This is a genomic window from Sulfitobacter sp. PS-8MA (genome assembly GCF_040933935.1).
In the GTDB taxonomy this organism is placed as follows: Bacteria; Pseudomonadota; Alphaproteobacteria; order Rhodobacterales; family Rhodobacteraceae; genus Sulfitobacter.
Map to the genome: position 1 here is coordinate 1 of NZ_JBFQYJ010000005.1, position 55,613 is coordinate 55,613.

Genomic DNA, 55,613 nt, shown 5'->3' on the forward strand with positions numbered 1-55,613 from the left:
AAAAAACCGCTGCAGCCCGCCAAGCTTAGCATTCTGTCCCCCACAGAAGCGCGGCTGAGCATCACCGAAGGCCGCTACCATCAGGTGCGGCGCATGTTCGCGGCGGTGGGCAACCATGTGGTGGCTTTGCAGCGCGAGGCATTGGGCCAGCTGACGTTGCCGGAGGATCTGGGGGAGGGGGCCTGGGTGCTTTTGACAGAGGCCGATATTGTTTCAGTCTTTGCCAGATAAACGCGGCGAGCACGCCCGCGCTGCGACAAAACGCTTTCCGGCGGGCGGTGAACTCGCGTTATAAGGCGGGTCAAGATTGAGGGGAGAGGCAATGGACGATAGCTGTATATTCTGCCGGATAGCGCGGTCAGACCTGTCGGCCTTTAAGCTGTTCGAGGACGATCTGGTGCTGGCCTTTCTGGACCTCCACCCGATCCGGGAGGGCCATGCCCTGATCATCCCCAAGCAGCACTACCCCTGGTTTGAAGAGATGCCGGAACCTGTCGCGGCCCGGATCATGACGGTCGGGCAACGGCTGGCGCGGGCGATGAAACGCGAATGGAAGGCGGAACGCGTGGCGTTCTTCTTTACCGGCATCCATGTCGCGCATAGCCATGCCCATGTGGTGCCGATGGCGCACCGGCATGATGTGACCTCGGTGCGTTATCTGGAGGAGGGGATCGAGAGATTCTCCCTCCCGCCGCAGCCCGAGGACGCAGTGCTGGCGCGAACGGCAGAGCGCATAAGAGGGCGACTGGCACAGGTTGATTGACCGGGCAGGGCAAACCTGCCCGGGCCTGATCACCCCCGATCCAATGGGCGCGGCACCCGCGGTTCGCCCAGGCTGCATTCCAAAGCCTCCCGGTCCCAACCGCCTGTCTCCGCCGCCGCTTCATAGGTCGAGTGAAGAAAGGCCATCAATGTGCCGCGCGGGTCCGCGCTGCGTTGGACGGCACTGTAAGGCAGGAGGAACTCGCCAAGGTCCCTGTCGAAATAGGCGCCTTCGGGCTGCACCGGATGGTCGGCAAAACCCGTGGGCGTCGGGTAGGCATAGGCGTAGAACATCGGCTCTTCGACGCCATTGCCGCCCGGCCAGAAGCCGGCGGAGGAGACCTCGTGACTATAGGCTTCCTGCGCGACGGCGTCGGGCAGGTTCGGGATGCCGGCGGGATGCAGCGGGGCGCGGCGGCCCGAGAAACGGGTCACCGCCAGATCGAGCGCGCCCCAGAACAGATGCACGGGCGAGACCTTGCCCAGAAAACCGGTGCGGAAATGTTCGAACACCGGCAGGATATGCAAAAGCGCGCGGTGATAGCGACCCACCGCTTCGGCATCATAGGGGCGTTCGGCGGTGTCTTCGGCAAAGGGGGTGGCATCGGGCAGCTCATTGGGCGCGCCGTGGATGTCGAAGGTGCCTCCGAGGGCACGGATGGCCTGTGCCAACTGATCGTGGAAGGTCGCGATGGACATGGCTTTGAGCGCGAAACGCTCCCGCGCCCCATTGGCGGCCTCGGCCAGCAGTTGATGATCCACCAGATCGAGCGTCAGGGTCAGGCAGCCACCACCCTCATGCACCGGCCCGGTCGTCAGCCCGCGTGGCGTGACATAGAGCGTCGCGTGCCAGGAGTGGTTGACCCAAGGGGTATGGGCCAAGCGGTATTTGCCAAGGATCTGCGTCCAGAGATGCAGCGCTGTGCAGGTCCCGGCCCAATCGCCATAGCCGAGCTCCGGCCAAGCGGTTTGTGCAAGATCGCTCATCCGATCGGCTCCATATCCTGACGTTTCAACGCCAGCTGCACGCCGGCGTCCGCCTCCATCCGCGCCATATGCTGTTTCAGCGCCGGGTAGTCGTCGTAGGACAGCGGGGTCTTCTCGATCCAGCGCGTCAGCACATAGAGGAACGTATCCGCGAAACTGCGCTTGCCGAGGTACCAATCGCCATTCGCACTCAGGATCCCATCCATGCGCTTGTAATGCATGTCGAGCTTTTCATAGGTCTTGCGTTTCACTTCTTCGATCGCCGCGTCGCTCTCGGCAAAGTTCTGCGGGCCGAAATGGCCGCCATAGGCCGCGTGAACCTCGGAGGTCATATAGGAAAGCGCCTCGGCTTCCTTGCGGCCCAGAACCGTGTCGCGGGCATAGCCCTCGCCGCCATGCGCCGCCCCCAGCCAGCTCAGGATCGCCGCGGCTTCGGTCAGCACATCGCCGTCTTCAAAGCGCAGGGCCGGAACCTTGCCCTTGTCGTTGATCGCGAGATAGGCGTCCTTCTTGTGATCGCCGTAGGCCATCCTGTGGACCTTAACAGGCGCGTCGAGCCAGGCCACCGCGATATTGGGGGCGAGCGAGCAGGTTCCGGGCATGGTGTAGAGGGTCGGCATGGTCTCTGTCCTTCCGGTGAGATCACTTGGGTTTGCTGGGTTTAGGATGGTCGGCCGGGCTGCCGAACACGGGGAGGGCGAGATCGTGATGATCGACGCGACCTACTTGAAGACACACCGCACAGCGACTCGCCTGACCGCGAAAAAGGGTGTGCGGCCGCCTGATCGGTCGAACCATGGGTGGCATGAACACCAATCTGCACACGGGCATTGCTTCGTGGCCTGCCACACGTCAAATAGCTGCTAGTGGATCGCAGTTGTGACGCTGACTGGTTCCGAGAAACGTTTCAAGGCGAAGGGATACGCGGCTGCATCCCCGGTCGGAAGCAGCGTAAAATCCCGGTCAAGTATGACAAGCGCCGGTACAAGCGGCGAAACCGGATCAAGATTATGTTCGGCAGGCTCACTGCGGCACATCTACAAATTGTGGCGCGACGTACGAAGGTTTAAGTGCATAGGGCTCTTTATGATTGGGGATAGAGCTTGTTCAAAAAAGAAGCTACGACAAGCCAATCAGTTCGTCAGGATCATCACTCCATCTAAGAAGCTCTGCCAAGTTAAGATAGGTCAGCAGCTTGTTGGCAGGAAGTCTGAAGTGTAGACGGCAGCGGAAACTAGGATATTTATGCACATGTCGCGAGAGTCTATACAGGCTATGCCGAAGTCTGCCGCAGCGAAGACTAGCCACGATCTTGAAAATGAAATCAAACAGATGCGCGCTATCTATGAGTATATCTTCCTAACTCAGAATCTGCGTTATATTATCCATGAAGGTGAAAATGCTATCTGGTCTTATCCAGAGATAATTGAAGATGTCTATTTCCCAAGTCCGCGGGACATGGGCGCGCAGTTCTTGGGAACGGTCGAGCGGCCCGGGCTGCGGGATGATTCGCCCGAAGTAACGATAAAGATATCGATCCCACGTCGGGCTCTTCCTTCTGAAAAAAAGCAGACTGACGCGCCATGGCGGCCTCAAATAGGCCTAGGGCGCGTGTTCGCAGCAAACCCGATGGTGTATGAGTATATCCGTTACAAAGCGGAAATGCGCCGAAAGCACAGATCGGAAAATCATCAGACAGTGTCTCTGCCCTTTAGTGAGGGCACCAAGCTGCTACCAAAACCAAAGCGTCCGAACATAGGTAAGCGCCCAGCCATCTTAATCGGCATGCACTGGCTAGAAACGGGTGGTGCCGAGAAGCTAGGCTTCGATACAATCCGTTGGGCCTTGGAAACTGGTCTGCGAGTCTTCGTCGTAGTCTCTACGCCATCCATTCAACGATTGGCTCACAAGTTACCTGAACACCCAGATGTAACCTTCCTACGGCTGGACCGTTGGCTGCAGCAACACCTTTGGCCGCGCTTTATCGAAAAGCTGGTGCTGCGAGAAAACATCACGCTAGTTCATAACCACCATTGCATCCCGCTATATGAAACGCTGCCTTTGTTGCGGTCACGGATGCCGTGGGTGAAGACTCTCGATAGCACGCATATTGTGGAGCATTCAGACGGTGGTTACCCTCGAGTATCGGGGGTGTGGTCTAACTATCTTGACATGCACCATGTAATCAGCGGAGAACTGGTGACCTATCTTCAGCGTCAATTCAATGTGTCCCGCGGCAAAGTGGTTCTGGGACGAATGTTGGATCGGGCTGAAGGCGATAGCTCCCCGCCGGAGCTGCGATTCGAAACGGGCCAGCAAAACCTGCACGTCGCTTTCATTGGTCGTATGTACTACCAAAAGCGCCCAGTTGTCGTAGTCGAGACTCTGCGTGCTTTGAATGAATGGGCTGAGAATAATAACGTAGAGTTCAGCGCAACGATGGTCGGCGAAGGCCCTTTCGAGAGCGTCGTCTCCCGCTTATTGCAACGCTATGGTCTGGGTGGGAAGGTTGCCCAAAAGCCAAGCAATGTAGATATTCCGTCGCTACTGAAACGAACCGATATCCTCATCCTCCCTTCGAACAATGAGGGATTGGCATTAGTCTGTTATGAGGCTGTCGCAAATGGCTGCATTCCGATTTCCACTCGTGTAGGTTCGCAGGACGAATTGCTGCCGGAAGAGCTACTCACCCCGCTATCTCCTTACAAAGCAGTACGCGAGTCCGTCTCTGCGGTGGACCGCATGTGGAGTGACAACAGCTTCCTGCAGCGTCAGAAAGACGTCTTAGCAAGAAAATGGCGATCGCTATCTGCCGACCCAACTGCTGAAGAGGTACTGAAACCTATATATCGAGCGGCTTTCGAAGACGGTCAGGAGAACTAAATAAATGAGTGTATTAAACAAGACCGCAGCGGTGATCGTCACTTACAACCGCTCTGGAAAGTTAATGAAGGTACTCGATGCGCTGAACACTCAGACGATGAGGCCCGATATTGTACTGGTCGTGGATAATGCCTCAACCGATGAGACTCCCGATCTAGTCGAGGCCCGCGCGAAATTAGACCCTTCGATCCGGCATTTGCGGCTCCCAGAGAACGTCGGCGGCGCAGGCGGTTTTCATGCCGGAATCAAAGCAGCTTATCAAATGGGCGCGCAGTACTTTTGGATTTCGGATGACGATGCCTATCCAGAGCCCGATGCAATCGAACGGCTGCATGATGCGCTAATCGGATTTCAATCTGAAAACGGATGGCGACCTAGCTTTGCTTGTTCACGCGTAGAATGGGTCGACGGGTCGCTATGCGAGATGAATTGCCCACGCACGGTTTGGGATTGGGCGCGCTTCGTGAAGCCAACGCGGCCTTGGGCTCTCGTAGACAGCTGCTCCTTTGTATCAGTGATGATACCACGTTGGGCAGTAGCCGAACACGGCCTGCCCATCGCCGATTATTTCATATGGTTTGACGATGCTGAATACACACGCCGTATCGCACGTAGTTACCCAGGTATCTACGTTCCGGAGAGCCGGGTGATCCATGATACACCAGATAATCGTGGCGTGAACTTCGGCTTAATCGATGAGAAGAGCTTATGGAAATTTAAGTACGGTGCACGGAACGAAACATCGTACAGGTGGCGCGAAGGTGGTCTGGTCAATGTACTGGCTTACATCTACGGTGTGCGAGGCCAGATGCGGGCCAATGGCGTGCCCCACCGCCTCCGCCGTGAGATTTATAGTGCTATCATTAGGGGGCTCAGTTTCCGCCCGAAGATCGAGCCGGCGGGTTAGTGCGGGCGGAACGTAGATGCAGAAGTTATATATCTATGTCAGTACGCCCAAGATTATGCCTACTTGAAGTCTAGGTGGCATGTTGTTGCCATAAGATCCATGGTGTTGGCGGGCCTACAGTAAACTCAAGGTGCAATATGAAGCTTGTAATTTTTATCGGCCATTTCAAGACAGGCTCTTCATCGCTCCAGCGGTTTTTCTGCAGAAACTATGTTTCTCTGCTTAATGCGGGAATTTTGTATCCATCGGTCGAATCCCAGGGGATGTCGAGGAATATGGCGGCTTTGCGTCAAGGCCATGATTTCGGAAACATGGAAGTAGGCCTTAATATTTCCGAACCACATAATGCCCTCGCCCTTCGCCTCAAGAACGAGGAGGACGGGCATGACGTGCCCGGCTACTATCCAAACCTACCCTCCGGCTTTCAGATGTTTGAAAACTTACAAGCACAGATTGCAGCACTTTCTCCCAATGTTGTGATCCTTTGTTCGGAAGTATTCGCACTCTTCGGACTAACTGCTGAGCTCAAGAGCATAAAGCGCATAGCCAATCGGTTCTCGCAGCACGACGTTACTATCTACTGCAACCTGCGGCGTCCTGACCACCACATTTCATCGTGGCACCGTCAGAGGCTGAAATTCGGTGAGAAGCTGGCACCCTTGCGGCAAGATGCGTTCCGCCACTATCTAGCGACGGCTCACTTTAAACAGGATGAGATGATCCAGGGGTGGAAAGATCACTTCCCGAATGGAAAACTTGTTGTGCGGAACTTCGCGGATGTGAAGTCGGCTGGCGGGTCAGTGGCGGATTTCATGACCCACTGTGGCGCAGAATTTCCAGAAGGGTTGGAAAATCCGGGAGATTTCAACCTCTCTGTACCTTCGGCATTCGCAGAAATTGGCCGCTTGGCCTTGCACGAGTTAGGTCAAGAAAGGGGCTGCGCCCTTGTTTCGTGGCTCATAGCAGCAAGCAGCTATGTTGATCATGTAAAAGAATCTGATGTTGAAATGTTCGGGTCGATCAACCGCGAGCTTATAGCCAATAACTTCTCACAAACGCATGAAAAAATTAGCGAAATAGCCGGCGTTGATCAGTTCTACTCAGATATTGAGAGCTTTGCCCAACAACGTTCCGTTTCAGATGTAGATGCCGCTCGTGCGGCGCTACCTGGATTGCGTGCCCATGCAAAGAATTCTCAGCTTGCCGAGGATTTAATTTCTTGGCTAGAGGATCTGGATTTCTAGATGGGGCAAAGTCGTGCCGCAGCTTATGGCGGTTTCGCGTGACTTTTTCGGCCCACATGTAGTGCAGCAGTGAACAGGTTGAGATCGAAATGCCCTGTCTCGATTGAGTCGATGATAGTTCCGATCGCCTTGACCTTAACCAGATACTCTCCGAGGTGGTGGCCTGCAGATGGCACGTTCACGAATGTCACGTTGGGGGCTACAAGGCGGTTGCATTGTAGCCTATCCATAGGATCGCTGTGATCCAGATACACAAGTACTTTCTAGGCATTGCGGTAGTTCCCAACTGCGTCGCCAAAAAGTCCATCGAACGACCAGTTGCGTGACCTTGGAAATCGGTCGTCTTCCGGAATAATATCGCGGCGAAGGGTTGATTGAGGTGCTATTGCATGCACTTCATCGGCTCCGATGAGGTCGGCGAAAGTTAATGCACCAAACCCGCCCATTGAATACCCATAGGTTACAACACGACGGAATTTACGAAAATGCGACCGAATTTCTTTAAAAATAGACGCGAGGTCTGGACGAGTGTACCAGTCAACGCGCTTTGGCTTAATGCATAGGGATGAGATCTTTCGTTTTCGAAGCGGGATGGAAGCCCAACCCGCGCGAAATTTGTCGGGCCTTGGATCGGAACCTCCGGCGGACTCAAATGTGACTACGAGCAAGTCAAAATTGAAGATGTAGCCCTCGAGGAAATAGTTCTCAGTCTCTATGACGTAATTTTGGCAGATCTCCGCAGCTTCAGCTGGCAAATTCAACGGCTGGATGCCGCTTGGGTCATCATTCTCATTCTGCAAGCGCCTAAGATAGGGAAGAAATGGCAGAGAAAGTTTCAACATTTGTTTAACCTTCAGGTAACAAAATCTGGCAACTATATCTTGCACGCAAAATGACAGAACGATCGTAGAGTGGGCCCATCGCAAGGAATATGCGCGGGGTCGCCTCGGACGTAAATAGAACGTAACCTAATGAGGCCATTGACCAGTTTGTAGAGCTTTGTAAGCAGTTGGTATACCTTTGTCGAGTTGTTTTGCAGCCAGACGAGGGACTAGCCTCATTGAGGTTCAAGGCTAATGGATGACGATGGCCGCGAGAGCGATGGCGGACAGGAAGACCTTTGGGCACCTGTCATGGCGGGTCGCCACACGCTGCCATTCCTCGAGCCCACCGAACATGATCTCGATACGGTTGCGGCGTTTGTAGCGCCGCTTGTCGTACTTTACGGTTTTCTTGCGTTGTTCTAGCCTGGGGATAGCAGCGCCTATCCTTTTGTCTTGCAACGCTACTCTGAACCAATCGTCATGATAGCCGCGATCGCCGAGCGACCAATCGACGTTCGGCGGGCTGCTGAGCAAGGCTCGTGCCCCAATGTAATCGCTTACCGGTCAGGCGGTCACGAACAAATCACGCGGGCGACTTTGGCTATCGCAGACGGCATGCAGCTTGGTGTTCATACCGCCCTTTGTTCGCCCGATCAGACGTCCACGCCTCCCTTTTTCAGGCTTTGGCCGGTCGCCGTTCGATGGGCTTTGAAATACGTTGTGTCGATTATCACGATCTTCTCTTCGCCGTGCCCGACGGCCAGACCGGCCACTAGCTGAGCAAAAATGCCTCTATCGCTCCAGCGCAAGTGCGTCGCACCAGCGCAAACCATTACGATTGATGAAGATAATCCCACTCAACACACGCCGATCACCAACCCAGAGCTTATCATGAGATCTGGGAAAATAAGGCTTAAGACGCGCCATCTGCGCCTTGGACAACCAAAAAGATCAGACATATCATTGCTCGTTTTTCGAACTGAGAATCACGCGGCGCACTGTAATCTAATGGGATCTGCCTCTAGCTTCCGTCGTCTGGCGCGCCGAACTGGGGTCGATTTATGCGCAATCATGCCATAGTATGCGCTTAAATAAGGCAGTTGATTGTTGGCGAACTGGCTCCGCTTATTCTCATTTCCTTTCAAGAAGATAGAGAATTCTTCGTAACCGAACTTAGCACGTGCCCGCCGAAGAACTCACGCTGAAGTGCAGTTCCAGATATGACACATTATTCTAATCGGTTCTGAATTTCCACCAGTTTTGTTTCAAAGGTCGCAGCTGGCGTGTCAAAGCCGAAGCATTTCAGCGGAGGGTGGAGCGACCGAACCAGGTCTGGTGCTCGGACATCACCTAGCTTCCGATGCGGCGCGGGATCCTGTATCTGGTTGCCATCATGAGCTGCCATACCCGGAAGGTCTTAGCTTGGCGCATCTCGAATACGCTGGGGGCCTAATCCAGCATCGGAGCATTGAACGAGACCATTCACAAGTTCGGCCCGCCCGAGATAATGAATACGGATCAGGGACCGCAGTTCACCTCCCTTCGTCTGGACGGACCGTCTGCGCTGGACCGGCGTGCGCATCTCGATGGACAGAAAGGGGCGGCTCCTCGATAACATCTTCATCGAGCGGCTGTGGCGGACCCTGAAATACGAGTGCGTTTACCTGCATTCCTGGGAGACTGGATCAGAAGCGAAGGCGGGCATCCGGAAATGGATGACTTTTTACAATCCCCAACGCCCACATACCGCCCTTGGTGGTAGACGGCCAGCAGTGGTCTATTGGTAGAGAAATGAAACAATCAACCCCGATCAGCAGATGCAAAAAGTAGCTTAGATTGCGCCAAACCCTGTCTAACGAATGGGGAGTAGCTCACCGGGAACTTGAGCTCAACTGCGCCGCTAGACGCTGGAGGTAGAAATCTTGAAGGAAGGTAAGCGTTGCATCTGACCCCCTGATTGCCCACTAAACTTTACTACTTCCCGGCAGATAGTCTGAATCCGAACGACAATCGGAGGCGACAATGGCGGAACGTGAAGTCTGGGGGTTTAAGGTCGGAACTTCCCCTTCTGGAAAAAGGATTTGGCCGAATGCTCTCAAACGAGAGGCAACTAGGCGACTTCGAGAAGACGGCCTGTCGCCCGGCGATGTGGCGGCCGAATTGGGAGCCCATGAATGCCTAGTGAGGAAATGGTGGGTTGCTGATAGACGCGAGCGCGGAGAGCACATCTCTGTAGAGGGCCCAGCCTTCGCGCAGGTGTCAGTCCCGGCACCAGGTGTTCCCGTGGCACCCACTTCTAACACCACCGAAGGCTCCGCTCATCTGTACATGGGTTCGATCTGCCTCCAGTTTCCCTTGTCTATCGATGAAGCAGACCTTTTAAAGCTGATCCGTGTTGCGGGGCAGTGTCAGTGATCGCGCCGTCCAGCAGCTATCGAATCTATCTGGCCACCCACCCTGTGGACTTTCGAAAGGGGATGGATGGGTTGGCCAATTACGTCATTACCAATTTCGATCTCGACCCCTTCTCCGGTGCTTTCTTTGTCTTCCGCTCTAAGGGTCGAGACAAGATCAAGGTTCTGATGTGGGACGGCACTGGCTTGATCATGATCTACAAGCGCATCGAAGGCGCAGGCTTCGTCTGGCCCAAACTTTCTAGCGGAACGATGACCCTGACAAAGGCACAGTTTGAAGCTCTCTTTAAAGGGATCGATTGGCGTCGCGTCGTTCCGGCCGCCTATCACCGCCCCTCCATTTTCAACGGAACAAGCACGGAGGTCGGGTGAGATGGCGACGATCCCTTTCATTCAATGCAAGATTTTCCCCGTTGAGCAAACCGCAGACCATCTTGAGAAGCGCTTCATGGAACACCTACGGCTATTGCGATGTAGCCTGGTTGGTCAGTCGGCCCATGAAGTCGAACTACTTGGAGGTGACAATCAAGAATCGCATGAGAAGAGGATAACCTATCTTGATAGGAGCAGGATCCAGAAGCGCGTCCAGAAGCTCATCACACGCTGCCAGGAAGCGTCTGGGTTCGGCCATTTGAAGAAAGATGAACGGGAGCGGTTGACCGCCTTGGCAGGCGGGGTTCGCCTTGCGGCGGTGAAGACCGAACACCAAGCAGACGAAATCGCGGCGGCACTTCACGATGAAATGCCCTGGATGGGACCCGCGACCGAACAGGTCTGGAGGGCCATGCGCAGGTCGCTGAGAGAAGGCTCCATAGGTCTTCGCCTGCCGCCCATCCTACTCGATGGCCCTCCCGGGATCGGCAAGAGCTTTTGGGCGCGGCGCCTTGGTCGCTTCTTGACCGTCCCCACGACCGTCATCGAGGCAACCAATGGAAATGCCTCATTCGGTATCGTCGGGTCTCAACGTGGATGGGGAAGCGCCGGCCCTGGGCGTCTCATTTCCACGATCCTTTTTGAACATGTCGCCAATCCGGTCATGGTCGTTGATGAGGTCGAAAAGTCGGGGACTGCAACGTCCATGTCAGGCAGAGCGTTCGGACTGTCGGAGGCGCTGCTACCCCTGCTAGAGCCCTTGACCGCAAGAAGTTGGAGTTGCCCATTCTATCAGGTCAAGTTCGTCATGAGCTGGGTGATCTGGGTCCTGACATCCAACAACTACCTCGCGTTGCCCGAGCCGCTCTTGCATTCCATTTGAACGAACAGAGGCCGAGCCGGACAATGTTCAAGCAAAGATGCTCGAACTTGGGGCGTCAAAAATTGTCGACCTCACGAAGCGTCAGGACCTCATCCTTGCAGGCAGCAGTTATGCTTCCGTTCTGGCACCGGAAGGCCTCGCAAGGGACCTGTTGCGAAGTTATTATGAGGGCCTTGCGGACGTCACGCTCGACTGGGCAGCCACGTAAGAGGAGCAGCGCGTGCGAGTGCTACTCGCCGAGCACTTCGGTCGATACGCTGAGCGGTGTGAACAAGCATGCAATTTTGACCCCGTAGAGGGGTGATCGGCGTCCAAAAATGACCCCCTTACACTGATGTGGATAATGCCCCCGAGGCTATCGGGGAGCACAGTGTGGGATGTTGGTTGTGGAGACGATTGCGAAGATCCGGCGGGCGTATTTTCAGGACAAGAAGCCGATTAAGCAGATTTGCCGGGAGTTACGGGTATCGCGGAACACGGTGCGCAAGGTAATCCGATCCGGTGTGACGGAGCTCACCTACGAGCGGACGGTCCAGCCGCAGCCGAAGATTGGGCCCTGGAAAGACAAGCTCGACGAGATGCTGTCAGTGAACGCGCGCAAGCCCAAGCGTGAGAGGCTGACCCGGATTAGGGTCTTCGAAGAACTCAGAGCCCTCGGATATGACGGCGGCTACGATGCTGTCCGGCGCTACGCGGCCTCATGGTCCAAGGAGGAACAGGGGGCATCAGCCGCTGCCTATGTGCCGCTGACCTTCGATCCCGGTGAGGCCTATCAGTTTGATTGGAGCCATGAGATCGTGGTGATCGATGGCGCGACGACGACAGTGAAGGTGGCGCACGTCCGCCTTTGCCATAGCCGAATGCTGTTCGTACGAGCCTACCCGCGCGAGTCACAGGAGATGGTCTTTGACGCCCACGACAAAGCTTTTGCCTTCTTCGGCGGAGCCTGTGCTCGGGGGATTTACGACAACATGAAGACGGCGGTGGATACGATCTTTGTCGGTCGCGACCGCGCCTATAATCGCCGGTTCCAGCAGATGTGCGGACATTACTTGGTCGATCCGGTCGCCTGCACCCCCGCCTCGGGCTGGGAGAAGGGACAGGTCGAGAACCAGGTCGGCGTTGTCCGGCGGCGGTTCTTCGTGCCGCGACCGAAGTTTAAAAGCTATGCCGAACTGAACGCTTGGCTTGAAGACCGGTGCGTTGCCTGGGCTCAGTCCAACCCGCACCCCGAGCTCCGGGATCGGACAACTTGGGAGGTGTTCAAGCAAGAACGAGCCAGCTTGGTGCCGTATGTCGGCCCCTTCAATGGCTTCCACGCGCTGCCTGCCTCGGTGTCCAAAACCTGCCTCGTTCGGTTCGATAAGAACCGCTACTCGGTGGATGGTCGAGCCGTCGGACGCCCAGTTGAGATCCGTGCTTATGCCGAGCGAGTCGAGTTCTGGCAGGACGGTAAGATTGTGGGGCAGCACGACCGAGCCTTCGGCCGCGATAAGTCGATTTACAACCCGCTGCACTACATCCCTGTTCTGGCTCGCAAACCGGGCGCGCTCAGGAATGGTGCGCCCTTCAAGGACTGGGAGCTGCCGCCAGCAATCAGGCGTGTGCAGCGCAAGCTTGGTAAGGTGCCGAACGGCGACCGCCAGATGGTTCAGATCCTGAGCATGATCCCAACCGACGGGCTGGATGCCGTGGATGCCGCTTGTGCCGAAGCCCTGAATGAAGGGGCTCACGCCGCCTCCGTCATCATTAACATCTTGGCCCGGCATCGTGAGCCGCCGCCGCCGTTGACCATCGATACGCCGGACGCGTTGCGGCTGACTTGCCAGCCCGTGGCCGATTGCCAACGTTACGACAGCCTCAGGAGACCCAACCATGGAAAGATCACAAGTGCTGGATGCGATGAGCCAGCTGAAGCTCTACGGCATGAAGGCCGCCTACGATGAGATCATCACGACAGCAGTGAAGCGTCAGCACGAACCGCAACAGATCGTCGGCGACCTCCTGCACGCCGAGATCAGCGAAAAGCAGGCGCGTTCGATCAGATACCAGATGAGGATTGCCAAACTACCACTGGCCAAGGAGGTCGATGAGTTCAGCTTCGAGAACACGCCGGTCAACGAGACGCTGGTGCGCGATCTGGCCTCCGGAGAGTTCCTTGAACATCAACGCAACGTCGTGCTGATCGGCGGCACCGGGACCGGCAAATCCCATCTTGCCGTGAGCATCGCCAGGGCCTGCATCCGCCGTGGTAAACGCGGCCGCTTCTTCAACATCGTCGACCTTGTGAACAAACTCGACGCAGAAGCCCGGGCTGATCGCCAGGGGCGCACTGCGGATCTCTTGTGCCGCCTCGACTTCCTGATCCTCGACGAGCTCGGCTATCTCCCCTTCGCCCAGACTGGCGGTCAGCTGCTGTTCCACCTCGTCAGTCGCCTCTACGAGCGCACGTCCATCATCGTAACGACCAACCTCGACTTCGGTGAGTGGCCATCAGTCTTCGGAGACGCCAAGATGACGACAGCACTGCTCGATCGCCTTACACACCACTGCGACATCGTCGAAACCGGCAACGAGAGCTGGCGCTTCAAGACCCGCGAATGACCTAAACCCCGCTGGCCCGATACGGCTGCGCTGTATAAAGGCTACACCGCATCGGGCCAGCTACCCGAGCGCTCCGATGGGGGGTCATTTTTGGATGCCGATAGGGGGTCAAGATTGCCTGCCGATTGACAGAGCGGTTACCGTCATACGAAGAAATAGCCATTAACCTCGCCAACGAAGGCGGTGATTTGCGTCGACATGTGCTTCGAGGCGCTGATGGTCGACCTCTGCAGCGGAAGCTTGAGGGGCAAGAACCAGTCGTCGCGGACCTTTTCGGCGACGATGTCAAAGGACATGGAGGTTTGATCAACATGATCAAAGAATAAGCTAAGACCAGGGTATTGATCATGGCCGCTACCCCCGACGACGCCGGTCGCATTCGTCCAGACAAAGAGGTCGCGGAGCTACGCGAGCGCATGGCTGCGATGCCTTCACAGAGGCGCCCCCTCGCGTTCGACAGCATCTACGCCGCCCGGATCGACCAGATTCAGCAAGAGCTCGTACGTCAACGACCAACGATCCTTCATTTCAGCGGTCACGGCGCGCCGGGGATGCTGGCTTTCGAAACGGATGACGGCAAGACAGCACCTCTCGAAGCTGATCTACTGGCTCGTGTCTTGAAAGGGTACCGCGAGCTCGAGTGCCTCATTCTCCATGCATGTTTTGCCGAGGAAGTCGCCACGGAATGCCTCCCCCATGTGAAATGCGTTGTAGGATCCACGGACGCCGTTGACGACTTCACGGCTCCTAGCTTTAGCTACCTCTTCTACCAGAGCCTTGCCGCGGGCATGGACTACGAGCAAGCGTTCCAGATGGGAACGACTGAAGTAGCCTTTAAAAGCCGCACTGCCGCCGATGCTTATAAACTCCTGATGAGATAGGGTACCCGCCCGGTCGATTGACTCGTACATCTAATGTAAACGCAGGACGAATGCCTCGTTTAGCTAGGTGGACCTAATCGCGGCTGCACGACGGTCGAATGTCTGATATGGGCCGAGCGGCCCCGTGCGCGCTATTGCATATTGGCGCTACGCGCCAATATGCCGGGTAACGTTTACCTGAGATAGCTGTCACAGACGGGGTCAGATGCAACGCTTACGAAGGAAGCGGTCGACAAGCTCCACAAAAAAAAGCCGACCTTGCTTGCGCGGTCGTTCAAACCGGGCGGTTCCCAATAAGGGCGGTGGCACAGACGTTGGGTGTATCCGGCTTGAACCTCGACGAACGACAGCGCCAAAGCACTGAGCAGCGTCGGAGCTACTATAGAGCGCAGGACGGTGAGCGGTGCTGGCCCAAGGCCAAAAAACACCGTGAACGTCGCGCCCCCCGATGAACGTCTGGTGGCGGAGCGCCCGACCTATGGCTACAACCGGATCAACTCGGTGCTGGACCGGGAACTCAAGACAGAAGGCCTTGCCCCTGTAAACCACAAACGGACTCTATCGGATCATGAAAACCGACAGCTTACTATTGGAGCGAACTGACTTCGACCAACCAGAGCTCACCCGTGTCCACAAGGTGATCATGATGCGGTCGAATCTGCGCTGGTGCACTGAGGGGCTGAAGTTTACCAGCTGGAATGACGACGTTATCCACGCTGCATACTTGCTTGATGCGCATGATCGCGAGGTCACCGGCTGACGGGCCGTCGTCCATGCTGGGATCAGTGGCTCAGATGTGCGTGACACGCTTCTGGAGGCCGTCGAGAAACGCTTCGGCTGCCATTACACGCCCGAGGTTGTCACGGTCTTATCCGACAATGTCATTTGTTATACGGCAAAGGAAACTCGCATCTTTGCTCGCCAGCTTGGACCGCAATCATGCTTCATTCCAGTCGCCGGCCCGCAATCTTCAGAATCTGATAGGAGGCTGGATTGAAAGCTAAAACGACAACCACTTAGACAGCGGTCGGAATGGCGTTCGCCGCGAGTTCATCTGAGCCAAGACTGAAACTGCCTGGGTGTCCGGCGAAATGGGGGGCGGTCCACACTTCACCTGTGGATTCTCCGCATCGTCGTCATCACCCAAACGCATCTGGACCAGTTCAATGCGACCTCAAAGGAGATCGGTCAGTCGTTCGCTCCAAGCATTGATAAGAGGCTGTCTTTATCTGAACAGCCCAACCACATATCCCGCCCCGAGCCCTATATCAGCGCCGTCGAAAGCCATTCAAACCGGCTGAGCAGAACCAGGATCACCGCCACCGCCAGCAGGAACGGCCAGAGCGACCGCAGGATTTCGCCGGGGCGCGCGCCGCTCATCGAGGCTGCGATATAAAGGCCCACACCGACGGGCGGTGTCAAAAGCCCCAGAACGAGATTGAGGCACATCACCACGCCAAAATGGAAGGGGTCGATGCTATAATCGTTCATCGCGATCGGCAAGAGGATCGGGGTAATCAAGATCACCGCCGCGATCCCGTCGATCAACATGCCGACCAGCAGCAGGATCACATTGACGATGAGCAGGAACATGAAAGGGTCGCTGGTAATCGAGGTGATCAGCGCGGCGAGCTTCTGCGGCAGCGCTTCGTAGATGATCACCCAGCCAAAGACATTCGCCGCGGCGATCATGAAAATCACCATCGAGGCATTGATCGCGGTGCGCCTGAACAGGCCGAAGAGACGCCGGGGTTTCAACTCGCCGTAAACCAGCCACCCCACGAGGAAAGCGATCAGCGAGGCAATCGCCGCCGATTCCGTGGGGGTCGCGATGCCAAAAAGGATGCCGCCGATAATGGCCGCGGGGATCAGCATTGCCGGCAGACAAGACAGCAGCGCCGCCCCCGCCTGCGGCCCGGTGAACCACGCGCCCTTCGGAAAGCCTTCGATCACGCCGATGACAAAGACCACACCGGCAAAAGCGGCAAAGAGCATCAGGCCCGGCAGGATGCCCGCCAGAAACATGTCGCCGATGGGGACCTGCGCCAGAACGCCGTAGATCACGAACATCATCGACGGGGGGATTACCGGGGCCAAAAGCCCCCCCGCCGCCGTGGTCGCCGCGGCAAAGCCGCGCGAATAGCCTTCGCCCTCCATCTCGGGTGTCATGGCCCGCGCCATCACCGCGATCTGCGCCGTGGCAGAGCCGATGATCGCGGCCATGAACATATTCGCCAGCAGATTGATATAGGCCAACCCGCCCCGGAACCCGCCAACAAAGACCCGCGCGGCATTGATCAACCGGCGCGTCATCCCGCCTTCGTTCATCATCTCGCCGGTGAGCATGAAGAGCGGGATCGCCAGCAGCCCGTAATTCTCCAGCCCCGCGAACATCTTCTGCGCGAAGCTGTCGTAGAGCACCGTGTTGCCGCTCTCCCAGATGTACCAGATCGCGGTGAGCGCCAGCACGAGGGCAACCGGCACGGCGATCAGGAGTTTGAAGGCGAAGATGAGCGGGGTCATGGGGCGCTGGCCTCGACCTTGTCGCCGGGGGTCAGCACATGGGCCAGACCGTGCAGCGTGGCCCCAAGGGCAAAGGCCCACATCACCAGCCAGACCCAGACCTTCTTGATCCCGAGCGTGGTGGTCGGCTCGGCATAGATGAAATTGAATGTCGCCGCCTGAAACGCCTTGGTGTCGAACCCTTGCCGGGCCAGTTCCAGAGGCGAAAACCAGCGCCAGCAGAACCAGACCATCAGCAGGGCAAAGCCAAGCACGATCAGATCCACCAGCTTGGCCAGGATCCTGTGCAGGGGCTGGGGCAGGTTCTCGGTCAGGATCGTCACGGCGACGGCATGGCCGTAGTGCAATCCCGCCGAGGCGCCCAGAAAGGTCATCCAGGCCATCGCATAGATCGCCAGTTCATCGACCCAGAACAGCGCCGCGCCAAAGCTGCGTGTCGTCACGTTCAAGAGGATCAGCACCGTAATCGCCGCCGCCAGTGCCGAGGCCAAGGCCAGTTCGCACCGCGCCCAGAATGCCGAAATCCGCCAGATCATGCGCGCCCTTCCAAAGAGAGGCCGGGGCGCGTCGATGGCGGCCCCGGTCCGGGTTGCTAATATTACTCAGCCGTATCGTCCGCGACCTGCCGCAGCGCATCGAGCTTGGACGACTTCTCGGCCCAGATCGCGTTCCATTCCGCCACCGCATCGCCAAAGAACGCCTGATCCACCTCGACATAATTGGTGCCCGCACCGCGCACCTGATCGAGCCAGCCCTGTTCTTTTTCGACGTAGCTGTCGATCGTGCTGTCCACATGTTTGGCCATCAGATCACCGATCAGCTTGCGGTCTTCGTCGGACATCTGCGCCCAGACCCGGCCCGACACAAGGCCGACCATGGGAAACATCATATGGTTGGACTGAACGACTGTATCGGCCTGCTCGAAATACTTCAGAACCCAGATCAGCTCGGCGTCCATGTCGATCGCGTCAACCTGCCCATTGGCCAGCGCGTCATAGACGGCAGGCAAGGGCATCGGGGTCGGTGCCGCGCCAATGGCGTTGTAGAAATCGAGGATCGGATCGAAAGGCGTGATCCGCAGTTTCAGACCGGCCAGATCATCGGCGGAATTGACCTCTCCCCTTGCCACGATCTGCCGCAGGCCCGCCATGCCATAGGCCACACCGACAACACCCACCTCGGCGGGCAGTTGCTCCAGCATGCCCCTCGCCGTGTCACTGCGCAGAATCCGGCCCGCGTGTTCGATGTCCTGCGCCAGAAAGGGCGCATAGAATGCGCCGAAGTCCGGCGCGCGGTTCGACACTTCCGCCACGGTCATAAAGGCCATGTCGAGCGCACCGGTTTGCAATTGCTGCAACATCTCGGCCTCATTGCCCAACTGGCGGGCGGGAAAGACGGTGACACTATGCGCCCCGTCGCTGGCCTCGGCCAATTCGGCCCCGAACGCTTCGGCGGCCTTGGTCCAGATATGCGGCGGCGGGGTGATCAACCCAAGCCGGAACTCCTCGGCCTGAACAGCGCTCGCGGTCAACGCGGCGACAGCGGCAAAGGCCATGCTGCCAAATGCTCTGGTCATCATATTCATCGTATCCTCCCTGATCGACGATGTTGAATTAAAGCTGGACCCAATCCGCCGGCGGTTTGCCTTTCCCGGGATGAACCTCGCCACAGTTGGGACAGGTGCGCGCCTCGGTCGAATTGTGGAATTTGTCGTAGAGCTTCGGCAAGAGCGTCACGATCCCGTCTGGCCCATCAAGCGCCACCTCCTCGCGGTGCACCAGCCCTTCGCAGTTGAAGCAATACCATTCAAACCCTTCGGTCATGCCCGGCTGGCGCGGGGCTTCGACGACGATGCCGATGGAGCCTTCCTGCGGGCGTTGCGGCGCGTGGCGGACATGCGGGGGCAGCATGAAAACCTCGCCCTCGCGCACCGGCACGTCATAGATTTTGCCCCCGTCGGCGATCTTCAGCATCATGTCGCCCTTCTGCTGAAAGAACCATTCCTCCACCGGGTCGTCATGGAAATCGACGCGGGTGTTCGGCCCGCCGACGACCATCACGATCATATCGCCTTCCTTGTGCAGCAACTGGTTGCCGACCGGGGGGCGCAGCTTGTCAGCGTTGTCTTCAACCCATTTCTTGAAGTTGAACGGCTTGAGCGTCGGATGGTTGGTCATGGTGGTTCCCATTGGTTATGGCGCAGGCGTTTGCCGGTCAGCCTAAGCAGGTTGCGCCTATAGAAATACGAATTTCGAGGAATTCTGATATCGGTATTCGTGATAGCTGCACGCGCTCATATATCTTGTTTCATGCCAGCATCAGGGCCGTCCCGCCAAGGGCTGCAGCCCCCGCAGCCATCAGCCGCCATGGGTAGGCCGGCGGCGTGCCGGTCGTCAGGCGCAGGATTACCGCCGCGAAAAACACTTCCAAGGTGCCAAGGGTCGCGACGGTGACGACAGTGGCCGATTTGAGGGCCAGAAACTGAAGGAATTGCCCGGCGCTGAGCGCGAGAGCCGCCAAAAGGTGCCAGCGCCCTCGATCCACCAGCAGCGCCTGTATTGAACGCAGCCGATCCCGCCGCAGGGATGCCGCGCCCAAGATCCAAATGCCGCCGACCAAGGCCCCGATGAACGTGCCCAGAGCCGCATCCGGCAGGCCCGCCAAGGCCGCGCTGCGCAGGGTATAGGCCAAAGCGTAGGCCGCCGCCGAGCCCACGCCAAAAGCCAGCCCGATCTGACTGAACCGCCCCTGCCTAAGCGCGGAGGGCGGCAAGTAGAACAGGACCGCGCCGGTTACGATCACCGCCCCCGCCAGCGTCACCATATCGGGCCATTCCGCCAGCATCAGAAAACCGAAGAGCAGCCCGAAGACCGGGGTCAGGCGCCTCAATAACCCCGCGGTCACCGGGCCGGTCCCTTCGGTCGCGCGGAACATGAACATGCGGCCGAAGACGGAGGCCATGAGCCCCGCCAGCGCGAAGATGATGATGGGGCCAATGGCCTCGGGGTCGCGCAAGGCGCTGGCTGGCACCTGCCCCCAAAACACCCAGATCAAACCCGACAGCACAGCGGTCGCGACAACGGAAAGAAACAGCCCGTTGTCGCCCCGCGCCGTCACCTTGCCCTTGGCGATGGCCACCCCCGCGCCGCCATAGGCCAGCGCGGCCAGAAGCGCGTAAAGCTCCCCGCTCATCGCCGCAGGATCACAGCTTCAGGCCACATCCCTCAAAGGCTTTGCGCGTCGCGGCTTTTTCGGCCTCGCTCAGCTCCAGCATCGGATGCCGCACGCGCCCGCCCACCTGACCCAGCAACTCCTGCCAGTATTTGCCATGGGCCGTGGGCTTGCCGCCGGGCTTGGTGTCATGGATCGCGCGGCGCACGGGGTCGAGACTGTCCCGCACCCGCCGCGCCTCGTCGAACTTCCCCGCGAAAGCCAGTTCGGTATATTCATGCATCCGCAGGTCATTCGCGGTCTGAAGTTGATAGGGCGGCGAGGAACAGAGGTAGAGCTGCCAGCCCAACTCCTCGATATTGTCGAGCCACTCCGCCTCCGCCGAGGTCGACACAAGGATCTTGTCGCCCACCATCTTGGTCAGCCGGGCATACATCTCACGCGGGACGGAATATTTGATCGCCATGATATTGGGCAGGTCCGCGATCCGCGCGCAGGTTTCCGGTTCCATCAGATAGCCGCTGTCCGGGTGGCTCCACATGGCGATGCCAATGTCCAAACGGTCGCAGAGGTATTTATAGTAGTTATAGAGCACCCCATCCCGGTCACTGCAAAAGCTCAGCATCGGCGCATGGACCACCACGTAATCCGCCCCGCAATCCTGCGCGTGGCGGCCCAGGTCCAGCACCGTGTCGACATTCTGATCCGAGATCGACATGATCGTCCCGGCCTTGTCGCCACATTCTTCCACGGCGACGGTCATATTGCGCTTGCGCTCATCGAGCGACATCGACCAGAACTCACCCTGCTTGCCCGCGATGAAGAGACCTTGGATCTTTAGGTCATCGATCCAATGGCGGATATTCTTGCGCAGCCCGGCCTCGTCCAGCGCCAGATCGTCGTCAAACGGGTTCAGCGCCGCCGCCCAGATGCCGCGCATGTTTTCGCGCGCATAGGCTTTGGCGTCATGTTTCGCATATTTCATAAGGGGAACTCCGGCAGGTCATCGCGGTGGATTTACGCCACTAAAGCGCCTGTTCCGCGCAAATGCCAACGCGCAGGGTCTTATGTGGGTATTCAAAAAATCGATAACGGGCTGGCTGGAAATTCATTTATGGCTTAAGCCGAATGAAGGAGCCATCTATGAAAATCGGATTGATCGGAGAAGGGGCCATCGGGCGCTATGTGACGGAAAAGCTGACCGAGATCGGGCTGGCGCCGCAAACGGTGCTGACCCGGGCGGGCCGTTTGCATCAGACCGATGGCGGCACGGCCCTGCGTGTGGATCGCGTCGCAGACCTGCCGTCGGACATCACCCTCATGGTCGATTGCGCCGGTCACGAAGCGCTGACCCAACATGGGGCGGCGATACTGGAACGCGGCATTGATCTGGTCACGATCTCGATCGGCGCCCTTGCAGATCGGCAGTTGGAACAAGGCTTGCAAGCGGCCGCCCGCCGAGGGGCTGCACAGCTGCATCTTGCCACCGGGGCCATCGGCGCCTTGGACTGCCTGCAGGCCGCCCGGGTGGGTGGGCTGTCTCAGGTCACCTATACGGGACGCAAACCGCCAGAGGGGTGGCGCGGCTCCCCGGCGGAGGAGCAGGTCGATCTCGATGCGCTGACCGAGGCCGCCGTCCATTTCAAAGGCAGCGCCCGCGAAGCCGCGACCGCCTATCCCAAGAACGCCAATGTCGCCGCCGCCGTGGCGCTGGCCGGACTGGGCTTCGACAAGACCACGGCCCAGCTTATCGCCGACCCGGAGGTCACCGCAAACATTCACGAAATCCACGCCACCGGCGCTTTCGGCAGCTTTCATTTCCGGATCGAAGGCACCGCCCTGCCCGACAACCCCCGCAGTTCCGCCCTCGCGGCGATGAGCGTCGTCTCTGCCGTTGAACGGCGCCGCGCTGCGATCACCACATAAGGCAACACCATGGTTTCCAACCACTCTCGTATCGTCGACCGCGCCCTGACCCGCCTGAAACTGCGGCAACTGCGGTTGCTGGTGAAAGTGGGCGAACATGGCAATATCCAGCACGCCGCGCGGGATCTGGGCATCTCACAGCCCGCCGCGACCAAGATGATCCAGGACCTTGAGATCGACTTTGAGGTGCAGCTCTTCGAGCGCACCAACCGCGGCGTGGTGCCCACCGTCTTTGGCGAAGCGCTGATCCGCCACGGCAAGCTGATCTTCGCGCAGGTCTCCAACGCGGCGCAAGAGCTTGACGACCTGAACGAAGGCAACAGCGGCCGCGTGGTGATCGGCACCCTGCTCGCCGCCTCGCCCCGCTTGCTGCCCCGGGCGATCAACCGGCTGCTGGCCGACCGTCCCAATGTCGCGATCAAGATCGTCGAAGGCACCAATGAAGCCCTGATGCCCGCGCTGCGATCGGGCGAGATCGACGTGATCGTCGGACGCCTGCCCAGCCACCGGCACCGGGCCAAGATCGAACAGGAAACTTTCTTTGACGAGCGGGTGATGATTGTCGCGGGCAATCAGCACCCTTTGGCGAAAGCCTCCGATGTGTCCTTTGAAGAGCTGAAACCCTTTGGCTGGGTCCTGCCCCCGATCGAGACCACCCTGCGCCGTCAGACCGATCAGTTCTTCATCAAACAGGATCAATATCTGCCCAAGACGATCATTGAATCGGTCTCCTATCTCGCCAACCGTACCTTGCTGCGGTCGCATGACCTGATCGGCCTGCTGCCCGCCCATGTCGCCTCGCTCGACATCGAAGCGGGTCTTCTGACCGCGATCGACTGGGACGTGCCCTTCGGCGGCCGCCCCATCGGCGTGTCTTACCGGGGTGACAACAGCCTGTCTCCCGCGGGCATCGCATTTCTTGACGCGCTCCGCGCCGAGGCCGCGGCGCTCTGACCCGGCAGGGTATCACGGATACGGATATCAGTATCCGATCAATTCAGTTGAGACGATGGCCCCGGCCATGTGACCCTTGCCCCAACATCTCATGCAAGAGGGCATCATGGTCACATATCCAGAATTAAAGCTCTATATCGGCGGCGAATGGCGGACAACATCCAGCGATATGGCCGTGCTCAACCCGGCGACAGAGGCGGAGATTGGCCGCCTGCCCCGCGCGGAAATCCCCGACCTTGATGACGCGCTGGCGGCTGCCCAAGAGGGCTTCCGCATCTGGCGCCGCACCGCGCCCCGGGACCGTGCCGACCTGATGCTGCGCGCCGCCAAACTGCTGCGCGAGCGGCAGGAAGAGATCGCCCAGTCGATCACCGCCGAACATGGCAAACCCTTGGCACAGGCCCGGCTGGAGGTGATCCGGGGGGCGGAGTTTATCGAATGGGACGCGGGCGAAGCGGTGCGCACCTATGGCCGGGTGATCCCCTCGGCCCATGGCGTGCGCTATGTGGTGCACCATGAACCCGTCGGCGTCGTGCTGGGCCTCTCGCCCTGGAACTTCCCGATGAGCCAGCCCTGCCGCAAGATCGCCGGGGCGCTGGCCAGCGGCTGTTCGATCATCCTCAAAGCCGCCGAGGAAACCCCGGCAGGCGCGCAGCATATCGTGCAGGCCTTCCATGATGTCGGGCTGCCTTCGGGCGTGCTCAACCTCGTCTTCGGCGAACCGGCGCAGATCTCCAGCCATCTGATCGCGCAAGAGCCTGTGCGTCTGGTGGCCTTCACCGGCTCCACCGCCGTCGGGCGGCAGCTCACCACACTGGCGTCGGAAAACATGACCCGCGTGTTGATGGAACTCGGCGGCCATGCGCCCGTGATCGTCTGCGAAGACACCGATGTCGAGAAAGCCGCCCTCAGCAGCGCCATCCGCAAATACCGCAACGCCGGTCAGGTCTGCACCTCGCCCACACGGTTTTTCGTGCATGAAAGCATCTATCGGCCCTTCGTCGACCGTTTTGTCCAACGGGCGAAAGAGACGGTCGTGGGCAATGGCGTAGAAGAGGGCGTCGAGATGGGCCCGCTCGCCAATGACCGTCGCGTGCCCGCCCTCTCGGCTCTGGTCGAGGACGCCCGCGACAAGGGCGCCGAAGTGCTCACCGGCGGCGCCCGCCATGGCAACAAGGGCTATTTCTTCCAGCCGACCGTGCTGGCCAATGTGCCGGAAAACGCCCATGTCATGCAGGAAGAACCCTTTGGCCCCCTTGCTGTGATCAACCCCGTGGGCTCGCTCGACGAGGCCATCGCGCAGGCCAATGCAACACCCTTCGGGCTCGCCGCCTATGGCTTCACCAACCGCGCCGACTATGTCGACCGGATGACGGATGAGGTGGAGGCCGGCAATATCTCCTTCAACACGCTTGAGGCCTCCTTGCCCGAGACCCCCTTCGGCGGCGTCAAATCCAGCGGCTACGGGCGCGAAGGCGGCACCGAGGGGCTGGAGAATTACATGAACGTCAAGAACATCTCACATAGTATGGAGATCGTTTGAGGCAGGCCAAGACCGCGCCGCATCTACGCTCTCAACCAATCGCCAAAAAAATGCAGCCGCGGGGAAATCCTCGCGGCTGCATCGTCATTCAGTAGAACCAGATCAGACCGAATCAGCGGCTGTCATTGCCCGGGCCGTAGCCGCCATAGACAGGTGTGTGGTTCACGGTATGCTCGCCGCTGCGGCTGGAAAATGTCGGCACGCCACTCTGACCGTATATCGACGTATCGAGCCGCAGATCGGCTTCGCGATCCGACAGGCTTTCGTCTCGGATGTCATTGCCGGCGCTATAAACTACATCAGCGGTCTCGCGGGTGTCGAGACGGATATCGTCGTATTTGGTGGAGGTGCCAGCATATGCGCCAGTGGCCAGAGTTGCGGCGGCGAGGGTGCTTAGAATAAGTTTCATCGGGTTTCCCTTTCAGGTTCAAAGTTATGTCGTCAGCGCCATCAGTGGCGCCTTCGAGACCCATATGGGGGAAACCTTGGAAGGGTATAATGCGTCTTTTTGGAATATGATTGCTTCCATCCGGGATGCAATCAAGGCCGACCCTGTGCCGACGATCAAGTCTCTATCCGCCGCTGCTACCGTCAATCAAGGGCCGACGTACGTGGGATCTCGGGCGCCACCACACCTGAGCCAAAGGTTCATTAACACCTGGTACCTTGGCTTTCACCCAGCCACTGCCGCCCAAACGCCGCCGAATACTGTGGCACAGCCCAATCCGCGAATGATCTGCGAATTAACCAAACTCCGCGCGGAGGCCAGGGCGACCACGACGCCCGCAGCGTGGAGAAGGGCGGTGGATAGCACGAAGCCAGCGCCGAAGGTCAGGGCCGTGGCGGCGCCCAGCTCGCTGCCATGTGCGACACCGTGGAACAGGGCGAAGGCGGCGACGACCCCCATGGCGGCAGAGGTTGGCAAGCGCATCGACAGGGCGACGAGAAAGCCCAGAGCAAAGACCGACGCCAAAATCATCGGCTCGACCAGAGGCAGGGTGAAGCCCGACAGAGCCGCGACAAAACCGACGGTCATGGCCGCCATGAAGGACGCGGGCAGAGCCCAGCAAGCGCGGCCTCCGAGAACAGCCGCCCAGAGACCTACCGCCACCATGACGAGGATGTGGTCGAGGCCGAATAGCGGGTGCGACAGGCCAGCGGCGAAAGACCCATGTTGCTCGGGGTTCAAATGCGCAAGGGCCGGTGTGGCGGCGATGGTAAGCGGGGCGAGTGCTAAAATGCGTTTCATATCGTGCTCCTATTCATCTGGTATGAAAATTCTCGACGTCTTTGGCCGGGGGGCGGATCGCGCCTCATTCCAGCACTGCGCCGCTCAGCCTGGGGTCAATCATCGTGATGCGTATGGCTGTGACCATGGGCGTCACCATGGGCATGGTGATGCGGCGCCATGGGGCCGGGGTCTTTGGGGATATGGCCGCCTGACGCATAGGTTTCGCGCATGTCGCGCACCCAGTTGCAGAGCTGTTCGACCGTTTCGGGACGTTTGCGCGATAGGGCGAGCACCGGGCCGCCGTCCCGCGCCCGGGTCGCGTCTGACACCATTTGCTCGACATCCACATCGACATGCGCGCCTAGATCGATCTTGTTGATCACCAAAAGATCCGCGCCGCTGATGCCCGGACCGCCCTTGCGCGCCACATCGCCGCCGCCGGCCACGTCGAGCACGAAAAGCTGCGCATCCACCAGCGCGGGGGAGAATGTCGCGGTGAGATTGTCACCCCCACTTTCCACCAGCACGATATCCAAGGGGGCAAAATCGCGCTCCATGTCCTCAACCGCGATCAGGTTCATCGTGACATCATCGCGGATCGCCGTATGCGGGCAAGAGCCTGTCTCAACCGCGCGGATGCGCTCTTCGGGCAGGACACCGGCGGATTTCAGAAAGCGGGCGTCCTCGTCGGTGTAGATGTCATTGGTGATCACGCCGAGGCGAAACTCATCGCGCAACTGGCGACAGATCGCGGCAATGACAGAGCTTTTGCCGGTGCCGACCGGCCCGGCCACGCCCAAGCGCAAGGCACGGGATTGACTGGTGGTGTTGGTATCATGCATCTCCGGTTCTCCTTGATATTAGATCGCCCATGGGGCGCCGAGTATGTTCAATCCGTCGTGCAGCAAGCCGCGCAGGGCGAGGCTGTCGGGGGCCGCCGCCGCAATCGCAACGCCGGGGCCGGGCAGGGGGGCAAGGGCTGCGTCTTGATGATAAGGCCGCGCGGATGGCGGGGCGTCGCCCCAGTCGGGGTCCACCACGAGGATGGAGCCCGCCGCCCGGTTGCCATCCAGCACGGCGGCGCCGTCCCAGCCCTGTGTCGCGGGGCCAAAGCTCAGCCGCTGGTCATAGAGCGCGCGGTTGGCGCGGGTGATCCGCAGGCGGCTGCTGAAGTCGCCGGGCTCTTCCCCATGGCGGCCCAGCAGCAGTTCTTCGCGCAGCACCAGCCGCGCATCGGCGGCGAGGTTGATCCGCAGCTCATGCAGGTGATGACAGCGCTGCGCGGCGATGATCGGCTCGGCCCACCAGACAAAGGTCGCGCCCGCTGCGACATTGACGGTGACCGACATGCGCGACTGTCCACCGCCGATGCCGGGCAGCACCAGCATGGCCGAGACCTCTTGCAACAGCAGAGTGCTGCCCGCACCGACCTCCACGTTCAACGCATAGGCATCTCCCCCCAGCGGCCCCGCCGTGCCCGCGGCCAGCGCCACCCGCGCGATGTCGGTGCGGCGCTGCGTCAGCGGTTCCGGGCCTTTGGGGTTGCTCTTGCGCAGAACCAGTGGCCCGTCAGAGCGCAGCACATCAACGTGGCTGCTTCTGCCTGAAAACAGGGTGCTGAGACGCGCATGGGCGAACATCGCCCCTGTGGCCAGCTTATCGGGATCACGAAGCGAAGAGTCGTACATCGGACCTCCTGTGATGTTCAGCGGCAATATCCGCCAAGGGAGATCCGGGGGAGGGCAGATCGGGGGCAGGCCTATGGGCAAAGGTCGCCGCATAGGCCGCCAGTTCATCGAGCCGCCCGGTCATACGCGCGAGGATCGCATGGACGCGGAAAGGATCAACCGGCATCAGCTTGGCCGCGGCGGCCGCCGCGCCGGAATTGTTTTCGTGCAGGATAGCGAGGGCGGCTGCCGCAGGGCCAAGGCCAAGCGCGGCGGCTGCTATGCCCATCACCAGCGGCTGATGCGGGGCAGACCCCAACTGCTCAAAATCCGCATGCGGATGAATGCTTTGCATCGCGCGGCGCAGCTGGCGGCCCAGATCACGGGAGACTTTGCGCAATTCGGGCGAGGGGATGCGGGCGTCAAGCTCGGCTTCCAAGTCTGCCAGATCCGACAAATCCCCCCCTGTCGCCCGCGCGCAACTGGCGGCGGCAAAGGCCGCAGCGACCAGACCCGCCGTCTCCACCCGACCGATCAGGAAGGCTTCAAGATCACCCATATCCCGCACCCGCCGCGCCCGCACCGCAGGCTCCAGCCCGCCGGAATGGGCGTAGCCCCCGGCGGGCAGACGCCCGTCTGCGAGCAGCAAAAGCGCCGCCTGTTGCCCTGTCGCGCGGTCCAGCATCAGAACAGGAAGTAGCGCTGCGCCATAGGCACTTCGCTGGCCGGTTCATGGTCCGCGATCTCGCCATCGATCTTGACCGAATAGGTGTCGGGGTCGACTTCGATCCTGGGCAGGGCGGTGTTCTCGGGCATGTCCTCCTTGCCGCGCCCGCGGGTGTTCTCGATGGCGACGAACTTGCGGTTGGTGTTGATCCGGTCGGCAATGCCATCGTCAATCGCCGCCTGTGAGACAAAGGCCAGCGAGGTCGCGCCCGAGGCGGGGGAGTGGACGTTGTACCCGACCCGCTCCATCACCGGCTGCGGCGTCGGGATCGAGGCATTGGGATCGCCCAAAGCCGCCGTTGCCACCATGCCGCCGGTAAAGACCGTATGCGGGCGCACGCCGAAGAGCGCCGGTTGCCACATGACGATATCGGCCTTTTTGCCGATCTCGATCGAGCCGATCTCGCGCTCCATCCCATGCGCCACGGCGGGGCAGATCGTATATTTCGCCACATAGCGCCGCGCGCGCATGTTGTCGGCGCGGCTGTCACCGGGGGCCGCGCCGCGCAGTTTCTTCATCTCATGCGCGGTCTGCCAGGTGCGCATGACCGTCTCGCCGATGCGCCCCATGGCCTGCGCGTCCGACGACATGATCGAGATCGCGCCCATGTCCTGCAAGATATCTTCGGCGGCAATGGTGCCCGCCCGCACCCGGCTTTCGGCAAAGGCCAGATCGTTCGGCACCTGCGGATTGAGGTGATGCGCCACCATGACCATATCGAGATGCTCGGCCACGGTGTTATGGGTGAAGGGCCGCGTGGGGTTGGTGGAGGCGGGCAGCACGTTGCGCTCCCCCGCGATGGAGATGATGTCAGGCGCGTGACCGCCGCCCGCGCCTTCGGTGTGGAAGGCATGAAAGGTGCGGCCATCGACGGCTTTCAGCAGGTTTTCGACAAAGCCCGCCTCGTTCAGCGTGTCCGAGTGGATCGCGACCTGCACGCCCGACTCTTCGGCCACCGAGAGGCAGGCGTCGATGGCGGCGGGGGTGGCGCCCCAGTCCTCATGCACTTTGAAACCGCCCACGCCGCCGCGCAACTGCTCCCACATCGCCTCTTTCGACATGGTGTTGCCGCGGCCCAGAAAGAGCACATTGACCGGCCAAGGGTCGAAACCTTCGAGCATTCGTTCCATCCACCAGGCACCCGGCGTCGCGAGTGTCGCCTTGGAGCCTTCCGTCGGGCCGGTGCCGCCCCCGGTCACCGTGGTCACGCCGGCGGCCAAGGCCACCTGCAACATCTGCGGCCCGACGAAATGCACATGGGTGTCAATCGCGCCCGCGGTGGCGATCAGGCCGTTGCCCGCCATGACTTCCGTCGAAGGGCCGATGACCAGCGCCGGGTCGACCCCGTCCATCGTGTCGGGATTGCCCGATTTGCCGATGCCGACGATACGCCCATCGCGCACGCCGATATCGGCTTTGATCACGCCCCAATGATCCAGAATAACGGCCCCGGTGATCACCAGATCGGGCGTGCCTTCCGCGCGGGTCTGCGAGGATTGCCCCATCGACTCGCGGATCGACTTGCCGCCGCCAAAGACGGATTCATCACCGCCGCCCGCGCGGTCTTCCTCCACCTCGATCGTCAGACAGGTATCAGCCAGCCGGATGCGGTCGCCTTTGGTCGGGCCGTATGAGGCGACATATTCGCGGCGATCAATTCGTTGCATTGTCGAGCTCCCCTTTGCACAAGCCGCGCAAACCCAAGACGATGCGCTTGCCCTGTATCGGCACCAGATTCACCTCCGCCACCGCACCGGGCTCGAACCGCTCGGCCCCGCCCGACAGCACCGCAAGGCGTTTGCCCCAGGCGGCATCCCGGTCAAAGTCGAGCGCCGCGTTCACTTCGGCGAAATGAAAATGCGAGCCGATCTGAATCGGGCGGTCCGAGGTATTGGCGACCCTTATCGTCGTCACCTCCAGCCCTTCGTTGATGACGACATCGCCCTCGCCATAAAGGATCTCGCCCGGGATGATCGGATCGGCATCGTGATCCAGTGCCGCTTCCTTCTGGCGGCGCGGGGCTTGGCGGGTGCCGCCGCCGGGACGGCGCGGCTCGCTCGGCCCGCTGGGGCCGGATGACTTTGTGCGTTCGGGCGATTCCGCGCTGGTCTGATCATAGGCGCGACCGGGATCATCGGTGGTATGTTTGGGCCGTTCCGCATCGGCGTTGTCAGACACAAGCTGGGCGAATGGGTTGAGTTTCTTGGTCATCGGATCGGCTCCATCACGGTTACGAGTTTGGTGCCATCGGGAAAAGTTGCCTCGACCTGGATCTGGGCGATCATCTCTGGCACGCCTTCCATCACGTCGTCGCGGCTGAGCACATTGCGACCGGATTCCATGAGATCGGTCACCGTCTCGCCATCCCGCGCCCCTTCGAGGAGGTAGGAGGTCAACAAGGCGGTGGCTTCGGGGAGGTTCAGTTTCAGGCCGCGCTGCCTTCGTTCCAACGCCAGTTTTCCGGCGGTGTAGATCATGAGGCGCTCTTGTTCATGCAAGCTGAGTAACATCCGTTCCCTCCAGATTGGTAACCATGTCCTCGAAAGATACTTGCACGCTGAAATTCAAAGTCACGAAAATTAAAGGGCAGTGAAGGTTACCTACCGCCCTCCTCCCGGCCCCTTAAGCAAGGCAGCGCGCCTCTGATCTCGCTGGGTAGAGGCTGAGACACCCTCCCATTCCGATAATTGACCGCTATCTGGTATCGTATTTTCGGATAACCACTTCGGCCCAATCCGAGCGCTTTCCAGAGCCGCCCGATGTATCCACCACCGAATAATATGGTGCGTGATGCGCGGCCATCGGCGCGGCAGCTCCGGTCCGTCAAACGGCGTGAAATCGGGCCCGAAGCCTTGACGGATGCGGTTCATAAGCGGCTGGGAAAGATCGCTAAATGCAAAGAGAGGACAGAGGTTGACTGATTTTGACTGGACACGAGAGCAGTTCGACTTGCCGGACGGCATGATCTATCTGAACGGCAATTCGCTGGGGCCGATGCCGCGGGCCTCCGTGCCGGCGATGACCAGCTTTCTGAACGACGAATGGCGCACCGAGCTGATCAAGGGCTGGAACACCAAGAACTGGTTCATGCAGACCAATACGCTCGGCGACCGCGTCGGCCGGCTGATCGGCGCGCCCGAGGGGACGACGGTGGTGGGCGATACCCTGTCGATCAAAGTGTTTCAGGCCGTGGCCAGCGGGATGGCGATGGTGCCGGAGCGCAAGGTGGTCCTGTCGGACAATGGCAACTTCCCGACCGACCTTTATATGGTCGAAGGTCTGATGAAGCTGAAAGACGCAGGCTATGAGCTGCGCGCGCCGGACCCTGAAGAGGTGATGGAGAATATCACCGAAGAGGTCGGCGTGGTGATGCTGACCGAAGTCGATTACCGCACCGGGCGCCGCCACGACATGAAAGCGGTCATCGAAAAGGCCCATGCGGTCGGCGCCGTGGTGGTCTGGGATCTGGCGCATTCGGCGGGCGCGGTGCCGGTGGACGTGCAGGGCACGGATGTCGATTTCGCCATTGGCTGCACCTATAAATACCTCAACGGCGGCCCCGGCGCGCCCGCGTTCATCTATGTGGCACCGCGTCTGCTGGACACGGTCGAGCCTTTCCTTTCGGGCTGGTATGGCCATGAAGCACCATTTGCCTTTGACACCGATTACCGCCCGATGCCCAACAAGATCGAGCGGATGCGGATCGGCACGCCCTCGATAGCCTCTTTCGCCTTGCTCTCCGTCGCCTTGGACATTTGGGATCAGGTGGACATGGAAGAGGTCCACGCGAAAGCGGTGGAACTCTCGGAACTGTTCATTCGCGAGGTCGAGGCGCGGTGCCCGGGGCTGGTGCTGGTCAGCCCGCGCGATCCGCAGGTGCGCGGCAGCCATGTGTCCTTTGCCTTTGAGCACGGCTATGCCGCGATGCAGGCGCTGATTGCCGACAACGTGATCGGGGATTTCCGCGCGCCGAATGTCATGCGCTTTGGCATCACGCCGCTGTTCGTGAATGAGGCCGACATCATCGGCGCGGTCGACAAGCTTGAGGATATTCTCAAGCAAGAACGCTGGAAAGAGGACCGGTTCCAGAAACGCTCGCTGGTGACATGAGCCCGCGCAACATCCTCTTTATCATGTGTGACCAGCTGAGGTGGGACTACCTTGGCTGCACCGGTCACCCGTCGATCCGCACGCCGCATATCGACGCGCTGGCCGCCCGCGGTCTGCGGTTCGATCGGGCCTATGTGCAGTCGCCGATCTGCGGGCCAAGCCGGATGAGCTTTTACACCGGCCGCTATGTGCGCAGCCACGGGTCGAGCTGGAACATGGTGCCGCTGAAACTGGGTGAGCGGACATTGGGGGAATATCTGCGCCCGCTCGGCCTGCGCACGGTGCTCTGCGGCAAGACCCATATGACCGCCGATATCGAGGGGATGCAGCGGCTTGGCGTCTCGAAATCCTCGGACATCGGGGCGCTGGTGGCGGAATGCGGCTTTGAGGTCTGGGACCGGCTGGACGGGGTGCACCCGACGGGCGGCAAAGTGCCGTCGCATTACAACGATTACCTCGCAGGCAAAGGCTATGACGGCGAAAACCCCTGGCAGGATTGGGCCAACTCCGGCGAGGATGCCGAAGGCAATATCCTCTCCGGCTGGTTGATGAAAAACGCCCGCCAGCCGGCACGGGTCAAGGTGGAGGATTCCGAAACCAATTATACAACCGCGCGGGCGCTGGAGTTCATCGATCAGGCGGGGGTGGAGCCGTGGTGCCTGCACCTGAGCTATATCAAGCCCCATTGGCCCTATATCGCGCCCGCGCCCTATCACGATATCTATGGCGCGGAAGATGTGCCGCCCGCCACGCGCAGTGAGGCCGAGCGCGCCGATCCGCATCCCCTGCTGGCGGCCTATCAGGCGCATCGCACATCGAAATGCATGGCCCGGGACGAGGTGCGCACGGCGGTGATCCCGGCCTATATGGGGCTGATCACGCAGATCGACGACCAGATCGGCGTCTTGATGGACCACCTTGAAAAGACCGGGAAACTCGAGGACACGCTGATCGTCTTTACCTCGGACCATGGCGATTATCTGGGCGATCATTGGCTGGGCGAGAAGGAGCTTTTTCACGAGCCTTCCGTGCGCATTCCGCTGATCGTGGTGGACCCGGATGCCCGCGCCGATGCGACGCGGGGGCAGGTGAATGGCGATCTGGTCGAGGCGATCGACCTTGTGCCGACCTTCATCGAAGCCTCGGGCGGCGAGGTGCCGGATCATATCCTTGAGGGTCATTCGCTCATGCCGCTGCTGCGCGGAGAGCAGGACTGGCCGCGCGATGTTGCCGTTTCGGAATATGATTTCGCCTTTCGCGAGGCCCGCGCCTTGCTCGGCAGCGGTGTGAAGGACAGCCGCGCGGTGATGGTTTTCGACGGGCGGTGGAAGCTGGTTCACGTCACCGGTTTCCGCCCGATGCTGTTTGATCTGGCGCGTGATCCGCAAGAGTTCACCGACCTTGGCGATGATCCGGATCATGCCGCCACCCGCGACCGTTTGGGGCGGGACCTGCTGCGCTGGACCGAGCGGCTGCGCACGCGCACGACCATGAGCGACGCCCGCGTCGATCAACTGACCGAGATCGAAAAGGATGAGGGGATCTGGATCGGTTTCTGGGACGAAGCGGATGTCGCGCGCGCAAAGAAAGCGCCGAAAGGCCGCTCCTGACCGCAGCAAAACAATCATGAAATGGAGGAGATATCATGAAACTCAAAACCTTTGGCCTTGCCGCCGCGACCGCCCTTGCGCCGCTTGCCGCGCTCGCGGAATATCCTGAAAAACCAGTGTCTTTCGTCGTGCCGTGGCCTCCGGGTGATCTGGCGGATATCACGACGCGGATCATCGCGGATGAATTCCAATCCACCTATGACGTGGCCTCGGCGGTGCTGAACAAGCCCGGCGGCGGTGGCGGGCCTTTCCCCGGGGCGGTCTATGCCGCACAGCAGCCGGCGGATGGCTATACCGTGGGCGCGCTGGTCAACGCGATCCCGGCCTTCGGCGACAAGGTGGGCATCGCAGAGCTGAACCCGAACCCCTTCGAGCCGCTTGGCATCTATCTGACCTATCCTTTCGTGATCGCGGCGCGCGGTGATCTGCCTTTCGCGTCGATCGAAAAGCTGGCGGAATATTCGCAGGACAATGGCGTGGTGCTGGGCCACTTCGGCGCAAAACTTCTGCCGACCCGCGCGGCCTTTGCACTGGCCAAGTCGACCGACATCAATTTTGCCTCTCACGCGGCTTTCGATGCGCTGGATTGCAACACATTGGCCTCGGGGGATGCGGATATCATCACCGTGACGGTGCAGACGATCCTGCCCTGTATGGACAGTATCACGGTGCTCGCGACCTTTGGCGACACGCGTTTGCCGCTGGCCCCCGATGCCCCCGCGGTGACCGAGATCGTGCCCGATCTGAACCTGTCTTTGTGGAACGGTCTTTTCGTGCATAAAGACACGCCGCAGGAGGTGCGCGACCAGATCACCGAAGTGGCCGAACGCGCCGTCAACTCCGAACGGATGCAGAAGATCGCGGCCCAGACCGGTGCGCTGATCGAATGGTCCGACAAGGGTGCGACAGAAGCGCGGATCGAGTCTGACAAGGCCGCGCTGGCTGTCATCAACGACCTGCTGCAGTAGAGCGTCCGATGCAAGAGAAGACAGAGATATATCAAACCTCCGCCGGCGTTCTGAAGATGTTTCGCCGGGAGCGGCGGCGGGGTGATTTCGTTTTCGCCGTGGCCATGCTTGTCTTCTCGCTCATTCTGCTCGCGAGTTTTCCGTCGCAGACGACGCGGGCAGAGTTCACCGCCTGGTCCGCCCAGCCGACCCTCTGGCCCGCCATTGCGGTGATCGGCATGGTGATCTTCGCGGTGCTGAACCTTCTGGGTTCGGTGATGTCCCCGCGGATTCCGGGGCGGCTGAAGGAGTTGCGCGTCTGGCTTGGCTTTACCGAGTTCGCGGGCTGGTTCATCCTTTATGTCCTGCTGGTCCCGGTGCTGGGCTATCTGCCGATGAGCCTTTGGATGGCCGTGGCGTTGTTCTGGCGCAGCGGCTATCGCAGCCGCAAGATGCTGGGCGCGGCCATTCTGATGGGGCTTGGCACCGTGCTTTTGTTCAAAACCGGGCTGCGGGTGAATGTCCCCGGGGGCGCTGTCTACGAGTGGCTGCCCGCCGGGCTGCGCAACTTCCTTATCGTCTATTTCTAAAGGACAGAGCATGGAACATCTGCTTCCCGCCATTGACCTTCTGTTGCAGCCTGCGGTGATCGTTGCGCTGCTGATCGGCTCGGTCGGCGGTGTCGTGATCGGGGCCATTCCCGGCGTGGGGCCGGCGGTGGCGATTGCGATCCTCTTGCCGACGACCTTCATCTTCGAGCCGCTGGTCGGGCTGTCGCTGCTGCTGGGGATCTACGGCTCGTCGATGTATGGCGGGGCGCTGCCGGCGATCTTGATGAACACGCCCGGCACGGCGGTCAATGCGCTGACGACCTATGACGGCTACCCGCTGACCCGGAAGGGGCAGGCACAGCGCGCGCTCGGGCTGGCCTATTCGGCGTCTTTCTTCGGGGCGGTGGTCTCGATCATTTCGCTGGTTGTCCTCATGCCGGTGCTGGCCAAAGTTGCGCCGATGTTTGGCTCGCGTGAGATTTTCCTCGCCGCGCTTTTTGGCATCATCCTGATGATCCTGACCCATCGCGGGCAGGTCTTTGCGGCGGGGATGATGACCTGTTTCGGCATCCTGCTGAACACGGTGGGGATGGAGCCGATCAACTACACGCAGCGGTTCACCTTTGGGCAGTCCTGGCTGAGTTCGGGCGTCAATCTGGTGGTGGTCGTGCTGGGGCTTTTCGCGCTGAGCCAAGCCTTTCTGCTGCTGTCGGGGTCAGACAAACATGTGAAGCCGCAAAAGATCAGCGGCAGTGTTTTCAGCGCGATGCGCGAGTTTTGGCGGCACAAACGCGTGGCGGCGGTGTCCTCCGGCGCGGGGGTGGGGATCGGGATCATCCCCGGCGTGGGCGAGTTCGTCTCGCAATTCGTGGCCTATTCCTATGCGTCGAGAACCTCGAAAACGCCGGAGCAATTCGGCAAGGGCGCGCCCGAGGGTTTGATCGCCTCGGAGGCCGCGAACAACTCGGTGCCCGCCGCAGCGCTGATCCCGCTTTTGGCCCTTGGGGTGCCGGGGGAGAGTCTGACGGCGATGATGCTGGCGGTGTTCTATGTGCATAACGTCGTGCCGGGGCCGCAGCTTTTGACGGGGCAGTTGGATTTTGTCATAGCGCTTTATCTGGCGCTCTTGTTCCTCAATATCGTGGCGCTGCTGTTCCTGCTGGGGTCGACCAAGACGCTCATTCGGGTGATCAACATCCCCAATCGGATTGTTGGCACCATGGTGCTGCTGTTTTCCTTTGTCGGGGTCTATTCGCTGCGCAACTCGCTGACGGATTGCCTGATTGCCACCGGGTTCGGCCTTTTTGGCGCGATCCTGAAACGGCTGAACATCCCGATCGTGCCGATCATTCTCGGCATGGTTCTGGGCGGCATCATGGAAGCGAAGTTCCGCAGCGCCATGACGCGCATCCAGTCGCCGCTTGATCTGTTTGACCGTCCAATCTCGGCGGTGTTGATCATCGCGATTGTCGGCCTGTTGCTCTTGGCGCTGAAGACGGCGGCACAGCAGTATCGCAGGCATTGCACCTAGGGGCGCGGCGGCAACTTTCCGCTTCGGGGGCGCAGTCGATGCGCTTCCGCGCGGGGCGGTTTGCGCCGGTGAGGGGCGCAAACCGGCGCGGGTCAGGCGCTCAGTTTCTCGGCGGTTTCCACCAGACGGCGGGCCTGATGGCCGATGGCCGCTTTCACGTCATCGGTGAATTCCGCGCCTTGCGTATGGCTGTAGCCATAGGGGTTGCCGCCCACCTTAAAGATCACCGGATCGGTATAGCCCGGCGCCACGACAAAACCGCCCCAATGCATCGCGGTGATGTAGAATGAGTGCAGCGTCGATTCCTGACCGCCATGGGCATTCTGGGCCGAGGTCATGGCAGAGATCGGCTTGTTCGCCAGCCCGCCTTTGGCCCAGACACCGCCCAGAGTGTCGATAAAGGCGCGCATCTGGCTGGCCATGACGCCGAAGCGGGTGCCGGCGGAGAAGAGATAGGCATTGGCCCATTCCATATCCTCCAGCGTGGCTTCGGGGATGTCGGCGGTCTTTTCCTTCTGCGCCTGCCAGGCGTCGACCCCTGCGACAACCGCATCAGGCGCGGTTTCGGGGGCTTTCAGCAGACGGACTTCGGCACCCGCAGCTTTGGCGGCCTCGGCGGCGATCTCGGCCATCTGGTGGTTGGTGCCGTAGCTTGAGTAATAGACGATTGCGAGTTTGACGGTCATGGTGGTCTCCTTTTGGTCAATTAAGCGGGGCGCGCGGGTTCAGCGCTTGTGTTTCCGAGTAGATAGCCCCTGGCGGTGTTGCTGAGAATGATCGCATAGCGGCGTTCACCATTGCGATCTGAGCAACAATGGCGGGGCGGGCCAGCGCGCGAAACTGGCCCGCGCCGTGCCTAGCTTGCCAGCGGCGGCAGCAGGCTCTCGATCTTGTCGCGGTGCGGCTCATAGCGGGTCGGCAGTTTCAGCGCCTGGCCGAGATGTGCGGTATCCTCGTCCCGGTCAAAGCCCGGCTCGTTGGTCGCAACCTCGAACAAGACACCGCCCGGGGTCCGGAAATAGATCGCCCAGAAGTAATCCCGGTCGATCACCGGGGTCACCTGATAGCCGGTGTCCATCAGCGCCTTGCGCACCTCAAGCTGGGCGGCGCGGTTCTCGACCGCAAAGGCGATATGGTGGACCGACCCGGCCCCCTGTCCGGCGGCATGGCCGTCCTGAATCTCTTCGAGGTCGATCGTATCGGCCGCATTGCCGCCCTCGATGCGGTAGCGCGTGACATTGCCTGCGGTCTCCTCCTTCTGGTAGCCCATGAAGCGCAGCAACTCGCCGGTCGCCGCGGCGTCGCGCAGGCTGAAGCGGGCACCGTGGAAGCCGAGGATGCCTGCGTCTTCGGGCACATCCGCGCCGCTCCAGGGGCTGCGGCCCTTCTCTTCGCTTTCCACCAGCGCAAAGCCGTCCTTGTCCGGGCCATCGAACTTCAGGCGGGTCTCGCCCAGAAAACTGTCTTCCGACAGGCCGGTGACACCGTGGTTGCCAAGCCGCTCTTTCCAGAAGGGCAGGGCGCCTTTCGGGACGGCAAACTCGGTGGTGCCAACCTCGCCGGTGCCACGGCGGCCCCGGCGCATCTGGCCGAAGGGGAAGTAGGTCATGACAGAGCCGGGCGTGCCAACCTCGTCACCGTAATAGAGGTGATAGACCTCGGGCGCGTCGAAGTTGACAGTTTTTTTCACCCGGCGCAGGCCGAGGGTCTGGGTGAAGAACCGGTTATTTTCCGCCGCATCCTCCGCCATGGAGGTGACGTGGTGCAGGCCTTTGATTTGCTTGATCATGGGGATCGCCTTTCAGATCGTTGCATGTGCTTGCCCCCCAGATAGCCTGTCTTGCCATTGCGCAGAATAGAAATGACCTTGCATTGACTGTTGCCGCCAGTGCAATAATACCCCATGCAAGACATCAAGCCCGTCCGTGTTTTCCTGAAAGTCGTCGAGCTCAGCAGTTTCGCCGCCGCCGCGCGCAGTCTGAATATGACACCCGCCTCGGTCACGCGGATCGTGGCGCGGTTGGAGGCGGATCTCGGCCAGCAGCTGCTGTTGCGCACCACACGGCAGGTCTCTCTGACCAGCGCCGGGGCGATGGTGGCGGCGCGCTTTGGGCCGGTGGTCGAGAGTTTCGATCAGGTCACCGAAGAGATCACCCGCGCAACCCGGCCCGACAAGGGGCGGCTGTCGATCAACGCGCCGCTGTCGCTGGGGATGCGGCTCTTGCCTGCGGTGATTGACCGGTTCCGGCTCGCCTATCCCAATATCTCGGTCGATGTGCAGTTGAACGACAGGTTGGTCGATATTGTCGAGGAAGATTGCGACCTCGCCATCCGCGTCTCGGGGCCGCCGAGCGATAAGTCGACGATCTGGCGCAAGATCTGCGAAGTGCCGCGCCATGTGGTGGCCGCGCCGTCCCTGCTGGAACGGATGTCGCGCCCGCAGGAGCCGGATGGGCTGGAGCCGCGGTTCTGCATGTCCTATTCCATGGTCGGGCAGGCCGAGGAGTGGACCTTTTGCAAAGAGGGGCGCCGCCGCACGGTGACGGCGGAGAGCGAGGTTATTTCGAACAATGGCGATTTCCTCTATTCGCTGACGCGCTTGGGCAATGGGGTCGCGGTTTTGCCGGATTTTATCGTCAAGGACGGGCTGGCGCGGGGCGAGGTGGTGAAACTCTTGGAGGACTGGCAGCTATCCCCGCTCTGGCTCACGCTGTTCTATCCGCCCTATGAGGTGCTGCCGCCGCTGGTGGCGACATTCACGGATTTCTTTGAGAGCCATCTGAGCGAGGTCGCGGAGCTCGATTTCGGCAAAGCCTTGTAAACGGCAAAGGGGGAGAGATGGACCGACTGGAATGTGACCGCATGTTCGTCGCCGTGATGGAGACGGGGAGCTTTGTCAGCGCGGCGGACCGGCTGAAGACAAGCGCCGGGCAGGCGTCGAAACTGGTGTCGCGGCTGGAAACGGACCTCGGCGTGCGGCTGCTCAACCGCACCACCCGTTCGGTCTCGCCGACAGAGGCGGGGCAGGCCTATTACGACCGGCTGCGTCCGCTGCTTGATGAGCATGACGCGCTGGACCTCGATATCCGCAATATCTCCCAGACCCCGCGCGGGCGGTTGCGGGTTTCTGTGCCGCAGACCTTTGGGGTGGTCGGCCTCGCGCCGCTCCTCTCGCGCTTTGCGGCGGATTATCCGGAGATCGAGCTCGATGTGAATTTCTCCGACCGGGCGGTGCATCTGGTGGAGGACGGTTTCGACCTCGCGGTGCGCATCGGGCGGCCGCAGATTTCGAGCCTCGTCATGCGCAAGCTTTTTAACGTCCGGCTAACCGTCGTGGCCGCGCCCGACTATCTCAGCCGCAATGGCACGCCCGCGCGGCCCGAGGATCTGTCGGCGCATAATTGCATCCTTGATACCAATTTCGCCGACCCCAGGAAATGGCCGCTGAAGACCGGGCAGGGCGAGGGGGTGCGGGTCGCGGGGCGGGTGCGTTTCTCCAATGCCGAGGCCTGTCTGAAAGCGGCGGAGGCCGGGCTGGGGCTGGCCTGTGTGCCCAATGTGATCATCGGGGATGCGATCAGCCGTGGCCGCGTGCTGCGGCTTTTGGAGGATTTCGAGCCCGAGCCCTATGATCTCTATGTGCTCTACCCCCACAGCCGCCAACTTTCGACCAAAGTGCGGCTTTTGGTGGATCGGCTGGTGGACCATTACAAGGGCCAGCCGCAGTAGTTGTTGAGCTGATTGCATCCCGGATGGAAGCAATCATATTCCCAAAAGACGCATTATACCCCTCCAAGGTTTCCCCCATATGGGGCTCGAAGGCGCTGATGCGCTGTGATCTGGTTCTACTGAATGACGATGCCGCCGCGAGGATTTCCCGCGGCGGCATTTTTTTTGATCCGACAGGACGAGGGCGCGCGTGGAGCGGCGCGCCCTGATGACCGGCCCAGGCGATCTCCATACGATGGGAGATATTCTTGCCCTTCAGGTAAAGTGCCGCCGCCGGGGGGGCTGGCCCCCGCCCCGGGGGGGCCGTTCAGTCGAGGACAGGGGCGGGGCGCAGGGTGCCGGAACAGTCGCCGAAGCCGATCTTATAGCCATCGCCCTGTGCCGCGCCGCGCAGGGTGAGTGTGTCGCCGTCCTCTAGGAAGGTCCGTGTCTCGCCGCTGTCCAGCGTGACGGGTTCCTTGCCGCCCCAGCTCAGTTCCAGAAGGCTGCCCCGGTTTTCCTTTTCGGGCCCGGAGATCGTGCCGGAGCCCAAGAGATCGCCCACCCGCATCGGGCAGCCACTGGTGGTATGGTGGGTAAGCTGCTGCGCCGCGGAATAATACATCACATTGTAATTGGTGCGCGAGAGGATCGTTTCAGACTTGCCTTCGGGGGCAAGGGCCACTTCGAGGTCGATGTCATAGAGCATCGGGCCGGGTTCTTGCAGATAGGGCAGAAGCTCTTTCTCGCGCGGCGGGGTCGAGGCGCGGAAGGGCTCCAGCGCGTCTTTGGTCACGATCCAGGGGCTGATGGTGGTCGCTGTCGCCTTGGCCTGAAACGGCCCGAGCGGCTGGTATTCCCAGGCCTGGATGTCCCGCGCGGACCAATCGTTGAGCAGCACATAGCCAAAGATCATGTCATCGGCCTCTTGCACGCTGACGCGGCCCTTTGAGGGTTTGCCGACGATGGCGCCCATTTCCAGCTCCAGATCGAAGCGTTTGGAGGGGGCGAATACCGGCATCTCGGCATCGGGGGCTTTCAGCTGCCCATTGGGGCGGGTCACATCGGTGCCGCTGACCACCACCGAGGAGGCGCGGCCGTTATAGCCGATGGGGATATGCAGCCAGTTCGGCGGCAGCGCATTGGCCGGATCGCGGAACAGGGAGCCGACGTTGAAGGCATGATGCCGCCCGGCATAGAAATCGGTAAACTCGCTAACGGTGAAGGGCATCTCCAGCGTCGCATCGGCCATTGGGACCAGATGCGCTTGCAGTTTGGTCTGCTCGGCGGCGCCTTCGGCCAAGGCGGAGGTCAGATGGGCGCGAAAACTGCGCCAGACGTCGGCGCCAAGCGCCATGAAGTCGTTCCAGGTGCCACGGGCAAAGACCGCCCCAGCGGGCAGGTCGAGCAGGCCCGCCGCTTCCAAGGCGGTCACGTCGAGGATCTGGTCGCCGATGGCGACGCCGGCATGCAACGCGCCGCCGTTCACGTGGAAAGCGCCGTAGGGCAGGTTGTTCAGGGGGAAGTCGGTCTCGGCCGTATTGGCGCTGTCGACCCATGAGCGCATAAGCTCTGTCATATCGTGTCCTTCAGTTTGCATCTGGCTGGTTTTCGGGGCGCGCGGCGTCAAAGGCCGGCAGGCGCAGGGCCTGCTGTTCAATGTCGAGCAGCCGCGCAAAGGGGGTCATGTCGACGCCCCAGCGGTGAGCGTTGTAGAGTTGCGGGACAAGGCAGAGGTCGCAGAGCAGGGGGACATCCGCAAAGCTGAATGCCGGGCCTGTGGGGAGCAGCGCCTGATAGGCCTGCAGCCCCTCGGCGATCCAATGCCGCATCCATTCGGTTCCCTCATCCGCCGTCAGCCCGTGCTGGGTTTTCAGGCGGCTGACGACCTTGAGGTTGTTGATCGGGTGAATGTCCGTCGCGATGACCTGTGCGGCCGCCAAGACCTGAGCGCGCTGGAAGGCATCCTCGGGCAAAAGCGCGGGATCGGGGGCGATATCGTCAAGATAGGCCATGATCGCGAGCGATTGGGTCAGCGCCCTGCCGTCTTCCAAAAGCAGGGTCGGCACCCCTTTGATCGGGTTTTGGGCGACATAGTCCGGGGCGCGTTGCGCCCCGGCGACGAGATCCACCGGGACCGTTCGGTAAGGCAGCCCCTTGAGGTTCAGCGCTACCCGCACGCGGTAAGACGTGGTCGAGCGCCAATAGGAATAGAGCGTGAGCATGGCGGTTATTTCTTACCCGGCGTGCCGTCGAACTTCTTTTCCATATCCGCCCAGCAGTCGATGTAATCGTCCTGCAGCGGGGCCTCTTTCCCGGCAAACTGGGTCAGCTGTTGCGGAAAGCGGGTTTCGAACATGAAGGACATGGTATTGTCCAACTTCTCTGGCCCGAGATCGGCGTTCGAGGCTTTCTCAAAGGCGTTGCGGTCCGGCCCATGCGGCAGCATCATATTATGGAGGCTTACCCCGCCGGGCACGAAACCCTGCGGTTTGGCATCGTATTCGCCATAGATATTGCCCATCAGCTCGGACATGATGTTCTTGTGATACCATGGCGGGCGGAAGGTGTTTTCGGCCACCATCCAGCGCTCGCGGAACAGCACGAAATCGATATTGGCCGTGCCTTCCTGCCCCGACGGGGCGGTCAGCACGGTAAAGATCGACGGGTCGGGATGGTCAAAGAGGATCGCGCCGACCGGGCAATAGGTCGTGAGGTCATATTTATAGGGCGCGTAATTGCCGTGCCAGGCGACCACGTCCAAGGGGCTTTGCCCGATCTTCGTCTCATGGAACTGGCCGCACCATTTCACGGTAACGGTCGACGGCACTTCGCGGTCCTCAAATGCCGCCACCGGGGCTTTGAAATCACGCGGGTTGGCCATGCAGTTGGCCCCGATCGGGCCGCGGCCGGGCAGTTCGAACTTCTGGCCATAGTTCTCGCAGACAAATCCGCGGGCCGGGCCGTCGAGCAGCTCGACCCGGTAGACAAGGCCGCGCGGCAGGATTGCGATTTCCTTGGGCGCGACGTCGATGATGCCAAGCTCGGTCGCGAACCGCAGCCGGCCCTCCTGCGGGACGACGAGCATTTCGCTGTCGGCGGAAAAGAAATAGGCGTCCTGCATGGATTCGGTGACCAGGTAGATATGGGTGGCCATGCCCACCTGGGTATGCACATCGCCCGCCGTGGTCATGGTGCGCATCCCGGTCAGCCAGGTCAGAGGCTCATCCGTATGCGGCACCGGGTCCCAGCGGTACTGGCCAAGGCTGGTGACATCCGGATTGATGTCAGGCGCAGAGCGGAAATAGGGCAGGTCGATCTTTTCGTAGCGGTGGCTGTGTTTGACCGAGGGGCGAATGCGGTAGCACCAGGTGCGTTCGGGCCGGACATCGGTAAACGCGGTGCCGGAGAGCTGCTCGCCATAGAGACCATAGTTGCATTTCTGCGGGCTGTTCATGCCTTGGGGCAGGGCGCCCGGCAGCGCCTCGGTTTCAAAGTCATTGCCGAATCCGGGCATGTAACCGGGGGTGATCGTGTCACCTTTGGCCTGAACCAACGCGCTTTTGCCATTCTCTGTCATCGTTTTCCCTTCCCTCGATGCTGCCGCTGACCGGCGCTAAGCCAGCCGGGTTAGAATCGTTTCACTTGCAACGAATAGCCATCCGTGGGACAATCCGTCAAGACCATTTCATTTGCAACGATCGAAAAAGAGCGGTTCCCATGGCATCGAATGACTTCAACCTGTCGGATTTCCTGCCCTACCGATTGTCCGTATTGGCCGCGCGGATGAGCAAAGAACTGTCGAAGGTCTATGGGGAGCCCTATGGTCTCTCCACGCCGGAATGGCGGGTTCTGACCCATGTGGCGCACCGCGAAAAAATGTCGGTGCGTGAAATCCGGGTCAGCGTCTCGCTCGACAAGCCCAGTGTCAGCCGGGCGGTGGCAAAGCTGGAAAAAGCCGGGCTTCTCGCCAAATCGACCTGCGCCCGCGATCATCGTTTGCTTGAGATCGAGGTGACCGAAAAGGGGCTGGAGGTGTTTCACCGGATCGCGCCCGAAGCCCTGGCTTTCGAGGAGGCGGTTCTGAACGCCTTCAGCGCGCAGGAGCGGGAGCAATTGGATGCCCTGTTGACCCGGTTGCAGGATGTTTTGGACGCCCAGACCGGCACGGGCTGAAAGCTGGCCGCGCGCGCTTAGCCGACATTGGCGGCGTAGAGCGCGCCGATCTCCCGTGCCGTCGCTTTCAAGTCTTCCAAATGCGCTTTGACAATGGTGGGGACGCTGTGCTGCTCGGCCAGCCAGATCAGGCTGACCGCGCCGACAATATGACCCTCGGCGGCGATGGCCACCGCAATTGCACTCGGAACCCCGCCGTAATCCACCGCCCGCCCCCAATAGGCGTCCTCTCTGGTGGCGTAGCCCTGGGCGCGCACTTCGCGCAATTTGGCCGGCAGGGCCAGGGCGGCGGTTCGGTCTTTGCCCGTGGTATGGACCGCCAAACGGGCGGAATATTCCGCTTCCTGCGCCGGCTCCAGCGCCGCAAGAAAGGCGCAGCCCAGGGCTGACCGGAAAGGCGAGGGTCTGTAGCCGATGCAGTCGGGAAAGATGCCATGATCAGAAAAGGTCCGCGTTGTATCGACGATCTCGATCCGTCCGTTGCCAAGCGGCGCGGCAAGGTCCACGCCAAGGCCGGTCGCTTCGGAGAGGGCGAGGATCGCCGCGGCCCCGGCCTCGACCAGCGCGTCGATCGAATCGGGGCGGGGATTGACCCGCGGAAACCGGGAGCCGACCCGGTAGCGGCTGTCACTTCGGCTTTGGGTAAGCCAGCGTTGCTGGACCAGAGTGGCGCAGATTCGCAGGATTGTCGGCTTGGGCAATCCGGTCCGCTCGGCCAGAAAAGCCAAGGAACACACGCCATTGCTGGAGATAACCTCCAGAATCTTAAGGCCGCGTTCAACGGAGCGGTTTAATTTGGTCATATCGTTCCACCTGGTGAAATCGATGATGGACCATCAAACATTCGCTGTCTAGTTCTTGCGCAAATCGCGGCAGGGTCGGAGGAGGCCTTTGCCGGGCGCCGCATTCGGAGGAGATGAGGACCGATGCAAAACCTGCTTTCTAAATCCGTGACCGGATTGAACCTGGCGCTATCAGGCCTGATCATTGCGGTGGTTTTCTATGTCTCCGTCTTTGGGGTCTTCAGCGAATCCTATCTGCGCGTCGGGATGCTTCTGGTGGGGGGGCTGTTGATCCTGCTGACCCAGATGGAAAGCCGCCACGGCGTCGCCGGGAAACCTCTGGCGCTGCTCACCGCGGCTTTCCTCGGGGTCTCGGTCTATCAGTATTTTCGCGCGGCGGCAGAGATCGAGACCGGGCTTTATTTCCTGACCTCCGCCGATATCTGGCTGGGCACCCTGGGGCTGATCGCCGTGATCGAACTGACGCGGCGCTCTGTCGGCATGGTCATGGCCAGCGTGGCGGCGCTTGTGCTGCTCTATGGCGCCTTCGGGCAATATGCGCCCGGCTTCATGCGCCATGCGGGCATGACTTCGGAGGAGTTGATCCAGGTTCTATGGTATTCTTTCGATGGCGTGTTTGGCCGGCCCATGGCGACGGTGGTCTCCACCATTCTGATCTTTATCGTCTTCGGCGCTTTTCTTGAGTTTCTCACCATCGACCGGGTGCTGGTGAAACTGGCGCTTGCGGCCACCGGGCGGGTTCGGTCGGGGCCCGCGGCGGCGGCGACCATCGCCAGCGGGCTTTTCGGCACGATCTCGGGCAGTGCCGTGGCCAATGTGGTGGGCACCGGGGTCATCACGATCCCGCTGATCAAGAAACGCGGGTTCAAAGCGCATTTCGCGGGCGCGGTTGAGGCCGCGGCCTCCAGCGGGGGACAGATCACGCCGCCGATCATGGGGGCCGTGGCCTTTATCATGGCCGATGTGACCGGCGAGCCCTACCTGACGATCTGCGCCGCGGCGGCTGTTCCGGCGATCCTCTATTATGCGGGGTTGTTCATGGCGACCTCCAGTGCGGCGCGCGACATGGACCTTGATGTCTCGGCGCAGCCAAAGCTCGATTTCGTCTGGCGCGAAGTGGCGCAGATCATCGTCTTCATGCTGTCGCTGACCGCCATTGTCGTCGCCATGGTGGGCGGCTCCTCCCCGGCCTATGCGGGGTTCATCGGCGTGGCCTTTGCGGTGGTGCTGGGCTTTGCGATCAAGCCGGGGCTGCTGACCGATGTGCCGTCGTGGATCAGGTTCATCCGCGCGGCGGGGCTGATCTCGGCCCAGCTTGTGGTGATCGTGGGGGCGGTTGGCATCATCATCGGCATTCTCAACCTCACCGGCGTCGGGCTGCGCTTTGCCTCGCTGGTGGCGAGCTATGCGGATGGGCAGCTGGCGATCTCGCTTTTGCTCATGGCGGTGGCCTGTCTGCTGCTGGGCATGGGGATGCCCACGGTGCCGGCCTATCTGATCATCGTGCTGGTCATGGGGCCTGCGCTGCAACGTCTGGGCGTGCCGATCATCCACACGCATATGTTCGTGCTCTATTTCGGCGTGCTCTCGGCGGTGACCCCCCCCGTGGCCCTCGCGGCCTTTGCCGCCGCGCCCATTGCCGGGGCCGGAGCGATGCGCACGGCGGTCGAAGCCTCGCGGCTGGCGCTGCCGGGGTTCGTGATCCCCTTTGCCTTTATCTATCAACCGGCCATGCTGCTCGGCACCGGCTATCCGCTGGCGGAGTCGGCGCAGTCGATCCTGTTTGTGACGCTCGCCGTGCTGCATATCTCGCGGGCCTGCTACCCGACGAAGGGCAAGGCGCGCTATGCGCCGGTGGGGCTCGCCATCGCTTTCGCGCTCTTGTTTTTCGGACCGCTCGTATCCTGGGCTGCGGTGGCCGCCACCGTGGCGCTTTGGTCCGCTGTCAGGTTCGGGACGTTCCTGACCCCGAAAGTTTCTTGATCCAGAGGAGGATGATCAATGACCAATCCAACATTCACGCGCCGGGGGTTTCTTGGCACCGCCACAGGGGCCGCGGCACTTGCCGCTCTGCCGGGCGGGGCATACGCCAAGGACATCCTGCGCATGTCGACGCTCGGGCCGGGCACCAGCCCGAACCTCGTGATGACCACTTTCGCGAATATCGTGAATGGCGCGCTGCCGGACTATGAGATCCAGTTGAATGCGACCGGTGCCGCGACCCGCCATGTGCTTGAAGTGGCGATGGGGCGCAGCGATTTCTGCATGTCCTCGCCCGCCATCCATGCGCTGATGCGCCGCCAAGCGGCAATGTATGAAAAGATCGATCAGGCGCCGGAGCTGGTCAAGAACCTGCGCACCGTGCTGAACTTCCCGATGGGGGTCTATCACATCGCGGTTTACGACTCCTCTGGCATCACCTCGATTGACCAGATCGCGGGCAAACGCGTCTTCCTCGGCCCTCCGGGGGGCGCGGCCTATGCCACCATGGCACGTCTGTTCAAAGCCGTGGCCGGGCTGGAAGAAGGCAGCGATTACGAAGCGGTCAAACTCGGCTGGGACGCGGCGGCGGCGGCATTCCAAGACGGTAACATCGACGTCTATTGCAACCCGACCAACGCGCCGAGCCCGGCGCTGACCCAGATCGCGGTGACCAATAAGATCCGCTTTCTTGGCATAACCGACGAAGCGCTTGAGACCGAAGGGGTGCAAGCGCTGGTTGGCCGCCCCGGTTTCAGCGCGGCAACCCTGCCCGCGGGGATCTATGGCGCCAATCAAGTCAATGACGCGGATGTCACCACCCTAGGCGTCACCGTGGGGATCGTGACCAACAAGGACGCGGATGAGGAAATGGTCTATCAGATGACCAAAGCCTTCTACGACGGTGTGCAAGAGGCGGGCGACAGCGCGCCATGGCTGCGGGCGATCACGCCCGAAGGCGCGGTGCAGGACATCAACCTGCCGCTGCACCCCGGTGCGCTGCGCGCCCTGACCGAACTGGGCGTCGACATCCCCGACGCGGCGAAAGCCTGAACTGAACAGCCGGGGCGGAAAGCGCCCCGGCCCCCCTTTCTACATTCTTAAATTTCTCGACCTCGGAAGCCATCATGACCAAAAACGTGCTCTTCATCATGTGTGATCAACTGCGATGGGACTATCTGTCCTGCGCGGGCCATCCGGGGCTTGAGACGCCGCATATCGACGCGCTGGCCAAACGCGGTGTGCGGTTTGACCGGGCCTATGTGCAATCCACGATCTGCGGCCCGTCGCGCATGTCGTTCTATACGGGCCGCTATGTCAGCTCGCATGGCTCGACCTGGAACAACGTGCCTTTGAAAGTGGGCGAGATGACCCTGGGCGACCATCTGCGCCCGCTTGGCGTGCGGACAGCACTTTGTGGCAAGACCCATATGACCGCCGATGCGGAGGGCATGAAACGCCTTGGCCTGTCGCCCGACAGCACCATTGGCGCGCTGGTGTCGGAATGTGGGTTCGAGCCCTATGAGCGCGATGACGGCCTGCATCCAAACTCGTCTTACGGCAAGCGCAACAAAGCCTATGATGCCTATATGAAGGAACGCGGTTGGGAGGATGAAAACCCCTGGGACAGCGTCGCCAACAGCGGTGAGGACGAAGACGGGAACATCCTGAGCGGCTGGTTCCTCGACAATTCGGACGCCAAGGCCCGCGCCTCGGATGAGGAAAGCGAGACCCCCTATATCACCCGCCGCGCGATGGATTTCATCGAGGAGGCCGGCGACACGCCATGGTGTCTGCATCTGAGCTACATCAAGCCGCATTGGCCCTATATCGTCCCCGCGCCCTATCACGACATGTATCCGCCCGAGACGCATCAGCCCGTGTTGCGAAGCGAGGCCGAGAAGGAAGACCCGCATCCGGTCTTTGGCGCCTTCATGCAGGAACGCGTCTCCAAAGCCTTCACCAACGATGTGACCCGCACCAAGGTGATCGGCGCCTATATGGGGCTGATCAAACAGATCGACGATCAGATGGGCGAGCTGATGGCGTTTCTCGATGCCAAGGGGCTGACCGATGACACGATGATCGTCTTTACCTCGGATCACGGCGATTATCTCGGCGATCACTGGCTGGGCGAGAAGGAGCTCTTCCACGACCCTTCGGCGCGCATTCCACTGATCGTTGTCGACCCGAGTGAGGCGGCAGACGCCACCCGTGGCACCGTTTCCGATGCGCTGGTTGAGGCGATTGACGTGGTGCCGACCATTCTCGATTATTTCGGTGGCGATGCGGTGCCGCATATCATCGAAGGCAAATCCCTGCGCCCCTTGATGCAAGGCAAGCAGGAGCGGCTGCGCGATTTCGTCATCTCCGAATACGATTATTCCTTCCGCCAGGCGCGGCGCCGCTTGGGGGTGAGCGTGGCCGAGGCCAAGCTGACGATGCTCTTTGACGGGCGCTGGAAATACGTCTTTGCTGAGGGCTTTCGCCCGATGCTGTTTGACCTGCAGGCCGACCCGGATGAGTTCAACGATCTGGGCAATGACCCGCGTTACGCGGAAGAATGCGACCGTCTGCAAAGGCTCTTTTTCCAATGGGCCCGCCGCATCAGCCAGCGCACCACAATGTCCGACGCCGAGATCGAACGGCGCGGGCGTGATCTGAACGAAGCGCGCGCGGGGGTGCTTATCGGCTTCCCGACCGAGGCCGATCTTGAAGCCGCCTTTGAAGCGGCAGGGGCGAAACCGAAGGGTTAACCATTCCGCGCGCGGAGAGCAGAACCTCAGACGCAGGTTCGGGAGAAAGATATGCATCAGCGGCTGACCGCGTTGGTCTCGGCGCTTAGCCCGGCGCGCCCGTGGTTCAAACAGGTGGATCGCAGCACGGTCAGGGCGGATGCCGTGGCCGGTCTTTCCAATGCGGCGGTGGTTTTGCCGCAGGGGGTGGCCTTTGCCATCATCGCGGGCCTGCCGCCGGAATTCGGGCTGTTCACCGCGGTTGTCGTGTCCCTGATCGCCGGCATCTGGGGCTCGTCGATGATCATGGTCTCGGGGCCGACCACGGCGATTTCGGCGGTGGTCTTCGGCTCGATGTCGCAATTCGCGCTGCCGGGGTCTGACGATTACATCGCCATGGTGCTTTCCCTGACGCTGATGGTGGGGATGATCCAGATCATCGCCGGCGTCTTCAAGCTGGGCGGGCTGATCTCCTTTATCTCGCATTCGGTTCTGATCGGTTTCACCGCCGCCGCTGCCTTTCTGATCGCGGCCAGCCAATTGAACGGGGCGCTTGGGCTCGCCAAAGGCGCGGGGGGCGGTGTTTTCGAGCGGCTCTATCATGCTGCCGAGCATATCGGCGCGGTGAATGCCACCGCTCTGCTCATCTCGGGCGCGACGGTCCTGACCCTCGTGCTGCTGTCGCGCTTCAGCAAGAAGATGCCCTCCTATATCATTGCCTTGGCCGTGGGCACCGGGGTCGCCTGGCTGGTGGATGCGCCCGCGCAGGGGGTGGCGATGTTCGCGCCGCTCACCTCCATCCTGCCATCCTTTGGCGCACCGCAGATGTCGTTTGACATCGTGACAGAGCTTTTGCCCGTGGCCGCGACCGTGGCCTTTGTCGGTCTGCTCGAAGCGATCTCCATCGGCCGTTCCTTCGCCCTGCGCCGCGATGAGCCCTATGATTCCAGCCAAGAGATGGTGGGGCAGGGGCTGTCCAATGCGGTGGGGGCGTTCTTTCAGTGCTACGCGGGCTCCGGCTCCTTCACCCGGTCGGGCTTGAACGCGGATGCCGGGGCGCAGACCCCGCTTTCGACGATCTTTGCGGCGGGGTTTCTGGTGGTCCTGCTCTTCGTGCTCGCGCCCTATCTGGAGTTTGTCCCGGTCCCCGCCATGGCGGGGGTGATCCTTTTCGTATCGTACCGGCTCATCAATTTTCATGAGATCCGGCATATCCTGACCTCGAACAAGAGCGAGACAGCGATCCTGGCCGCGACCTTTCTGACCGGTGTCTTTACCGAGTTGGACCTCGCCATTGTCATCGGCGTCATCACCTCGCTCTGCGTCTTTCTGTACGACAGCGCCCATCCCATCGTCGCGGTCGGCTCGCCGACGGAGATCAACGGCAGGCGGGTGTTCAAGAATGCGGCGAATTACGGGCTGCCGGAATGTCCGCAGATCTCTGTCATCCGGGTCGATGGCCCCTTGTTCTTTGCCTCTGTCGAGAATGTGGAACAGCAGTTCAGGCAGAGCGAAGCGCGCAGCTCGATCCCCAAGACCAAACTCATGGGTTTGAAGGGCCTGTGGAAGATCGACCTATCGGGGGCGGGTCTTTTGCTCAAGGAGATCAGGCGCGCCCGCAGGGCAGGGGCCGATTTTCACATTTTCACCACCAATGCCCCGGCGCTGCGCATCATGCGCAAGCTGCATGTTTTCGACGAACTAGGCACGGACAACATGCATAACAACAAGGGCGAGGCGATTGCCGCTGCGGTGAAAGCCGCCGATGACGACATCTGCAAAGACTGTAAACTGCGGATCTTTATGGAATGTGCGTCAAAGCCGGGGCCTGACACATAGCGCGCGACGCCCCGGCGGCACCGGGTGGCGCCTGCCGAAAGGCGCCACCCCAGATCGGACCACTGCAGCCTATGCGGCCAGCCGCGACGGGCGCTGCGTGCGGCAGGCGGCACAGGTCAGCGCCGCCGCGCCCTGAAGCGGTATCGGGGCGTCGCACCGGCGACATCTGACCGATCTTATCGCCAGTGTTTGGGCGAACTGAAACCGGCAACTGGGGCAGCGCCCGGCGGCGGCGCGGGGGATCGTGGCGGCGCAGGAAGGGCAGCTATGGGGGAGGTGAAAGGACATGGCATGTCTCCGGCTTGGAATGGGGTTTGCCGAGGGGTCGGCGCGGATCATCCCGGGCGGTGCGCCATGCTGTTCACAGCAGGATATCACACCCCCCGGGCCGCGCATGGTTCTGGCGCGGCCTCAATTTAGCACCTCTCACGTCACGCCCCCTGGAGCGCTTCCTGCTCGGCCGGGAAGACCTTGAGGATCTTCAGTTCACGGCGCTGCCCGTCGCGGGTTTCCCAGTGGAACACAGCCTCTTCGGCCAAGCCGATCAGCGCAACGCCGATCGGGGTCATGACCGAGATACAATCGTTGGAAATATCCGCATCCTGCGGCAACACGAGCGTGATCGTGTGATCCTTTCCGGCCGTCTCGTCCCGGTATGTCACCCTGCGCCCGATATCGACGACATCAGGCCGCAGCCGCGCGGGGGTGACGATGCGCGCGCGCCCGAGTTCTTCGACGAGCTGTTCCGCCAAGTCCGGATTGCGGCGCATCATGCCTTCGGAAAGCGCCTCAAGTTCCGCCAGCCGCGTGCTGCTGAGAACGATCTTTGGACGGCGGGGTCTGCGGGCTTTGGTTGGGGTCGACATGGGGAAAACTCCTATGATCGGAAAAATCGGGTTGGGTGGGGGCGCTGCGCCGGGGCTGCCGGCTCAGGCGCCGCCCACGTCCAGCACAACGAGAGTGTCAATCCACCCATCTTCGCGCAGGAGCGGTACTCTTTGCAGCTTTTGCATGCCCAGCATCGTCGCCCCCAGAAAAGAGGTGACCGGGATGCTGCTCACGTCATCGCTTTGAACCATCGTCAGCAGCCCGCTGCGGGCCTTGCCGCCCGCCGTCATGTAAGACACGTAACGTCCGGCCACGACGAGGTTCTTTGGCGCCGGTTCCGGCGCGGGCCGGGCAAGCCGCAGCTTATGCCGCAGGAACCCTTCGATCAGGGTCGGGTTCGGGCATTCCGCCGTCAGCCCCAGGCTCAACAGGCGCTCGATCCCAATCCTGTCGGCCTGGGTCAGCTGAAAGCGGCCCCGGAGCGGCGGGGATTTGAAGGATGGCTGATATGCGCTGCCCGCAGGCAGATACATCGAATTGGTAATATACATGATCGTCCCCCGTGAAGGATCGCAGTCTCAATGAAAGGTTTGAGATGGCCCCGGGGGTTGAAGATACGCCTAAGCGTGCGCCACCCGGGGACGGGGGCGGTTCAGAAGCAGAAACCGGAAATGATTCTCATGCGTGACCATAGGGCAAGCCTAGCCTGTATCCCTGTACTGTCAATGCGCCACGGCCAGCGACAGCGGGACGCTCGGCGGTTTCATGCTCGGGCGCGGCGGCACTTTCTGCGCCGCGTGACGCGAGGTCATCCCGTGCGGCGCGGCGGGTTCTATCCTTAGATGCCCTTCTACGCAAAAGCAGTGTTTGCGACAAGATGAAGGTGCGCCCATGCAGGTTTGGAAAATTGCGATCACGTCCCCCACAGGCACCTTTGATGCCACGCTCAATATAGACGCGGCGCAATCGCCCCCTGTCGGGGAGATGCGCGCCAAGAACGGTGCCGGTCCGATGCTCAATCTGACGCTCGGGTCCGACAGCATTGAATGGGCCACCAAGATCGAACGCCCAATGCCGATGAAACTTGTGTTCAAGGGCCGCCACGAAGAGCAGACCATGTCGGGCACGGTCAAATTCGGTATTTTCGCATCGGGCACATTTACCGGAATGCGCGCATAGCCTGTGACGCGCAGGATTGTCGGGGGCCGGGTCATGAGGATCGTCGCGGCCCCCGATCCGCGCCCAACGCGCCGCTTTTGCATCGACCATGTGGTCTGGCGCCTGCCAGCTTAGGTCTCGGCCAGCGGGTCTGGCGCCAGATGGTCTAGCCGCCAAAACCCCGTGAGCCACCTGTCCGGCCAAACCCGCCGCGGGAGGCGGCGGTGGCGCGGGTCATTGGCGTTTTCCCCACCGTGCTGGCCGGGCGGGTGAACTGCGAAGTGCTGAGCTTTGCCGCGCCTTGGTTGGTGGAGAAACTGCTTGTCCGGGCGGCATTGGTGAAACGCCCATCCGAGGTTTTGTATAGCGGTTGCGCCGCCGACATGCCGGAACGCCCGCCCATCATATTGCCGATGAGATAGCCTGCCAGCAGCGGCATGAAGATCCCGCTTGAGCCGCCCTGCGTTGCCGCCTGTTCGGTGCTGCAGGCGTCCGGGCCGTGCTGCTCTTCGCAGACCTCAAGGCTGTCATAGCGCGGTGCGGCTTCGACATGCAGGGATTGCGCTTCGGCGAAAGCGGTCTTGCAGTCGGCTTCGCTGAAGATGCTGTTTTCCGAGGTTGCAGCCAAACAGCTTTGCAGATCAGGAAAGGCCGCCGCATCGACCTTTTCTTCCTCGCAGCCCGCGAGGGTAAAGGCGGCAGCGCCCAGGATGGCGATTGGAACATGTCTGGATCGTTTGGTCATATCTGGGCCTTTCGGCGATCTGGTACGAGGACGGTTGCGTTAGGGCTTTATGTAGTGCGGCTTGAAGCGGGACAAATCCTGCGTGATGCGCGAGCGGTCTTCGCGGATGCCGATCCCGGCGCAGGACTGGCCGACGATCCATGCGCCGATCACCGGGCGGAAGCCATCGAAACTGGGCAGCGGCGCATAGGCCTGGATGACGCGCGGGTGTTCGGCGTAGTCCGTGTTTTCCGATGTCTCTATGACCGTCCCGGCTTGGTGGATCGAAACCGATGCGCCTTCGCGCGATAGGATCGGCTTGCGTACATGCGCCTCTGCCAGCGTCGCGGCGTCGCGGTCAAAGGCGGCAGCGGCCCGCCCGGATGCCGCCCCGCGGCCGGCTAGCGCTT

Annotated in this window: 54 protein-coding genes and 4 pseudogenes (1 of these 58 running past the window's edge); 29 read left to right on the forward strand and 29 right to left on the reverse strand. The window is 60.9% G+C overall.

Features of this window, described 5'->3' with window-relative positions:
• Together AB4M76_RS03045 and AB4M76_RS03050 are read left to right on the forward strand one after the other, a co-directional pair.
• Positions 1–231, forward strand: a pseudogene (locus AB4M76_RS03045) (16S rRNA pseudouridine(516) synthase); the annotation flags it as partial.
• Between the two features lie 91 nt (positions 232–322).
• Positions 323–763, forward strand: coding sequence for an HIT family protein (locus AB4M76_RS03050; protein WP_368440333.1), 441 nt, complete (start codon positions 323–325; stop codon positions 761–763).
• A 29-nt stretch (positions 764–792) separates the two neighbouring features.
• Here the strand turns inward: AB4M76_RS03050 and AB4M76_RS03055 are convergent, their stop codons facing one another.
• Both AB4M76_RS03055 and AB4M76_RS03060 read right to left on the reverse strand, forming a co-directional pair.
• The gene (locus AB4M76_RS03055; protein WP_368440334.1) at positions 793–1,749 is read right to left on the reverse strand and encodes a DUF5996 family protein; all 957 of its coding nucleotides are present in this window, start codon (positions 1,747–1,749) and stop codon (positions 793–795) included.
• On the reverse strand, positions 1,746–2,369 hold the full coding sequence (locus AB4M76_RS03060; RefSeq protein ID WP_368440335.1) for a glutathione S-transferase family protein: 624 nt from the start codon (positions 2,367–2,369) through the stop codon (positions 1,746–1,748). Before AB4M76_RS03060 ends, AB4M76_RS03055 begins: the two co-directional genes overlap by 4 nt.
• A gap of 46 nt (positions 2,370–2,415) precedes the next feature.
• Here AB4M76_RS03060 and AB4M76_RS03065 point away from each other — a divergent pair.
• From AB4M76_RS03065 to AB4M76_RS03080, 4 genes and pseudogenes are all read left to right on the forward strand, one after another.
• Positions 2,416–2,774, forward strand: a pseudogene (locus AB4M76_RS03065) (IS5/IS1182 family transposase); the annotation flags it as partial.
• 307 nt (positions 2,775–3,081) lie between these two features.
• On the forward strand, positions 3,082–4,632 hold the full coding sequence (locus AB4M76_RS03070) for a glycosyltransferase (protein ID WP_368440336.1): 1,551 nt from the start codon (positions 3,082–3,084) through the stop codon (positions 4,630–4,632).
• Between the two features lie 4 nt (positions 4,633–4,636).
• Positions 4,637–5,539, forward strand: a complete 903-nt coding sequence (locus AB4M76_RS03075) for a glycosyltransferase family 2 protein (protein ID WP_368440337.1) — start codon at positions 4,637–4,639, stop codon at positions 5,537–5,539.
• Positions 5,540–5,676: 137 nt separating this feature from the next.
• Complete coding sequence (locus tag AB4M76_RS03080; RefSeq protein ID WP_368440339.1) at positions 5,677–6,783, forward strand: hypothetical protein; 1,107 nt, start codon at positions 5,677–5,679, stop codon at positions 6,781–6,783.
• Positions 6,784–7,046: 263 nt separating this feature from the next.
• Here the strand turns inward: AB4M76_RS03080 and AB4M76_RS03085 are convergent, their stop codons facing one another.
• Together AB4M76_RS03085 and AB4M76_RS03090 are read right to left on the reverse strand one after the other, a co-directional pair.
• The gene (locus AB4M76_RS03085) at positions 7,047–7,625 is read right to left on the reverse strand and encodes a hypothetical protein (protein WP_368440340.1); all 579 of its coding nucleotides are present in this window, start codon (positions 7,623–7,625) and stop codon (positions 7,047–7,049) included.
• Positions 7,626–7,856: 231 nt separating this feature from the next.
• A pseudogene (locus AB4M76_RS03090) lies at positions 7,857–8,534 on the reverse strand (IS5 family transposase).
• 385 nt (positions 8,535–8,919) lie between these two features.
• Between AB4M76_RS03090 and AB4M76_RS03095 the strand changes: the two are divergent.
• The 5 genes and pseudogenes from AB4M76_RS03095 to istB form a co-directional block, all read left to right on the forward strand.
• Positions 8,920–9,394: pseudogene (locus tag AB4M76_RS03095) on the forward strand (IS3 family transposase); the annotation flags it as partial.
• Positions 9,395–10,018: 624 nt separating this feature from the next.
• The gene (tnpB, locus tag AB4M76_RS03100) at positions 10,019–10,393 is read left to right on the forward strand and encodes an IS66 family insertion sequence element accessory protein TnpB (protein WP_368440341.1); all 375 of its coding nucleotides are present in this window, start codon (positions 10,019–10,021) and stop codon (positions 10,391–10,393) included.
• 1 nt (position 10,394) lies between these two features.
• Positions 10,395–11,276 (forward strand): AAA family ATPase, encoded by an 882-nt coding sequence (locus AB4M76_RS03105; RefSeq protein ID WP_368440342.1) that lies wholly within the window; start codon positions 10,395–10,397, stop codon positions 11,274–11,276.
• 377 nt (positions 11,277–11,653) lie between these two features.
• Positions 11,654–13,222, forward strand: coding sequence for an IS21 family transposase (gene istA / locus AB4M76_RS03110; RefSeq protein WP_368440053.1), 1,569 nt, complete (start codon positions 11,654–11,656; stop codon positions 13,220–13,222).
• Positions 13,152–13,880, forward strand: a complete 729-nt coding sequence (istB, locus tag AB4M76_RS03115; RefSeq protein WP_317388941.1) for an IS21-like element ISPkr1 family helper ATPase IstB — start codon at positions 13,152–13,154, stop codon at positions 13,878–13,880. Before istA ends, istB begins: the two co-directional genes overlap by 71 nt.
• Before the next feature lie 143 nt (positions 13,881–14,023).
• Here istB and AB4M76_RS03120 read toward each other — a convergent pair whose 3' ends face one another.
• On the reverse strand, positions 14,024–14,176 hold the full coding sequence (locus tag AB4M76_RS03120; RefSeq protein ID WP_368440343.1) for a hypothetical protein: 153 nt from the start codon (positions 14,174–14,176) through the stop codon (positions 14,024–14,026).
• Positions 14,177–14,227: 51 nt separating this feature from the next.
• Here AB4M76_RS03120 and AB4M76_RS03125 point away from each other — a divergent pair, with 51 nt between their 5' ends.
• Positions 14,228–14,761, forward strand: coding sequence for a CHAT domain-containing protein (locus tag AB4M76_RS03125; RefSeq protein ID WP_368440344.1), 534 nt, complete (start codon positions 14,228–14,230; stop codon positions 14,759–14,761).
• Positions 14,762–15,329: 568 nt separating this feature from the next.
• Positions 15,330–15,521, forward strand: coding sequence for a hypothetical protein (locus tag AB4M76_RS03130; RefSeq protein WP_368440345.1), 192 nt, complete (start codon positions 15,330–15,332; stop codon positions 15,519–15,521).
• A gap of 503 nt (positions 15,522–16,024) precedes the next feature.
• Here the strand turns inward: AB4M76_RS03130 and AB4M76_RS03135 are convergent.
• The 6 genes from AB4M76_RS03135 to AB4M76_RS03160 form a co-directional block, all read right to left on the reverse strand.
• A complete protein-coding gene (locus AB4M76_RS03135; RefSeq protein WP_368440346.1) occupies positions 16,025–17,284 on the reverse strand; it encodes a TRAP transporter large permease in 1,260 nt (419 codons plus the stop codon).
• Positions 17,281–17,820 carry a TRAP transporter small permease gene (locus AB4M76_RS03140; RefSeq protein ID WP_368440347.1) on the reverse strand — a complete coding sequence of 180 codons (540 nt, stop codon included), beginning with the start codon at positions 17,818–17,820 and terminating at the stop codon, positions 17,281–17,283. The genes AB4M76_RS03135 and AB4M76_RS03140 overlap by 4 nt, the downstream gene beginning before the upstream one ends.
• Before the next feature lie 62 nt (positions 17,821–17,882).
• Positions 17,883–18,869: a TRAP transporter substrate-binding protein gene (locus tag AB4M76_RS03145; RefSeq protein WP_368440348.1), complete on the reverse strand. Its 987-nt coding sequence runs from the start codon at positions 18,867–18,869 to the stop codon at positions 17,883–17,885.
• A gap of 28 nt (positions 18,870–18,897) precedes the next feature.
• Positions 18,898–19,461 (reverse strand): 3-hydroxyanthranilate 3,4-dioxygenase, encoded by a 564-nt coding sequence (locus tag AB4M76_RS03150; protein ID WP_368440349.1) that lies wholly within the window; start codon positions 19,459–19,461, stop codon positions 18,898–18,900.
• 130 nt (positions 19,462–19,591) lie between these two features.
• A complete protein-coding gene (locus AB4M76_RS03155) occupies positions 19,592–20,476 on the reverse strand; it encodes an EamA family transporter (RefSeq protein ID WP_368440350.1) in 885 nt (294 codons plus the stop codon).
• A gap of 10 nt (positions 20,477–20,486) precedes the next feature.
• A complete protein-coding gene (locus AB4M76_RS03160) occupies positions 20,487–21,440 on the reverse strand; it encodes a dihydrodipicolinate synthase family protein (RefSeq protein WP_368440351.1) in 954 nt (317 codons plus the stop codon).
• Between the two features lie 158 nt (positions 21,441–21,598).
• Here AB4M76_RS03160 and AB4M76_RS03165 point away from each other — a divergent pair, with 158 nt between their 5' ends.
• From AB4M76_RS03165 to AB4M76_RS03175, 3 genes are all read left to right on the forward strand, one after another.
• Complete coding sequence (locus AB4M76_RS03165; RefSeq protein WP_368440352.1) at positions 21,599–22,381, forward strand: aspartate dehydrogenase; 783 nt, start codon at positions 21,599–21,601, stop codon at positions 22,379–22,381.
• 9 nt (positions 22,382–22,390) lie between these two features.
• Complete coding sequence (locus tag AB4M76_RS03170; protein ID WP_368440353.1) at positions 22,391–23,335, forward strand: LysR substrate-binding domain-containing protein; 945 nt, start codon at positions 22,391–22,393, stop codon at positions 23,333–23,335.
• Positions 23,336–23,441: 106 nt separating this feature from the next.
• Positions 23,442–24,878 carry an NAD-dependent succinate-semialdehyde dehydrogenase gene (locus AB4M76_RS03175; RefSeq protein WP_368440354.1) on the forward strand — a complete coding sequence of 479 codons (1,437 nt, stop codon included), beginning with the start codon at positions 23,442–23,444 and terminating at the stop codon, positions 24,876–24,878.
• Between the two features lie 112 nt (positions 24,879–24,990).
• Here the strand turns inward: AB4M76_RS03175 and AB4M76_RS03180 are convergent, their stop codons facing one another.
• The 8 genes from AB4M76_RS03180 to AB4M76_RS03215 all read right to left on the reverse strand — a co-directional run bounded on the left by AB4M76_RS03180 (position 24,991) and on the right by AB4M76_RS03215 (position 31,013).
• Positions 24,991–25,287: a hypothetical protein gene (locus AB4M76_RS03180; protein WP_368440355.1), complete on the reverse strand. Its 297-nt coding sequence runs from the start codon at positions 25,285–25,287 to the stop codon at positions 24,991–24,993.
• Positions 25,288–25,551: 264 nt separating this feature from the next.
• The gene (locus AB4M76_RS03185; protein ID WP_368440356.1) at positions 25,552–26,127 is read right to left on the reverse strand and encodes a HupE/UreJ family protein; all 576 of its coding nucleotides are present in this window, start codon (positions 26,125–26,127) and stop codon (positions 25,552–25,554) included.
• A gap of 95 nt (positions 26,128–26,222) precedes the next feature.
• The gene (gene ureG, locus AB4M76_RS03190; RefSeq protein WP_368440357.1) at positions 26,223–26,951 is read right to left on the reverse strand and encodes an urease accessory protein UreG; all 729 of its coding nucleotides are present in this window, start codon (positions 26,949–26,951) and stop codon (positions 26,223–26,225) included.
• Between the two features lie 18 nt (positions 26,952–26,969).
• A complete protein-coding gene (locus AB4M76_RS03195; protein ID WP_368440358.1) occupies positions 26,970–27,797 on the reverse strand; it encodes an urease accessory protein UreD in 828 nt (275 codons plus the stop codon).
• Positions 27,775–28,425: an urease accessory protein UreF gene (locus tag AB4M76_RS03200; RefSeq protein ID WP_368440360.1), complete on the reverse strand. Its 651-nt coding sequence runs from the start codon at positions 28,423–28,425 to the stop codon at positions 27,775–27,777. Before AB4M76_RS03200 ends, AB4M76_RS03195 begins: the two co-directional genes overlap by 23 nt.
• 35 nt (positions 28,426–28,460) lie before the next feature.
• Positions 28,461–30,170, reverse strand: coding sequence for an urease subunit alpha (locus tag AB4M76_RS03205; RefSeq protein WP_368440361.1), 1,710 nt, complete (start codon positions 30,168–30,170; stop codon positions 28,461–28,463).
• Positions 30,157–30,477: an urease subunit beta gene (locus tag AB4M76_RS03210; protein ID WP_368440509.1), complete on the reverse strand. Its 321-nt coding sequence runs from the start codon at positions 30,475–30,477 to the stop codon at positions 30,157–30,159. Before AB4M76_RS03210 ends, AB4M76_RS03205 begins: the two co-directional genes overlap by 14 nt.
• 233 nt (positions 30,478–30,710) lie before the next feature.
• Positions 30,711–31,013, reverse strand: a complete 303-nt coding sequence (locus AB4M76_RS03215; protein ID WP_368440362.1) for an urease subunit gamma — start codon at positions 31,011–31,013, stop codon at positions 30,711–30,713.
• A 403-nt stretch (positions 31,014–31,416) separates the two neighbouring features.
• Here AB4M76_RS03215 and kynU point away from each other — a divergent pair, with 403 nt between their 5' ends.
• From kynU to AB4M76_RS03240, 5 genes are read left to right on the forward strand one after another with little or no spacing between them, the layout of a single operon-like run.
• A complete protein-coding gene (gene kynU / locus AB4M76_RS03220; protein WP_368440363.1) occupies positions 31,417–32,613 on the forward strand; it encodes a kynureninase in 1,197 nt (398 codons plus the stop codon).
• Entirely contained in the window at positions 32,610–34,223 is a 1,614-nt protein-coding gene (locus tag AB4M76_RS03225) for an alkaline phosphatase family protein (RefSeq protein ID WP_368440364.1), read from the forward strand. The genes kynU and AB4M76_RS03225 overlap by 4 nt, the downstream gene beginning before the upstream one ends.
• 35 nt (positions 34,224–34,258) lie before the next feature.
• Entirely contained in the window at positions 34,259–35,191 is a 933-nt protein-coding gene (locus AB4M76_RS03230; RefSeq protein WP_368440365.1) for a tripartite tricarboxylate transporter substrate-binding protein, read from the forward strand.
• Between the two features lie 8 nt (positions 35,192–35,199).
• The gene (locus AB4M76_RS03235; protein ID WP_368440366.1) at positions 35,200–35,760 is read left to right on the forward strand and encodes a tripartite tricarboxylate transporter TctB family protein; all 561 of its coding nucleotides are present in this window, start codon (positions 35,200–35,202) and stop codon (positions 35,758–35,760) included.
• Positions 35,761–35,770: 10 nt separating this feature from the next.
• Positions 35,771–37,252, forward strand: coding sequence for a tripartite tricarboxylate transporter permease (locus tag AB4M76_RS03240; protein WP_368440367.1), 1,482 nt, complete (start codon positions 35,771–35,773; stop codon positions 37,250–37,252).
• Positions 37,253–37,344: 92 nt separating this feature from the next.
• On the opposite strand, the gene wrbA is transcribed toward AB4M76_RS03240, so the two are convergent.
• Both wrbA and AB4M76_RS03250 read right to left on the reverse strand, forming a co-directional pair.
• Entirely contained in the window at positions 37,345–37,938 is a 594-nt protein-coding gene (wrbA, locus tag AB4M76_RS03245; RefSeq protein ID WP_368440368.1) for an NAD(P)H:quinone oxidoreductase type IV, read from the reverse strand.
• 170 nt (positions 37,939–38,108) lie between these two features.
• Entirely contained in the window at positions 38,109–39,041 is a 933-nt protein-coding gene (locus tag AB4M76_RS03250) for a VOC family protein (RefSeq protein ID WP_368440369.1), read from the reverse strand.
• A 114-nt stretch (positions 39,042–39,155) separates the two neighbouring features.
• Between AB4M76_RS03250 and AB4M76_RS03255 the strand changes: the two genes are divergently transcribed.
• Both AB4M76_RS03255 and AB4M76_RS03260 read left to right on the forward strand, forming a co-directional pair.
• Positions 39,156–40,073, forward strand: a complete 918-nt coding sequence (locus AB4M76_RS03255) for a LysR family transcriptional regulator (protein WP_368440370.1) — start codon at positions 39,156–39,158, stop codon at positions 40,071–40,073.
• Between the two features lie 17 nt (positions 40,074–40,090).
• On the forward strand, positions 40,091–40,981 hold the full coding sequence (locus AB4M76_RS03260) for a LysR family transcriptional regulator (RefSeq protein ID WP_368440371.1): 891 nt from the start codon (positions 40,091–40,093) through the stop codon (positions 40,979–40,981).
• A gap of 307 nt (positions 40,982–41,288) precedes the next feature.
• On the opposite strand, the gene fahA is transcribed toward AB4M76_RS03260, so the two are convergent.
• From fahA to hmgA, 3 genes are read right to left on the reverse strand one after another with little or no spacing between them, the layout of a single operon-like run.
• A complete protein-coding gene (fahA, locus tag AB4M76_RS03265; protein ID WP_368440372.1) occupies positions 41,289–42,539 on the reverse strand; it encodes a fumarylacetoacetase in 1,251 nt (416 codons plus the stop codon).
• A 10-nt stretch (positions 42,540–42,549) separates the two neighbouring features.
• Positions 42,550–43,185, reverse strand: a complete 636-nt coding sequence (gene maiA, locus AB4M76_RS03270; protein ID WP_368440373.1) for a maleylacetoacetate isomerase — start codon at positions 43,183–43,185, stop codon at positions 42,550–42,552.
• 5 nt (positions 43,186–43,190) lie between these two features.
• Positions 43,191–44,540, reverse strand: a complete 1,350-nt coding sequence (hmgA, locus tag AB4M76_RS03275) for a homogentisate 1,2-dioxygenase (protein ID WP_368440374.1) — start codon at positions 44,538–44,540, stop codon at positions 43,191–43,193.
• A gap of 140 nt (positions 44,541–44,680) precedes the next feature.
• On the opposite strand from hmgA, the gene AB4M76_RS03280 reads away from it, so the two are divergent.
• Complete coding sequence (locus AB4M76_RS03280; protein ID WP_368440375.1) at positions 44,681–45,136, forward strand: MarR family winged helix-turn-helix transcriptional regulator; 456 nt, start codon at positions 44,681–44,683, stop codon at positions 45,134–45,136.
• A 17-nt stretch (positions 45,137–45,153) separates the two neighbouring features.
• On the opposite strand, the gene AB4M76_RS03285 is transcribed toward AB4M76_RS03280, so the two are convergent.
• Positions 45,154–45,939, reverse strand: coding sequence for an IclR family transcriptional regulator (locus tag AB4M76_RS03285; protein WP_368440376.1), 786 nt, complete (start codon positions 45,937–45,939; stop codon positions 45,154–45,156).
• A 123-nt stretch (positions 45,940–46,062) separates the two neighbouring features.
• Here AB4M76_RS03285 and AB4M76_RS03290 point away from each other — a divergent pair, with 123 nt between their 5' ends.
• The 4 genes from AB4M76_RS03290 (at position 46,063) to AB4M76_RS03305 (ending at position 52,493) form a co-directional block, all read left to right on the forward strand.
• Positions 46,063–47,922, forward strand: a complete 1,860-nt coding sequence (locus AB4M76_RS03290) for a TRAP transporter permease (RefSeq protein ID WP_368440377.1) — start codon at positions 46,063–46,065, stop codon at positions 47,920–47,922.
• An 18-nt stretch (positions 47,923–47,940) separates the two neighbouring features.
• Entirely contained in the window at positions 47,941–48,972 is a 1,032-nt protein-coding gene (locus tag AB4M76_RS03295) for a TAXI family TRAP transporter solute-binding subunit (RefSeq protein WP_368440378.1), read from the forward strand.
• A gap of 74 nt (positions 48,973–49,046) precedes the next feature.
• Entirely contained in the window at positions 49,047–50,675 is a 1,629-nt protein-coding gene (locus tag AB4M76_RS03300; RefSeq protein ID WP_368440379.1) for an alkaline phosphatase family protein, read from the forward strand.
• Positions 50,676–50,726: 51 nt separating this feature from the next.
• Positions 50,727–52,493 (forward strand): SulP family inorganic anion transporter, encoded by a 1,767-nt coding sequence (locus AB4M76_RS03305; protein ID WP_368440380.1) that lies wholly within the window; start codon positions 50,727–50,729, stop codon positions 52,491–52,493.
• Positions 52,494–52,924: 431 nt separating this feature from the next.
• Here AB4M76_RS03305 and rnk read toward each other — a convergent pair whose 3' ends face one another.
• Together rnk and AB4M76_RS03315 are read right to left on the reverse strand one after the other, a co-directional pair.
• On the reverse strand, positions 52,925–53,359 hold the full coding sequence (gene rnk, locus AB4M76_RS03310) for a nucleoside diphosphate kinase regulator (protein WP_368440381.1): 435 nt from the start codon (positions 53,357–53,359) through the stop codon (positions 52,925–52,927).
• A gap of 63 nt (positions 53,360–53,422) precedes the next feature.
• Complete coding sequence (locus AB4M76_RS03315) at positions 53,423–53,872, reverse strand: hypothetical protein (protein ID WP_368440382.1); 450 nt, start codon at positions 53,870–53,872, stop codon at positions 53,423–53,425.
• Positions 53,873–54,212: 340 nt separating this feature from the next.
• Between AB4M76_RS03315 and AB4M76_RS03320 the strand changes: the two genes are divergently transcribed.
• Positions 54,213–54,500, forward strand: coding sequence for a hypothetical protein (locus AB4M76_RS03320; RefSeq protein ID WP_368440383.1), 288 nt, complete (start codon positions 54,213–54,215; stop codon positions 54,498–54,500).
• Positions 54,501–54,645: 145 nt separating this feature from the next.
• On the opposite strand, the gene AB4M76_RS03325 is transcribed toward AB4M76_RS03320, so the two are convergent.
• Together AB4M76_RS03325 and AB4M76_RS03330 are read right to left on the reverse strand one after the other, a co-directional pair.
• The gene (locus AB4M76_RS03325) at positions 54,646–55,224 is read right to left on the reverse strand and encodes a DUF1190 domain-containing protein (RefSeq protein ID WP_368440384.1); all 579 of its coding nucleotides are present in this window, start codon (positions 55,222–55,224) and stop codon (positions 54,646–54,648) included.
• Positions 55,225–55,263: 39 nt separating this feature from the next.
• Positions 55,264–55,613: the final stretch of a glutathionylspermidine synthase family protein gene (locus AB4M76_RS03330; protein WP_368440385.1), read on the reverse strand. Its footprint extends 877 nt past the window's final position; the window shows 350 of its 1,227 coding nt (coding positions 878–1,227); its start codon lies beyond the right edge, outside the window — the gene reads right to left on this strand; the stop codon is at positions 55,264–55,266.

Excerpts from the sequence above, each read along its gene's own strand:
- AB4M76_RS03050 (WP_368440333.1), top strand. The coding sequence starts at position 323 with ATGGACGATAGCTGTATATTCTGCCGGATAGCGCGGTCAGACCTGTCG.
- AB4M76_RS03055 (WP_368440334.1), bottom strand. The coding sequence starts at position 1,749 with ATGAGCGATCTTGCACAAACCGCTTGGCCGGAGCTCGGCTATGGCGAT.
- AB4M76_RS03060 (WP_368440335.1), bottom strand. The coding sequence starts at position 2,369 with ATGCCGACCCTCTACACCATGCCCGGAACCTGCTCGCTCGCCCCCAAT.
- AB4M76_RS03070 (WP_368440336.1), top strand. The coding sequence starts at position 3,082 with ATGCGCGCTATCTATGAGTATATCTTCCTAACTCAGAATCTGCGTTAT.
- AB4M76_RS03075 (WP_368440337.1), top strand. The coding sequence starts at position 4,637 with ATGAGTGTATTAAACAAGACCGCAGCGGTGATCGTCACTTACAACCGC.
- AB4M76_RS03080 (WP_368440339.1), top strand. The coding sequence starts at position 5,677 with ATGAAGCTTGTAATTTTTATCGGCCATTTCAAGACAGGCTCTTCATCG.
- AB4M76_RS03085 (WP_368440340.1), bottom strand. The coding sequence starts at position 7,625 with ATGTTGAAACTTTCTCTGCCATTTCTTCCCTATCTTAGGCGCTTGCAG.
- AB4M76_RS03105 (WP_368440342.1), top strand. The coding sequence starts at position 10,395 with ATGGCGACGATCCCTTTCATTCAATGCAAGATTTTCCCCGTTGAGCAA.
- istA (WP_368440053.1), top strand. The coding sequence starts at position 11,654 with ATGTTGGTTGTGGAGACGATTGCGAAGATCCGGCGGGCGTATTTTCAG.
- istB (WP_317388941.1), top strand. The coding sequence starts at position 13,152 with ATGGAAAGATCACAAGTGCTGGATGCGATGAGCCAGCTGAAGCTCTAC.
- AB4M76_RS03120 (WP_368440343.1), bottom strand. The coding sequence starts at position 14,176 with ATGTCCTTTGACATCGTCGCCGAAAAGGTCCGCGACGACTGGTTCTTG.
- AB4M76_RS03125 (WP_368440344.1), top strand. The coding sequence starts at position 14,228 with ATGGCCGCTACCCCCGACGACGCCGGTCGCATTCGTCCAGACAAAGAG.
- AB4M76_RS03130 (WP_368440345.1), top strand. The coding sequence starts at position 15,330 with ATGAAAACCGACAGCTTACTATTGGAGCGAACTGACTTCGACCAACCA.
- AB4M76_RS03135 (WP_368440346.1), bottom strand. The coding sequence starts at position 17,284 with ATGACCCCGCTCATCTTCGCCTTCAAACTCCTGATCGCCGTGCCGGTT.
- AB4M76_RS03140 (WP_368440347.1), bottom strand. The coding sequence starts at position 17,820 with ATGATCTGGCGGATTTCGGCATTCTGGGCGCGGTGCGAACTGGCCTTG.
- AB4M76_RS03145 (WP_368440348.1), bottom strand. The coding sequence starts at position 18,869 with ATGAATATGATGACCAGAGCATTTGGCAGCATGGCCTTTGCCGCTGTC.
- AB4M76_RS03150 (WP_368440349.1), bottom strand. The coding sequence starts at position 19,461 with ATGACCAACCATCCGACGCTCAAGCCGTTCAACTTCAAGAAATGGGTT.
- AB4M76_RS03155 (WP_368440350.1), bottom strand. The coding sequence starts at position 20,476 with ATGAGCGGGGAGCTTTACGCGCTTCTGGCCGCGCTGGCCTATGGCGGC.
- AB4M76_RS03160 (WP_368440351.1), bottom strand. The coding sequence starts at position 21,440 with ATGAAATATGCGAAACATGACGCCAAAGCCTATGCGCGCGAAAACATG.
- AB4M76_RS03165 (WP_368440352.1), top strand. The coding sequence starts at position 21,599 with ATGAAAATCGGATTGATCGGAGAAGGGGCCATCGGGCGCTATGTGACG.
- AB4M76_RS03170 (WP_368440353.1), top strand. The coding sequence starts at position 22,391 with ATGGTTTCCAACCACTCTCGTATCGTCGACCGCGCCCTGACCCGCCTG.
- AB4M76_RS03175 (WP_368440354.1), top strand. The coding sequence starts at position 23,442 with ATGGTCACATATCCAGAATTAAAGCTCTATATCGGCGGCGAATGGCGG.
- AB4M76_RS03180 (WP_368440355.1), bottom strand. The coding sequence starts at position 25,287 with ATGAAACTTATTCTAAGCACCCTCGCCGCCGCAACTCTGGCCACTGGC.
- AB4M76_RS03185 (WP_368440356.1), bottom strand. The coding sequence starts at position 26,127 with ATGAAACGCATTTTAGCACTCGCCCCGCTTACCATCGCCGCCACACCG.
- ureG (WP_368440357.1), bottom strand. The coding sequence starts at position 26,951 with ATGCATGATACCAACACCACCAGTCAATCCCGTGCCTTGCGCTTGGGC.
- AB4M76_RS03195 (WP_368440358.1), bottom strand. The coding sequence starts at position 27,797 with ATGTACGACTCTTCGCTTCGTGATCCCGATAAGCTGGCCACAGGGGCG.
- AB4M76_RS03205 (WP_368440361.1), bottom strand. The coding sequence starts at position 30,170 with ATGCAACGAATTGATCGCCGCGAATATGTCGCCTCATACGGCCCGACC.
- AB4M76_RS03215 (WP_368440362.1), bottom strand. The coding sequence starts at position 31,013 with ATGTTACTCAGCTTGCATGAACAAGAGCGCCTCATGATCTACACCGCC.
- AB4M76_RS03225 (WP_368440364.1), top strand. The coding sequence starts at position 32,610 with ATGAGCCCGCGCAACATCCTCTTTATCATGTGTGACCAGCTGAGGTGG.
- AB4M76_RS03230 (WP_368440365.1), top strand. The coding sequence starts at position 34,259 with ATGAAACTCAAAACCTTTGGCCTTGCCGCCGCGACCGCCCTTGCGCCG.
- AB4M76_RS03235 (WP_368440366.1), top strand. The coding sequence starts at position 35,200 with ATGCAAGAGAAGACAGAGATATATCAAACCTCCGCCGGCGTTCTGAAG.
- AB4M76_RS03240 (WP_368440367.1), top strand. The coding sequence starts at position 35,771 with ATGGAACATCTGCTTCCCGCCATTGACCTTCTGTTGCAGCCTGCGGTG.
- wrbA (WP_368440368.1), bottom strand. The coding sequence starts at position 37,938 with ATGACCGTCAAACTCGCAATCGTCTATTACTCAAGCTACGGCACCAAC.
- AB4M76_RS03250 (WP_368440369.1), bottom strand. The coding sequence starts at position 39,041 with ATGATCAAGCAAATCAAAGGCCTGCACCACGTCACCTCCATGGCGGAG.
- AB4M76_RS03255 (WP_368440370.1), top strand. The coding sequence starts at position 39,156 with ATGCAAGACATCAAGCCCGTCCGTGTTTTCCTGAAAGTCGTCGAGCTC.
- AB4M76_RS03260 (WP_368440371.1), top strand. The coding sequence starts at position 40,091 with ATGGACCGACTGGAATGTGACCGCATGTTCGTCGCCGTGATGGAGACG.
- fahA (WP_368440372.1), bottom strand. The coding sequence starts at position 42,539 with ATGACAGAGCTTATGCGCTCATGGGTCGACAGCGCCAATACGGCCGAG.
- maiA (WP_368440373.1), bottom strand. The coding sequence starts at position 43,185 with ATGCTCACGCTCTATTCCTATTGGCGCTCGACCACGTCTTACCGCGTG.
- hmgA (WP_368440374.1), bottom strand. The coding sequence starts at position 44,540 with ATGACAGAGAATGGCAAAAGCGCGTTGGTTCAGGCCAAAGGTGACACG.
- AB4M76_RS03280 (WP_368440375.1), top strand. The coding sequence starts at position 44,681 with ATGGCATCGAATGACTTCAACCTGTCGGATTTCCTGCCCTACCGATTG.
- AB4M76_RS03285 (WP_368440376.1), bottom strand. The coding sequence starts at position 45,939 with ATGACCAAATTAAACCGCTCCGTTGAACGCGGCCTTAAGATTCTGGAG.
- AB4M76_RS03290 (WP_368440377.1), top strand. The coding sequence starts at position 46,063 with ATGCAAAACCTGCTTTCTAAATCCGTGACCGGATTGAACCTGGCGCTA.
- AB4M76_RS03295 (WP_368440378.1), top strand. The coding sequence starts at position 47,941 with ATGACCAATCCAACATTCACGCGCCGGGGGTTTCTTGGCACCGCCACA.
- AB4M76_RS03300 (WP_368440379.1), top strand. The coding sequence starts at position 49,047 with ATGACCAAAAACGTGCTCTTCATCATGTGTGATCAACTGCGATGGGAC.
- AB4M76_RS03305 (WP_368440380.1), top strand. The coding sequence starts at position 50,727 with ATGCATCAGCGGCTGACCGCGTTGGTCTCGGCGCTTAGCCCGGCGCGC.
- rnk (WP_368440381.1), bottom strand. The coding sequence starts at position 53,359 with ATGTCGACCCCAACCAAAGCCCGCAGACCCCGCCGTCCAAAGATCGTT.
- AB4M76_RS03315 (WP_368440382.1), bottom strand. The coding sequence starts at position 53,872 with ATGTATATTACCAATTCGATGTATCTGCCTGCGGGCAGCGCATATCAG.
- AB4M76_RS03320 (WP_368440383.1), top strand. The coding sequence starts at position 54,213 with ATGCAGGTTTGGAAAATTGCGATCACGTCCCCCACAGGCACCTTTGAT.
- AB4M76_RS03325 (WP_368440384.1), bottom strand. The coding sequence starts at position 55,224 with ATGACCAAACGATCCAGACATGTTCCAATCGCCATCCTGGGCGCTGCC.